Source organism: Ruegeria sp. YTSC004 (assembly GCF_059609805.1).
Map to the genome: position 1 here is coordinate 113051 of NZ_JBXWMJ010000003.1, position 57671 is coordinate 170721.

The 57671-nt window shown below is 53.9% G+C and carries 53 protein-coding genes and 2 tRNA genes (2 of these 55 running past the window's edge); 20 read left to right on the top strand and 35 right to left on the bottom strand.

The genetic code is table 11. The annotated features are described in order from the left end of the window. From AC2FFP_RS07510 to AC2FFP_RS07520, 3 genes are all read left to right on the top strand, one after another. Nucleotides 1-638, top strand: partial view of a phenylacetate--CoA ligase family protein gene (locus AC2FFP_RS07510; protein ID WP_496765892.1) — the 3' portion only. The gene continues 580 nt to the left of window position 1, outside the view; only the last 638 of its 1218 coding nucleotides appear in the window; its start codon lies off the left edge, out of view; its stop codon occupies nt 636-638. Between the two features lie 119 nt (nt 639-757). After that, entirely contained in the window at nt 758-2422 is a 1665-nt protein-coding gene (locus AC2FFP_RS07515) for an ABC transporter permease (protein WP_496765887.1), read from the top strand. A gap of 76 nt (nt 2423-2498) precedes the next feature. After that, nucleotides 2499-2849 carry a DUF2794 domain-containing protein gene (locus tag AC2FFP_RS07520; RefSeq protein ID WP_496765885.1) on the top strand — a complete coding sequence of 117 codons (351 nt, stop codon included), beginning with the start codon at nt 2499-2501 and terminating at the stop codon, nt 2847-2849. On the opposite strand, the gene AC2FFP_RS07525 is transcribed toward AC2FFP_RS07520, so the two are convergent. The 3 genes from AC2FFP_RS07525 to AC2FFP_RS07535 form a co-directional block, all read right to left on the bottom strand. Beyond that, entirely contained in the window at nt 2846-3583 is a 738-nt protein-coding gene (locus tag AC2FFP_RS07525; RefSeq protein ID WP_496842452.1) for a C40 family peptidase, read from the bottom strand. The genes AC2FFP_RS07520 and AC2FFP_RS07525 overlap by 4 nt on opposite strands. Continuing rightward, on the bottom strand, nt 3580-4962 hold the full coding sequence (locus tag AC2FFP_RS07530) for a leucyl aminopeptidase family protein (RefSeq protein ID WP_496765881.1): 1383 nt from the start codon (nt 4960-4962) through the stop codon (nt 3580-3582). The genes AC2FFP_RS07525 and AC2FFP_RS07530 overlap by 4 nt, the downstream gene beginning before the upstream one ends. 63 nt (nt 4963-5025) lie before the next feature. Beyond that, nucleotides 5026-5451: a hypothetical protein gene (locus AC2FFP_RS07535; protein WP_496844869.1), complete on the bottom strand. Its 426-nt coding sequence runs from the start codon at nt 5449-5451 to the stop codon at nt 5026-5028. Between the two features lie 108 nt (nt 5452-5559). Here AC2FFP_RS07535 and AC2FFP_RS07540 point away from each other — a divergent pair, with 108 nt between their 5' ends. After that, nucleotides 5560-6210 carry a carbonic anhydrase gene (locus AC2FFP_RS07540; RefSeq protein ID WP_109313867.1) on the top strand — a complete coding sequence of 217 codons (651 nt, stop codon included), beginning with the start codon at nt 5560-5562 and terminating at the stop codon, nt 6208-6210. A gap of 103 nt (nt 6211-6313) precedes the next feature. After that, nucleotides 6314-6850: an SRPBCC family protein gene (locus tag AC2FFP_RS07545; RefSeq protein WP_496765876.1), complete on the top strand. Its 537-nt coding sequence runs from the start codon at nt 6314-6316 to the stop codon at nt 6848-6850. A 112-nt stretch (nt 6851-6962) separates the two neighbouring features. On the opposite strand, the gene AC2FFP_RS07550 is transcribed toward AC2FFP_RS07545, so the two are convergent. The 5 genes from AC2FFP_RS07550 to AC2FFP_RS07570 all read right to left on the bottom strand — a co-directional run bounded on the left by AC2FFP_RS07550 (nt 6963) and on the right by AC2FFP_RS07570 (nt 11219). Next, nucleotides 6963-7361, bottom strand: coding sequence for a VOC family protein (locus AC2FFP_RS07550; protein ID WP_496844871.1), 399 nt, complete (start codon nt 7359-7361; stop codon nt 6963-6965). Between the two features lie 4 nt (nt 7362-7365). After that, the gene (locus tag AC2FFP_RS07555) at nt 7366-7665 is read right to left on the bottom strand and encodes an ArsR/SmtB family transcription factor (RefSeq protein WP_496765871.1); all 300 of its coding nucleotides are present in this window, start codon (nt 7663-7665) and stop codon (nt 7366-7368) included. Nucleotides 7666-7854: 189 nt separating this feature from the next. Then, entirely contained in the window at nt 7855-8877 is a 1023-nt protein-coding gene (locus AC2FFP_RS07560) for an aspartate-semialdehyde dehydrogenase (protein ID WP_496765869.1), read from the bottom strand. A 111-nt stretch (nt 8878-8988) separates the two neighbouring features. After that, nucleotides 8989-10023 carry a glycosyltransferase family 4 protein gene (locus tag AC2FFP_RS07565; RefSeq protein WP_496765864.1) on the bottom strand — a complete coding sequence of 345 codons (1035 nt, stop codon included), beginning with the start codon at nt 10021-10023 and terminating at the stop codon, nt 8989-8991. A gap of 23 nt (nt 10024-10046) precedes the next feature. Continuing rightward, entirely contained in the window at nt 10047-11219 is a 1173-nt protein-coding gene (locus AC2FFP_RS07570) for an MFS transporter (protein ID WP_496880868.1), read from the bottom strand. Nucleotides 11220-11358: 139 nt separating this feature from the next. Between AC2FFP_RS07570 and AC2FFP_RS07575 the strand changes: the two genes are divergently transcribed. Continuing rightward, entirely contained in the window at nt 11359-12501 is a 1143-nt protein-coding gene (locus AC2FFP_RS07575) for a DUF3095 domain-containing protein (protein ID WP_496765854.1), read from the top strand. Nucleotides 12502-12505: 4 nt separating this feature from the next. On the opposite strand, the gene AC2FFP_RS07580 is transcribed toward AC2FFP_RS07575, so the two are convergent. Together AC2FFP_RS07580 and AC2FFP_RS07585 are read right to left on the bottom strand one after the other, a co-directional pair. Then, the gene (locus AC2FFP_RS07580; RefSeq protein ID WP_496844874.1) at nt 12506-13276 is read right to left on the bottom strand and encodes an HpcH/HpaI aldolase family protein; all 771 of its coding nucleotides are present in this window, start codon (nt 13274-13276) and stop codon (nt 12506-12508) included. A 15-nt stretch (nt 13277-13291) separates the two neighbouring features. After that, on the bottom strand, nt 13292-14704 hold the full coding sequence (locus AC2FFP_RS07585; protein ID WP_496880869.1) for a pyridoxal phosphate-dependent decarboxylase family protein: 1413 nt from the start codon (nt 14702-14704) through the stop codon (nt 13292-13294). Between the two features lie 240 nt (nt 14705-14944). Between AC2FFP_RS07585 and hpaR the strand changes: the two genes are divergently transcribed. Together hpaR and AC2FFP_RS07595 are read left to right on the top strand one after the other, a co-directional pair. After that, nucleotides 14945-15379, top strand: a complete 435-nt coding sequence (gene hpaR / locus AC2FFP_RS07590) for a homoprotocatechuate degradation operon regulator HpaR (protein WP_496765850.1) — start codon at nt 14945-14947, stop codon at nt 15377-15379. A 485-nt stretch (nt 15380-15864) separates the two neighbouring features. Further along, nucleotides 15865-16554, top strand: coding sequence for a fumarylacetoacetate hydrolase family protein (locus AC2FFP_RS07595; protein WP_496880870.1), 690 nt, complete (start codon nt 15865-15867; stop codon nt 16552-16554). A gap of 9 nt (nt 16555-16563) precedes the next feature. Here the strand turns inward: AC2FFP_RS07595 and AC2FFP_RS07600 are convergent, their stop codons facing one another. Continuing rightward, entirely contained in the window at nt 16564-17778 is a 1215-nt protein-coding gene (locus AC2FFP_RS07600) for a winged helix-turn-helix domain-containing protein (RefSeq protein ID WP_496844878.1), read from the bottom strand. Between the two features lie 4 nt (nt 17779-17782). Then, nucleotides 17783-18808 carry a LacI family DNA-binding transcriptional regulator gene (locus tag AC2FFP_RS07605; RefSeq protein WP_496765841.1) on the bottom strand — a complete coding sequence of 342 codons (1026 nt, stop codon included), beginning with the start codon at nt 18806-18808 and terminating at the stop codon, nt 17783-17785. 114 nt (nt 18809-18922) lie between these two features. On the opposite strand from AC2FFP_RS07605, the gene AC2FFP_RS07610 reads away from it, so the two are divergent. From AC2FFP_RS07610 to AC2FFP_RS07620, 3 genes are all read left to right on the top strand, one after another. Continuing rightward, nucleotides 18923-18999: transfer RNA gene (locus tag AC2FFP_RS07610), tRNA-Arg, on the top strand. A 656-nt stretch (nt 19000-19655) separates the two neighbouring features. Continuing rightward, complete coding sequence (locus tag AC2FFP_RS07615) at nt 19656-19943, top strand: HNH endonuclease (RefSeq protein ID WP_496880920.1); 288 nt, start codon at nt 19656-19658, stop codon at nt 19941-19943. A gap of 380 nt (nt 19944-20323) precedes the next feature. Continuing rightward, on the top strand, nt 20324-20551 hold the full coding sequence (locus AC2FFP_RS07620) for a hypothetical protein (RefSeq protein WP_496880871.1): 228 nt from the start codon (nt 20324-20326) through the stop codon (nt 20549-20551). Nucleotides 20552-21217: 666 nt separating this feature from the next. On the opposite strand, the gene AC2FFP_RS07625 is transcribed toward AC2FFP_RS07620, so the two are convergent. From AC2FFP_RS07625 to AC2FFP_RS07645, 5 genes are all read right to left on the bottom strand, one after another. Beyond that, nucleotides 21218-22018 (bottom strand): class I SAM-dependent methyltransferase, encoded by an 801-nt coding sequence (locus AC2FFP_RS07625; RefSeq protein WP_496880872.1) that lies wholly within the window; start codon nt 22016-22018, stop codon nt 21218-21220. A gap of 22 nt (nt 22019-22040) precedes the next feature. Further along, nucleotides 22041-22775 carry a TylF/MycF/NovP-related O-methyltransferase gene (locus tag AC2FFP_RS07630; RefSeq protein ID WP_496765827.1) on the bottom strand — a complete coding sequence of 245 codons (735 nt, stop codon included), beginning with the start codon at nt 22773-22775 and terminating at the stop codon, nt 22041-22043. 84 nt (nt 22776-22859) lie between these two features. Then, nucleotides 22860-23891 (bottom strand): hypothetical protein, encoded by a 1032-nt coding sequence (locus tag AC2FFP_RS07635; RefSeq protein WP_496765826.1) that lies wholly within the window; start codon nt 23889-23891, stop codon nt 22860-22862. After that, nucleotides 23888-26572: an FkbM family methyltransferase gene (locus AC2FFP_RS07640; RefSeq protein WP_496880873.1), complete on the bottom strand. Its 2685-nt coding sequence runs from the start codon at nt 26570-26572 to the stop codon at nt 23888-23890. Before AC2FFP_RS07640 ends, AC2FFP_RS07635 begins: the two co-directional genes overlap by 4 nt. Before the next feature lie 390 nt (nt 26573-26962). Beyond that, complete coding sequence (locus AC2FFP_RS07645) at nt 26963-27415, bottom strand: transposase (protein WP_496844881.1); 453 nt, start codon at nt 27413-27415, stop codon at nt 26963-26965. Between AC2FFP_RS07645 and AC2FFP_RS07650 the strand changes: the two genes are divergently transcribed. Beyond that, nucleotides 27335-27544: an integrase core domain-containing protein gene (locus AC2FFP_RS07650; RefSeq protein ID WP_496765821.1), complete on the top strand. Its 210-nt coding sequence runs from the start codon at nt 27335-27337 to the stop codon at nt 27542-27544. The genes AC2FFP_RS07645 and AC2FFP_RS07650 overlap by 81 nt on opposite strands. A gap of 356 nt (nt 27545-27900) precedes the next feature. On the opposite strand, the gene AC2FFP_RS07655 is transcribed toward AC2FFP_RS07650, so the two are convergent. After that, on the bottom strand, nt 27901-31368 hold the full coding sequence (locus AC2FFP_RS07655; RefSeq protein ID WP_496765814.1) for a glycosyltransferase: 3468 nt from the start codon (nt 31366-31368) through the stop codon (nt 27901-27903). 245 nt (nt 31369-31613) lie between these two features. Beyond that, the gene (locus AC2FFP_RS07660) at nt 31614-33398 is read right to left on the bottom strand and encodes an ABC transporter ATP-binding protein (RefSeq protein WP_496765812.1); all 1785 of its coding nucleotides are present in this window, start codon (nt 33396-33398) and stop codon (nt 31614-31616) included. 585 nt (nt 33399-33983) lie between these two features. Here AC2FFP_RS07660 and AC2FFP_RS07665 point away from each other — a divergent pair. From AC2FFP_RS07665 to glf, 3 genes are read left to right on the top strand one after another with little or no spacing between them, the layout of a single operon-like run. Beyond that, complete coding sequence (locus AC2FFP_RS07665) at nt 33984-34784, top strand: glycosyltransferase family 25 protein (RefSeq protein ID WP_496765810.1); 801 nt, start codon at nt 33984-33986, stop codon at nt 34782-34784. Beyond that, nucleotides 34781-35671 carry a hypothetical protein gene (locus AC2FFP_RS07670; protein WP_496765808.1) on the top strand — a complete coding sequence of 297 codons (891 nt, stop codon included), beginning with the start codon at nt 34781-34783 and terminating at the stop codon, nt 35669-35671. The genes AC2FFP_RS07665 and AC2FFP_RS07670 overlap by 4 nt, the downstream gene beginning before the upstream one ends. A gap of 1 nt (nt 35672) precedes the next feature. After that, entirely contained in the window at nt 35673-36821 is a 1149-nt protein-coding gene (gene glf / locus AC2FFP_RS07675; RefSeq protein ID WP_496765802.1) for a UDP-galactopyranose mutase, read from the top strand. A gap of 136 nt (nt 36822-36957) precedes the next feature. On the opposite strand, the gene rfbA is transcribed toward glf, so the two are convergent. From rfbA to rfbC, 4 genes are read right to left on the bottom strand one after another with little or no spacing between them, the layout of a single operon-like run. After that, nucleotides 36958-37827, bottom strand: a complete 870-nt coding sequence (rfbA, locus tag AC2FFP_RS07680) for a glucose-1-phosphate thymidylyltransferase RfbA (protein WP_496726195.1) — start codon at nt 37825-37827, stop codon at nt 36958-36960. Between the two features lie 11 nt (nt 37828-37838). Beyond that, nucleotides 37839-38711, bottom strand: a complete 873-nt coding sequence (rfbD, locus tag AC2FFP_RS07685) for a dTDP-4-dehydrorhamnose reductase (RefSeq protein ID WP_496765799.1) — start codon at nt 38709-38711, stop codon at nt 37839-37841. Then, nucleotides 38708-39748 (bottom strand): dTDP-glucose 4,6-dehydratase, encoded by a 1041-nt coding sequence (gene rfbB, locus AC2FFP_RS07690; RefSeq protein ID WP_496726193.1) that lies wholly within the window; start codon nt 39746-39748, stop codon nt 38708-38710. The genes rfbD and rfbB overlap by 4 nt, the downstream gene beginning before the upstream one ends. Further along, a complete protein-coding gene (rfbC, locus tag AC2FFP_RS07695; RefSeq protein ID WP_496766096.1) occupies nt 39745-40314 on the bottom strand; it encodes a dTDP-4-dehydrorhamnose 3,5-epimerase in 570 nt (189 codons plus the stop codon). The genes rfbB and rfbC overlap by 4 nt, the downstream gene beginning before the upstream one ends. Before the next feature lie 445 nt (nt 40315-40759). Here rfbC and AC2FFP_RS07700 point away from each other — a divergent pair, with 445 nt between their 5' ends. Together AC2FFP_RS07700 and AC2FFP_RS07705 are read left to right on the top strand one after the other, a co-directional pair. Next, complete coding sequence (locus AC2FFP_RS07700) at nt 40760-42568, top strand: hypothetical protein (RefSeq protein WP_496880874.1); 1809 nt, start codon at nt 40760-40762, stop codon at nt 42566-42568. A gap of 53 nt (nt 42569-42621) precedes the next feature. Further along, complete coding sequence (locus AC2FFP_RS07705) at nt 42622-43365, top strand: hypothetical protein (protein ID WP_496844886.1); 744 nt, start codon at nt 42622-42624, stop codon at nt 43363-43365. Nucleotides 43366-43510: 145 nt separating this feature from the next. Here AC2FFP_RS07705 and AC2FFP_RS07710 read toward each other — a convergent pair whose 3' ends face one another. From AC2FFP_RS07710 to AC2FFP_RS07730, 5 genes are all read right to left on the bottom strand, one after another. Beyond that, nucleotides 43511-45487 (bottom strand): HAD-IA family hydrolase, encoded by a 1977-nt coding sequence (locus AC2FFP_RS07710; RefSeq protein ID WP_496844887.1) that lies wholly within the window; start codon nt 45485-45487, stop codon nt 43511-43513. Nucleotides 45488-45756: 269 nt separating this feature from the next. Beyond that, a complete protein-coding gene (gene arsB, locus AC2FFP_RS07715; protein WP_496765792.1) occupies nt 45757-46806 on the bottom strand; it encodes an ACR3 family arsenite efflux transporter in 1050 nt (349 codons plus the stop codon). Further along, a complete protein-coding gene (gene arsJ, locus AC2FFP_RS07720; RefSeq protein ID WP_496777143.1) occupies nt 46803-48068 on the bottom strand; it encodes an organoarsenical effux MFS transporter ArsJ in 1266 nt (421 codons plus the stop codon). Before arsJ ends, arsB begins: the two co-directional genes overlap by 4 nt. Continuing rightward, nucleotides 48065-49063, bottom strand: a complete 999-nt coding sequence (locus tag AC2FFP_RS07725) for an ArsJ-associated glyceraldehyde-3-phosphate dehydrogenase (RefSeq protein ID WP_496777144.1) — start codon at nt 49061-49063, stop codon at nt 48065-48067. Before AC2FFP_RS07725 ends, arsJ begins: the two co-directional genes overlap by 4 nt. Further along, nucleotides 49060-49893 carry an arsenate reductase/protein-tyrosine-phosphatase family protein gene (locus AC2FFP_RS07730; RefSeq protein WP_496765787.1) on the bottom strand — a complete coding sequence of 278 codons (834 nt, stop codon included), beginning with the start codon at nt 49891-49893 and terminating at the stop codon, nt 49060-49062. The genes AC2FFP_RS07725 and AC2FFP_RS07730 overlap by 4 nt, the downstream gene beginning before the upstream one ends. 223 nt (nt 49894-50116) lie before the next feature. On the opposite strand from AC2FFP_RS07730, the gene AC2FFP_RS07735 reads away from it, so the two are divergent. Then, nucleotides 50117-50192, top strand: a tRNA-Thr gene (locus tag AC2FFP_RS07735). Nucleotides 50193-50551: 359 nt separating this feature from the next. After that, a complete protein-coding gene (gene bfr / locus AC2FFP_RS07740) occupies nt 50552-51037 on the top strand; it encodes a bacterioferritin (protein ID WP_496765786.1) in 486 nt (161 codons plus the stop codon). A gap of 147 nt (nt 51038-51184) precedes the next feature. Here the strand turns inward: bfr and AC2FFP_RS07745 are convergent, their stop codons facing one another. The 7 genes from AC2FFP_RS07745 to AC2FFP_RS07775 form a co-directional block, all read right to left on the bottom strand. Next, nucleotides 51185-51607, bottom strand: a complete 423-nt coding sequence (locus AC2FFP_RS07745) for a hypothetical protein (protein WP_496765785.1) — start codon at nt 51605-51607, stop codon at nt 51185-51187. Nucleotides 51608-51832: 225 nt separating this feature from the next. Then, nucleotides 51833-53761, bottom strand: a complete 1929-nt coding sequence (gene dxs, locus AC2FFP_RS07750; RefSeq protein ID WP_496880875.1) for a 1-deoxy-D-xylulose-5-phosphate synthase — start codon at nt 53759-53761, stop codon at nt 51833-51835. A gap of 14 nt (nt 53762-53775) precedes the next feature. Continuing rightward, nucleotides 53776-54642: a polyprenyl synthetase family protein gene (locus AC2FFP_RS07755; protein WP_496765783.1), complete on the bottom strand. Its 867-nt coding sequence runs from the start codon at nt 54640-54642 to the stop codon at nt 53776-53778. Continuing rightward, nucleotides 54643-54885, bottom strand: a complete 243-nt coding sequence (locus AC2FFP_RS07760; protein WP_058272726.1) for an exodeoxyribonuclease VII small subunit — start codon at nt 54883-54885, stop codon at nt 54643-54645. Further along, nucleotides 54882-55808 carry a histone deacetylase family protein gene (locus tag AC2FFP_RS07765; RefSeq protein WP_496880876.1) on the bottom strand — a complete coding sequence of 309 codons (927 nt, stop codon included), beginning with the start codon at nt 55806-55808 and terminating at the stop codon, nt 54882-54884. The genes AC2FFP_RS07760 and AC2FFP_RS07765 overlap by 4 nt, the downstream gene beginning before the upstream one ends. 64 nt (nt 55809-55872) lie before the next feature. Then, nucleotides 55873-56574, bottom strand: coding sequence for a response regulator (locus tag AC2FFP_RS07770; protein ID WP_496765780.1), 702 nt, complete (start codon nt 56572-56574; stop codon nt 55873-55875). Then, nucleotides 56571-57083: a MarR family winged helix-turn-helix transcriptional regulator gene (locus AC2FFP_RS07775; protein WP_058272723.1), complete on the bottom strand. Its 513-nt coding sequence runs from the start codon at nt 57081-57083 to the stop codon at nt 56571-56573. Before AC2FFP_RS07775 ends, AC2FFP_RS07770 begins: the two co-directional genes overlap by 4 nt. A 158-nt stretch (nt 57084-57241) precedes the next feature. On the opposite strand from AC2FFP_RS07775, the gene AC2FFP_RS07780 reads away from it, so the two are divergent. Beyond that, nucleotides 57242-57671, top strand: partial view of a branched-chain amino acid aminotransferase gene (locus tag AC2FFP_RS07780; protein WP_496765778.1) — the beginning only. It continues 437 nt past the right edge of the window; only the first 430 of its 867 coding nucleotides appear in the window; the start codon lies at nt 57242-57244; its stop codon lies off the right edge, out of view.

Sequence of the window (57671 nt, forward strand, 5' to 3'; positions counted from 1 at the left end):
TGAACTTCTCGAAGGCTGTTGTGGGCGGCGGCGCGCTGTTCCCATCTTTGCGTCAGGATTATGCTGATCGGGGTATTTCCTGCCTGCAATGCTATGCCACGGCCGATCTGGGCAACATCGCCTATGAAAGCGCCGCGATGGAAGGGATGATCATCGACGAACATGTCATCATCGAGGTTGTCACCCCTGGCACCGGAACACCGGTAGAGCCGGGTGAGGTGGGTGAGGTTGTGGTGACCTCTTTGAACCCCGATTACCCGCTGATCCGCTTTGCCACGGGTGATCTGTCCGCGATCATGCCGGGTGTTTCACCCTGTGGGCGGACCAACCTTCGGATCAAGGGTTGGATGGGTCGCGCGGACCAGACCACCAAGATCAAGGGCATGTTTGTGCGTCCTGAACAGGTGGCAGCATTGGTCGATAAGCACGAGGAAATCGTCAAAGCCCGTGTCATCGCTGCCCGACAGGGTGAGATGGACACGATGACCGTTCAGATCGAAAGCGCAGGCGGAGACGACATGGCCTATGCCAAATCCGTGGTCGAGGTGCTGAAACTGAAAGGCGCAATCGAGGTTGTAACCCCCGGATCACTGCCGAAGGACGGGTTGGTGATCGAGGATCAGCGCGTTTACGAATAACCCCGAGCCATGTCTGCGGCAGTATGTGCCGCAGATTTGTTTTTCCTGCACTGGTGTTTCTTAGCATTTTGGTCGATTAAAGGCTGATCAATAGCCAACGCCAGTCACAATCCGGGTCCATGGCCGAAATCGACTATTCAGAACACGGGAAACGCAATCGCGGCGCGCTGGGCACCCGGTTGGTGGCCACTGTGGCTTATATGGTAGCAGCCGCTTGTCTTCTGCCCATGGTTGCGGTTGTTCTGGCGGCAGTGACGGGCGGTACGGATACGGTCTCACATCTGTTTGAGACGGTTTTACCCGGTTATGCGCTAACAACCGTGATCCTTGTCGTTTTGGTGGCTATCGGCACGTTCTCTATCGGGGTCGGCGCGGCGTGGCTGGTCACGATGACGCGCTTCCCTGGGGTGCGCTTTCTGGAAATTGCACTGGTCTTGCCGCTGGCCTTTCCAGCCTATGTTCTGGCTTATGCCTATACTTTCATTCTGGATCATCCTGGTATCGTGCAGACCACGCTGCGCGACGTGACGGGTTGGGGGCCGCGCGACTATTGGTTCCCGGAAATCCGATCGACCGAGGGCGCGGCGGCGATGCTGATCCTTGTGCTCTACCCTTATGTATACCTGCTGGCGCGAGCCGCGTTTTTGCAACAAAGCGCCACCGCTTTTCTGGCCGCCCGTGCGCTGGGCAAAAGCCCGTGGTTGGCATTCTGGCATGTCTCGCTGCCGATGGCTCGTCCAGCCATTGCCGGGGGTGTCCTGCTGGCCATCATGGAAACCATCGCTGATTTCGGCACGGTCGCCTATTTCGGTGTTCAGACCTTTGCCACCGGTATCTACACAAGCTGGTTCTCGATCGGCGACCGAGCGGCTGCGGCGCAGTTGGCTTTGTGCCTGCTGGGTTTTGCGCTGGTCATGGCCGTGGCCGAGCGGACGCAGCGCGGCAAGGCAAAGTACTATCAAGCAGGCAAAAGCCATGCGTCCCTGCCTTCGGCGCAGCTTAAGGGCTGGCAATCCGCAGCAGCCATAACCTTGTGCGCTATTCCAGTGGTACTGGGGTTCTTGCTGCCGGTATTTATCTTGATCCAGATGGGCCTGACCTCGGAACAAAACCTGCTGTCTCGGCGATATATCGGGTTCATTCAAAACTCGCTGACACTTGCAGGAGTGGCCGCCGTGGTTACGGTCTGCGCCGCGATCTGTGTTGGGTTCTTTCAGCGCCTTCGTCCGGGTCGAGGATCATCGACCACAGGCTATCTGGCGCGGTTGGGCTATGCGGTGCCCGGCGGCGTGATCGCTGTTGGCCTGATGGTACCCTTCGCCAGATTCGACAACGCGCTGGATTCGTGGATGCGCCAGACGTTCGACGTCTCGACAGGTCTGCTGGTGACGGGTTCGATCTGGTTGCTGGTGGCAGCTTACATGGTGCGCTTTCTGGCGGCAGCGCTCAGCGCGTATGAGGGTGGGCAGAGCACAGTGCACGCCAATATGGATGCTGCGTCCCGGTCTTTGGGCCAATCGCCGCTGGGCACCTTGCGCCGTGTGCATTTGCCAATCCTGACACCCTCATTGCTGACGGCCTTGTTGATCGTGTTTGTGGACGTGATGAAAGAGCTGCCCGCGACCCTGATCATGCGCCCATTCAACTTTGATACGCTTGCGGTCCAGGCCTATCGTCTGGCCTCGGACGAACGGTTGGAGGGGGCAGCGGTACCCTCGCTTGTGATCCTGGCCGTTGGGCTTTTGCCGGTGATTCTAATCTGTCGACAAGTTGGGCGACGGTAAGGCGAAACGATTCAAAATTACCACACCTGTTGGCACCGGACTTGATTCAAATGCGTTTTCCGGCAAGGCTGAGGGTATGAACATGCAGCCTCCCAGCCGGTTTTCTGCAAACTCGGCCCAGATGCCCGTCGCGTTCGACCGGCGCGAGATGTCACATATCCTGTCCGTCTATGGCAAGATGGTCGCCGCCGGAGAATGGCGCGACTATGGTATTTCCAACCTGCGCGACATGGCGGTTTTTTCCATTTTCAGACGCACGGCAGAGCATCCGATCTACCGGGTTGAAAAACACCCTCGTCTGCGATCCAAACAGGGGATGTATTCAGTGATCGGCATGGACGGGCGGATCCTGAAGCGAGGCCATGACCTGCGCAACGTGCTGCGCGTGTTGGAACGCAAGCTGATCCGGTCTGTCGACCTTGATTAGAGCCTTTTGTGGGAAGTTACTGGCCCGTCGCCCTGCTCCAGAATCCGTGTGATTGCTTGATCCATCGGCTCGAACGTCACATCCATGTGGTAGGCGTTGGCGTGAAGCAGCATGTTCTCACCATAGACCCATGCCACGTGACCTTTCCAGAACAATAGATCCCCGCGCTTTGGTTCAGTTCCGGCAGGCAGCGCCGTACCCAGTTCGCGTTCCTGATCACTGCTATCACCGGGGCAGGGTATGCCGCAGGCCAGTAAACCGGCCTGAACCAACCCAGAACAATCAATACCGAAGCAACTGTTTCCCCCCCAAAGATAGGGCGTGCCCAGAAATAGCTCGGCCACCGCTACGGGGTCGGTCAGGTGCGTTGCTCTGAGTTTGGCGTGAATCGCCGGAATGAACCCCAGTTCAGTTTCCAGAAATCTATTCTGTTCCGACAGCACGCATAATTTGCTGCCAAAACTCAGCGATACGCGGTCCGGGCTTTTCATGTCGGGCCGTTGATAGGCATGTGTCGCGGGCGCGGTGACCCAGTGGGTCTGTTGCGCCTCAGGCCCCAGTTGATCGGACCTGACCCAACCGGGATAGCCATCCTTGACCGAGGTGATCCAGCTCCACCCATCGGTATCGTCAACAACATCTACCGGGTCGCCAAACAACAGCTGCCGATCCCTTGGGCCATTCGGGCTGCGCAACAAATCAACAACCGGCTTTATGACGCGCAGGCGGGTCATAGGTTCAGAATCTCGGGCAGGGCGGTCAGCACGGCACGCGGCCCTTGGCCCAGACCGCCCTTGCTGCGTCCGGGGGCTTTGCTGGGCTGCCAGGAATAGATGTCGAAATGCATATAGCGGCTGTCACCCACAAAGCGGCGCAGGAACAGGGCCGCGGTGATCGAGCCTGCGAACCCACCTAATGGAGCATTGTCCAAATCAGCAATGCCGGGTTCGATCATCGCCTCATAGGGTTCATGGAAAGGCATCCGCCAGACAGGGTCGGCCGATTGCCGACCAGCGTTGGCCAGCGCGTCTGCCGCGCCATCGTCATCGGTGTAAAAGGGCGCCAGATCGGGACCAACCGCCACGCGCGCGGCACCGGTCAACGTCGCCATCGAGATGATCAGGTCAGGTTCACCCTCATCCGCCAGCGCCAATGCGTCGGCCAGAACCAACCGCCCTTCGGCGTCGGTGTTGTTGATCTCCACCGTCAGACCTTTGCGCGAGGTCAGGATATCCCCCGGACGGAAGGCATTCCCTGCGACCGAGTTCTCGACTGCCGGGATCAGCACGCGCAGTTGTACAGGTAGCTTTAGTGCCATGATCATCCGTGCCAGACCCAGCACATTGGCCGCACCGCCCATGTCCTTTTTCATCAGGGACATCGAATTCCCTGGTTTCAGATTCAGTCCGCCAGTGTCAAAGCACACACCTTTGCCGACAAGGGTCAGTTTGGGCCCGGTGTTGCCCCATGTCATCTCGATCAGGCGCGGTGTTTGCGCGGCGGCGCGTCCGACCGTGTGAATCAGTGGGAAATTCTGGTCCAGCAGGGCGTCGCCTTGAATCGTCGAACATGTCGCGCCGAATTCCTGCGTCAAATCCTCGGCCGCGGCCTGCAGCTGATCCGGTCCCATGTCCGAGGCCGGTGTGTTGACCAAATCGCGGGTCAGCGCCTCGGCACTGGCCAGCGCCTCAATCCGCGCGGCATCAACACCTTCCGGTGCGACGAGGCGCGCCTTGGCGGGTGATTGATTGGCGTAACGGTTAAAGGCATATCCTGTGAACAACCAACCAAGGCACTCGTTGCTTATCGCATCAGCGGGCACACCTGATGCGATGTGATAGGTTCCCTTCCGCAAGGCTTCGGCCGCCGCTGCCAACGGGAACCGTTTGCGCGCGCGCTTGCTGCTATTGCCATAACCCGCCAAGGCCATTTGGGGCGCACCATCTGATTGAGGGATCAGCAGAGCCTGTCCCATGGCCCCGGTGAATCCATTGGCCTCGACCCACGATGCGATGTGGCTTGGCTGGTCTTGCAGCCAATTGTCGAGATCGGGTTGCGAAATGACATGCAGCGGAACAGAGGGTTCGGACGGCGAAGCGAAGGACAGGGTCATGTGTATCTCGGCTGGTTCGAATTGCGCCCAGCCTAGCCGCCCACGATCCGTCCGCAAGCCCCGTCAGAGGGAAAGATCCTGCTGATCCCAGATCACGGTCAGTGATTTCTCACCTACGCGGATCAGGCGCGACAGGGTGGCCCCCGTCGCGACCGCATCCCCAACATCCACCGATTGCGCCACATCACCGGCGACTCGGGCCAGCGCCGTCATGCCAATCTGTTCGGCAATGGCCACCAGTGACCGCGCACATTTGCGCAGCCCGGCCCAGTCGCGTTGACGCCAAAACTGCTCGCAGTTTGACAGGCGCACGGCCAATTCCTCTACCGTACGGCACAAAACATCCAATGCGTTCTTGTCGCCCAATTGGTGATACAGCCCGTTCAAGCGGTCCGTATCCAGCCAAACGGTTTCTTTTTGTTCAAGCGTGACTATTTTATCCACCACATCTACCCCAATTTTCTTCGCCCCCACGGCATAGCTGGACATTGACGGTAGAATCCTTTGCAAAACCTTGCGTCGATGCTGGAAAATGGGTCGAATTTTCTGCGAATTCAGGTTACAGCAGCCGGCAGATACAAGAACGGGGACATGAGAATGGACTTAGCCAAACCTCTGCCGACCTACCTGGTCAAGCGGTATCACGGATGGAAAGCCACCACCTATTCAGAAAATCAGGTCTGGTATCGCCGCCTGGCGACCGAGGGACAGCGCCCGCGCGCGATGGTGATTTCATGCTGTGACAGCCGGGTTCACGTAACATCGATCTTCGGCGCTGATCAGGGCGAGTTCTTTATTCACCGCAACATCGCCAACCTTGTGCCGCCTTACGCCCCTGATGGCGATCACCACGGCACCAGTGCGGCAATCGAATACGCGGTTACGGCGCTGAAAGTTGCGCACCTGATCGTTCTGGGCCACTCGCAATGCGGAGGTGTTCAGGGCTGCATCGACATGTGCAAGGGCAAAGCCCCGCAACTGGAAGCAAAAGAAAGCTTCGTTGGCCGCTGGATGGATATCCTGAAACCGAAATATGAATTGGTTGCCGATGTTGAAGACAGCGTCGATCAGGCACGGCAGTTTGAACGGCAGGCAGTCGTGGCATCGCTGGAGAACCTGATGACCTTTCCCTTCGTTTCTTCTGCGGTAGATGACGGCTCGCTGAGCTTGCATGGGCTGTGGACTGACATCGGTGAAGGTGGGTTGCAATGTTATGACCCTGCCGAGAAGAAATTCGTGGTTGTCTAAGCGACCCGACATCTGAAGAATTCGAATGGCGTGGATCAGGTCTCTGATTTCGCGCCATTTTTTGATATGATCGGAACCACACTCTTTCGATCAGGAGCGCGTCATGCGATTCATTAAACGTATTTTCATCACTCTGCTTGTTCTTATTCTGGTTCTGGTTGGTGTGTCTTACCTTTTGCCGGGCAAAGCCGAACTGTCCCGCAGCATCACGATCAACGCACCCGCCAGCGCTATCTTTCCTTACGTGAATTCGATGCAGGAAACTGAAAAATGGTCACCTTGGTTGACGCGCGATCCCGAAACCCAGCTGTCCTACAGCGGCCCCGAGGCGGGCGTTGGCAACACCTTGAATTGGGCATCTGAACACCCGCAGGTTGGTACTGGGTCACAGGAAATCGTCGAAAGCGTTCCGGATCAAACCGTCATAACGGCGCTTGATTTCGGTCCGATGGGGTCCGCATCGGCCTCCTTCGATCTGACGCCCGAGGGTGAACAGACTCAGGTGACTTGGGGGTTCGAATCCGATCTAGGCATGAACCCCATGTCGCGCTGGATGGGCCTGATGATGGATAAGTGGGTCGGCGGAGATTACGAGCGCGGTCTGACAAACCTCAAGGCATTGGTTGAGCAGCAGGGGTGATTGGCAGAAGCTCTCATTTTTGTTCGAGTCGATTCTGCCGGATACTGCGATTTAACCGAACGGCTTTTAGATGCCGTTCGGAAGGAGATCATGGTGACTAATTTGACGTTTACTATTGGGCAGTGTCCATCATCTGGATCAATTGAATGAGGTTCCCACAGGTATCGTCAAAGATCGCCATGCGAACCGGTCCGGCATCCATTGGCTCAACAGTGAACCCTACGCCAAGATCGCCCAGCCTTTTCCTTTCTTCATCCAGGTCTTTCACCTGAAACGAATGTGCAGGGATACCGTCAGAGACAAGTGCTTCTTTATAAGGTTTCACAGCAGGGTGGTCGCTTGGTTCAAGCAACAACTCTTTTCCTTCGGGTTCTTCGCTTGACACCACTGTCAGCCAACGATTTTCACCCAACGGGATATTGTTCTTAACTGTGAAGCCGAGAGTATCAGTATAGAATTTTTCTGCCTTGTCTTGGTCGTCGACAAAAACGTTGGTCACATAGATTTTCATTTTTCTATCCCTTCTGTTTGTATTTCATGAGCCATGATGCCGCGGCGATATGATCTTCGTTGACGATTAGCGAATGGGCTTTCGTCCGCCCCCTCCATGTGGTCTCGATCAAACCAGCCTTCTCCAAAACGGTGAGATGCTGGGAAACCGTCTGGCGGGACAAAGCGATGCCATCCTCTGCAACCGATGCCGCGCATACCTCGAACAATGACTGAGCCGTTTGTTTGCTCAGATGGTCGATGATGCGGCGGCGCGTGCTGTCGGAGAGAGCTTTGAAAATAAGATCGAGGTGATCATCTGTCATCGAAATCAATATGCAGTAAACTTACTGCATATCAAGTTTGATTGCAAAGCGGGCTGAACATTTGGCCAAGAAAACAGCAAAAAGGCTGCAGAAAGCAGGCAAACAATTGTCGCGCTACACCAGACAAAAAAAGCCCCGCCGGGAAAGGCGAGGCTTAAATTCTCTGTTCGCTAAATGCTGAAAAGGAACTTAGCCCTTTTTCAGAACCTCACGGCCCAGCAATTCGGCGATTTGTACTGCGTTCAGGGCTGCACCTTTGCGCAGGTTGTCCGAAACGCACCACAGGTTGATGCCGTTCTCAATGGTCGAGTCCTGACGAATGCGGCTGATGAATGTTGCGAAATCGCCCGCGCATTCGATCGGCGAGACGTAGCCACCGGGTTCGCGCTTGTCGATCACCATGATACCCGGTGCCTCGCGCAGGATGTCGCGTGCTTCGTCTTCGTCCAGAAATTCTTCGAACTCGATGTTCACGGCCTCAGAGTGGCCAACAAAGACCGGAACGCGGACGCAGGTGGCTGTGACCTTGATCGACGGATCGACGATCTTTTTGGTTTCCACAACCATCTTCCACTCTTCCTTGGTCGAGCCGTCTTCCATGAAGACGTCAATCTGGGGAATGACGTTGAAGGCGATCTGCTTCTGGAACTTGTTCGGCGGCACGTCCGTGGTTGGGTTGTAGACCGCTTTGGTCTGATCCCACAGCTCATCCATACCTTCCTTACCGGCGCCAGACACCGACTGATAGGTCGACACGACGACGCGCTTGATGCGCGCGCGGTCATGCAGCGGCTTCAGCGCGACAACCATCTGCGCGGTCGAGCAGTTGGGGTTGGCGATGATGTTCTTGTTTTTGTAGTCGTGGATCGCCTGCGGGTTACATTCCGGTACGATCAGCGGAATGTCCGGGTCATAGCGATACAGCGACGAGTTATCGATCACCACGCAGCCTGCGGCCGCCGCCTTGGGGGCGTAGACCTTGGTCGCTTCGGACCCCACGGCGAACAGCGCCATGTCCCAGCCTGTGAAATCGAACGTGTCCAGATCCTTGGTAGTGAGTGTCGTGTCGCCAAAGCTTACTTCAGTGCCCAGCGAACGACGGCTTGCCAGAACAGCAAGTTCATCGACGGGGAACTGGCGTTCAGCCAGAATGTTCAGCATTTCGCGGCCCACGTTACCCGTGGCGCCGACGACTACGACGCGATAGCCCATTTCATGTCTCCAATGTTAAGGACGCGCGTTCATAGCTGCGTTGCGGCAAAGAAAAAAGAGTTTTCGGGGCATTATTCCCGTAATGACGCCGATTTTACGCAGTCCGGCGCGTCAGGTGTCGCTCAGGAGCCGTTCATAGAGCGCCACGAGCGTCTTTGCCTCACCACTGATGTCGAAATTCTGCTCGACATGGGTGCGGGCTGCGATACCGGAATGGGCAAGGGATTCGCAGTCGGACAACATCTCGGCGGCGGCTTCGGCCAGCGCGGGGATATCACCAGGTTCGACCACTCGGCCCAGCGACGGGTCGGTGACGATCTCGGAGAACGCGCCTACGTCGGTCGCAACAACCGGCACGCCGCAGGCCATTGCTTCCAGCGGCGTCAGGCCGAACCCTTCCCACCGTTGCGGGGCGATGAACAGGTCCAGCACCTGATACCATTCGGCGATCTGATCGACGGTCACCTCGGGCATGAACAGAACGCGGTCGGACAGGCCCGCCTCGGCGACCTTGTCTTTCAGTTCGGTCAGGAAGCTGGTGTGCTTTTCCGTGGCGCGGCCCATGACGATGCCATGGACGTCGTCAAAGCGGCCGCACAGTTCGATCATTGCATCGACAAAGGCATCGGTGCCCTTCTGGTGACGAATGCGGCCGTAGCAGCCCAGCAATAGACCATCTGGCAAACCCAGTCGCGCCCGAACAGCTGCTTTGTCTTCGGGCGGTGTGAAATCCTGCAAGTTGATGCCATGCATGATGACCTGCGCATCTCTCTCCAGATACTCGGCGGTTTTGCGCGAAGTCGCGACGACCGCGTCCATTTTGTCGATCAGCCATTTGGTGTAGCCGCTATGCGCGCGTTGCGAGGCGCTGGTGAACAGCAGCTTCAACCGCAGCCGCAGCACATTGCGCAGGATCAGGCCCAGCAGCATCTCGGTATTGCGGCGCGCGTGCCAGACGCGCAGTGTTTTGCGCGACAAAAAGGGCAGGCGGCCCAGCGGGATATGTGGGATGTCTTCCGGCAAGCCCGGCCCGGTGGCGGCGATGTCGATCCATTGCACCTGCAGCGGCACCAACCGGGCAATCGTCGCGGTCACACCCGAAAGTCTGCGTTTGAGGTTGGGGGCAATGACGCGCGGGTCGGACATGGACACTCCTGGCAGTTCCAGCGTCAGTCGACGCTGTCGCGGCTGAACAGATAGATCACGCAACCGATGGCCAGCGTGACCGCAAAAAAGCCGAATATCGCTGTGTAGGGCGCGGTCGGGCTGATGTCCACCGTGGCAGCGTGGATGCGGCCGGTAACAAATTGCGCCAGTCCTACACCGCCAATGCCAAAGAGGTTCAGCAGGGTCATGCCGCGCCCAACCAGATGCGGTGGCACAAAGGCCCGTCCATGAGCCATGATGACCGGAAAGCTGGCCCCCAGAAACCCGATCGCTGCCATCAAAACAACTGACAGCCAAACCGCGTTGTCCACCCAAAGGCACATCAGAACCACCTCCACTGTGCCCAGCGCGTTGCCGCCAAAGATCACCCACTTTCGCGTGCCTAGCATTCGATCGAGCGGCCCATAAGCAAAGGTACCTGCAATCATCGCCGCCCCCATAATCAGGGTCGCTGTCCCGATCTGGGTGGTGCTAAGGCCGAAGGTATCGCTGAGGTATGGCCCGGCCCAAAGGCCGCGCGTCGCCGCCGACGGGGCATAGGCCACCAGCATCAGCGGCAGGATCGCCCACAGGGCGGGTTCTTTCAGCAGGTCCAGCACCGATCCCCTGTGTTCGGTCTCGACACGTTTGGGATCATGCACGCTGAACCAGATGCCCAACGCGATCGCGGCAGAAAAAACAGCTAGCGTCCCCATCGTGGCGCGCCATCCCATCAGCTCGACCGCCAGCGCAGTAGGGTACGAGGCAACCAGATTGCCGACCGATCCGACGCCCAGCATGACAGCCGCCAAAGTGGCGAAGCGGGCAGGTGGGAATTCGCGGGCGAAGATATAGTAAGATGCCATCAACACCGGTGAGCAGCCGACCCCGATCAACCCCATGGCGATGGCGATGTGAAAAGGGGAGCTGGATAGGGCAAACAATGCCGCTCCGCCGGCACCACCGACCAGCAGCAAGACCGCCGCCGTCAGGCGCGGTCCAACCCGGTCCAGTGCCCAGCCTACGGGCAACTGCATGGCGGCAAAGATCAGAAACCAAAGACCTGACGCAAAGGCCAGATCCTCTGGCGTGGCCCCGATATCGCGCCCCAGATCAACACTGAGAACCGCGAGAAAGGCGCGAAAGAACTGGCTGAGCACATAGCCCAGGCACAACACCACCAGACCTGCCTTCATGAAAACCCTCTCCCCCAAACCGGCGAAGAAATGCTTGGCACGTCACGGTGCCACACACAAGCGCGTGTGCTATACTGATTTTGCCGGACAGTGATCACATTCGGGCTATCCTTATCCTTACCGAATATCCGAGGTGCCAATGAAAGACGCCCAGGCCGCGTTCTATGACAGTCTTCCCCTGTTGCGGGACTTTACCCGTTTGGTGGACCCGGCGCGTTTCTCTGCTGTTCCGGGCGATTGGGCATTGGGCGTGGCAGATATCGTAGATTCCACCGGTGAGATCGCAAAAGGGCGATACAAGACGGTCAACATGGTCGGCGCGGCGGTGATCTCGGCCATGATCAACGCGCTTCACGGCAAGGAGTTCCCTTATGTTTTTGGCGGCGACGGTGCCGGATTCGCCGTGCCCGCAAGTGAGATCGACACCGCCAAAGCGGTATTGGCGGACCTCAGGTGCTGGGCGGAAGAAGAATTCTCGATCTCGCTACGCGCGGCGTTGGTTCCGGTTGCCGAAATTCGTAAGGCAGGAAAGGACCTGCGGGTCGCGCGTTATGCGCCGTCTGATGGGGTGGATTACGCCATGTTTTCGGGTGGCGGGTTGGCCTGGGCCGAAGCGCAGATGAAGGCTGGTACCTTTACGGTGCCGCCTGCCAAACCTGGTGCGCAGCCCGACCTGACCGGATTGTCCTGTCGGTGGTCCAACAGCAAAGCACGCAACGGTCAGATCGTCTCGGTCGTGGTTCAGCCCACAGCAAATGCGACCGAGAGTGACTTTGCGGATTTGGCCCGCTCGGTTCTGTCAGCTTCGGAGGGGTTGGAGCGTTCGGGTCATCCAGTACCAGAAGATGGCCCGCCGATCAGCTGGCCACCTCCGGATGTTGGCCTGGATGCCCGCGTATCACGAGCTGGGAACAATTTGTTGCTGCAGCGGATCAAATTGCTGGGCCAGAACTTTTTGATCGCCCTGTTGTTCACATCGGGCAAACGGTTGGGCAATTTCGAACCCGGCCATTACAAGCGCATGGTCAGCCGCAACGCCGACTACCGTAAATTCGATGATGGGTTGAAAATGACGCTGGATTGTGACGCTGCCACGTTGACGCAAATCCGGATGATGCTTGAACAGGCACGCGGACAGGGCAAGATCCGCTATGGGCTGCATGCGCAAGACGAGGCAATGATGACCTGTATCGTCCCCTCGGCGACGCGCGACGATCATGTTCACTTTGTGGATGGGGCATCGGGTGGTTATGCGCAGGCCGCGGCCACCATGTACGCCTGACGCGCTATTTCGCCTTCCATTTCGCCGCCAACGCCCGGGATGCCTGCGCCAGCAACATCACATCAATGCCGACCGCAAGAAACTGTGCGCCCATTTCATAATAGGCTTGGCTGGCCTCGTCATTGGTGCCCAGAATGCCGGGCGCTTTGCCCGCGGCCCTGATCCTTGTGATGGCATCCGCAATGACAGCGCGCACTTCCGGCGCTGCGCTGTTTCCTTGATATCCCATGTCGGTGGACAGATCCGCTGGGCCGATAAACACCCCGTCGACGCCTTCGACCTTCAAGATATCATCCAGCGCAGCCATTCCGGCGCGGTTTTCCACTTGCACCAAAAGGCAGATTTGGTCGTCCGCAGATTGAATGTACTCGGGGATCGAGCCGTACATAGTCGCCCGGGCCGCACCGGCCCCAACGCCACGCACGCCAGTTGGGGGATAACGGCAGTCCCGAACCAACTGTCGCGCCTGATCGGCGGTTTCAACCATCGGTACCAGAACAGTTTGCGCCCCGGCATCCAGCACCATCTTGATCAAAGCGGTGTCGCCGACGGGAACCCGCACCACCGGGTGCGAGGCGCAGGCCGCCAACGCCATCAGCTGATCACGTATTGATCGGATATCGTTCGGCGCATGTTCACCGTCAATGACCAGCCAGTCAAACCCGGCGGTGCCCATGGTTTCTGCAGTGACGGATTCGGCAAAACTCATCCAGCAGCCGATCTGCAGTTCACCCTGTATTAGAGCCCGTTTGAAGCTGTTTTTTGGGACTGGCATGGCCGGACCTCCTGTTTATGTCAGTGTGCGGGCGATTTCGGTTATGACGTCATAGGCCATTCGAACATCGTCTTCGGTGGTTTCGAACTGACCGGCCTGAAACCGGATCACCAGATCGCCATCCACGCGGGTTTGCGTCAAATAGATGCAGCCGTCGTCATTGATGGCGTTCACCAGGCGCAGGTTCAAATCGTCCAGATCCGCATGACCTTCCGGCGCATAGCGGAACGTCCACAATGACCACATGGGCTGAGTGACGATTTGGAAATCCCCCTCGGCCGCCAGCCGATCATGCAGCGCCACAGACCAGTTCACGTGGTTGCGCAGGCGTTGGCGCAGCCCTTCCAGACCATAAGCCCGGATCACGAACCACAGTTTGAGCGCCCGGAATCGGCGGCCAAGTGGCACAGACCATTCCGAATAGTTGATGATGCCATCCTTGCCGTGGGTCTTGAGGAATTCGGGGCTGATCGCCAGCGTCTGCACCAGATCATCGGGGTCTTTCAGGAAATGCGCACAGCAATCGAACTGCACACCCAGCCATTTATGCGGGTTGAAAACGATGCTGTCGGCCTGATCCACTCCGGGCCAGTAGTGGCGGTATTCCGGGCAGATCATCGCCGATCCGGCCCAGGCCGCATCTACGTGGGAGTAAAGCCCGTATTTCTGGGCAATCTTCAAACATTCATCTACGGGATCCGTAGCCCCCGTTCCTGTACCGCCAACGCAAAGGATGACGCCCGCCGGATGCAAACCAGAGTCTAAATCGGCCTGGATCGCTGCCTCCAGTGCTGCGGGATCCATCCCGCGCCAATCTCCCTTGATCGGAATCCGCACCAGATTGTCTTGCCCGATCCCCGCAACCCAAATGGCACGATCGACTGACGTGTGCACTTCGGCCGAGCAATAGACGCGCAGGGGTTTTTGCCCAAAAAGACCCTGTTGATTTCCCTGCCACTTCAACGCCTTCTCGCGCATCGTTAGTACAGCAGCCAATGTCGCTGACGAGGCGGAGTCTTGAATAACGCCAGCGAATCCCTCGGGCAGGTCCAGCGCGTGGCGCAACCAGTCCATCATCAGTGTTTCCATCTCGGTCGCAGCCGGTGAGGTCTGCCACAACATACATTGCGGTGCGATGGCGCTGGCCAGAAATTCGGCCAGGACCGATGGGGCTGAAGCGTTCGAATTGAAATAGGCAAAGAACCTTGGATGTTGCCAATGAGTGATCCCCGGCATCACGATCTGTTCGAAATCCTGAAACACGTCCTCCAGTGGCTGCGCGTGTTCGGGTGGCCGCGCGGGCAGGGCGTTGAGGATATCCCCCGGCTCAGTCCGGGCGCGGACGGGTTTGTCACCTACAGTCAGGTGGTAATCCTGCGTCCACTCGGCAATTCGTTTGCCCCAATCCGAAAACTCATCCCACTTCATTTTAACCCTCAGATTTCTGCCAACCCCGGGATCGGACCGGGACTTAGTTTCTTTGCGCGTCCAGTGATCGTCATTCTGAAGAAAACGTCAATATTAATTGCTTTGTTTACTAATTTTGAGATGCGCCTAGATGCTGCGCTGTGCCGAAAAAGGTCGAATACTAAACAGTCAAATCTTTGATATCATATATAAAATGCTTGGCCAGTTGCAGTTTGATCCGATTTGGGCAAAAATTCCACTATGACCAGAGACCTGCCTAATACGTCCCGCTCATTGCCGATTGCACTGCTGCGGGCGCGCGAAAGGGTCATGGGGCCCATTCGAAATATGCTGGCTGATGCGGGTGTTACGGAACAGCAATGGCGCGTTCTACGTGTTCTGAAAGAAGAAGGCCCCCAAGAGCCAACGCATATCGCGGATCGATCGTGCCTTTTGCTGCCCAGTCTGACGCGCATTCTGCAAAAACTGGAAGCCAAGGATTTGATCCGGCGCCGGGTCCATCCCGAGGATAAGCGTCGTCAGATCATCGATATCACGGCCAAAGGCCAAAAGATCATCCAGGACAACATGCAGGTGACACTACGCCTGGCTGAAGAGATCAAGACCCAGCTAGGCCCGGATCGGCACGAAGCGCTGCTGGACCTGCTGAACGATCTGCATGATCTGAAGACCTGATCGCACGTCGCGTATGCAAATGCTTTTGTCCCCGCCAGAGAAGTATGGGTATCCTCCGGCGGGGTGGCCAGACTTTGACTGGACTGCGTGTCTGGCCTGTGGCCGGATGGCTTTATCCGGCTCACACCTCAGAGAAACAGCCACCTGAAAATAGGCGGACATCCGGACCCAAAGACCGTGTGGGGGTACAGGTCTTTGGCCATCGCTCTCTGATTCAGTAGCACCCGCCTGCAGGCAAATCGCCTGATCAGCGACGGGTGGATTTCGGTTCTCGCCAGGGAATGAGTGTCTAAACGATGTTGGCGTGATCCATGATACAACCAAAGGTAGCGCGTGCCCAAGGTTTTCCAAGGCGAAACTTTGAATTGTGAACAGCCAGCGACGAGGCCAGTTCGCATGATGGTGATGCCCGTCGTCCTGCATGGCTTGTTCAACGGGCCCTGCCAACTTAGAAACAAGCTGCCAGTTGCAGTTAGGGGGCTTTGATGCCGGACAACCTGTTTTCCTTACCCGACCCGATTTCGATCCCGGTTGAGGGTGAATTGTCGACGTATCCCGTGGGTCGCATATTCTGTGTCGGCCGCAATTATGCGGCCCATGCGGCCGAATTGGGAAATGAGGTCGATCGTGAGGCGCCTTTCTACTTTACAAAATCTGCCCCGAACGCGGTTCTGTCAGGTGCAACCGTGCCTTATCCGCCGGGAACTGAGAATTTTCACCATGAGATGGAGCTGGCGGTTGCGATCGGAAAACCCGTTTTCCGTGCAACGCGTGCCGAGGCGTTGGATGCGGTTTATGGCTACGGTTGTGCGCTGGACATGACGCGCCGTGACCTGCAAATCCGCGAACGGAATAAACAGCGCCCGTGGGATCTGGGCAAGGATCTGGAAAACGGCACCGTGCTGGCCCCGTTGACCCGCGCGGTAGATTGGTCGCCGGACGACAATAAACGCATTTATCTGAACGTGAACGGGGAAACGCGGCAGGACGCGACGCTGGAAGAGCTGATCTGGAAGATAGATGAGGTCATTTGCCATTTGTCCGGATACTACCACCTGCGAGCCGGTGATCTGATCTTGACTGGTACACCGGCTGGGGTTGGCCCGGTGTTGGCGGGCGATGTCCTGGAAGGCGGGATTGACGGATTACAGCCTATCAGCCTGAGTTTGATCTGAAAAAAGACCCTATTTAGGGTCTTTTAACCAATCACGGGCGAATTCTACGTTGTCCAACCCGGTGAATCGTCGGACTCGGTCGAGCTCTGATTGCAACCTTTTGGTTCTGGCATCGGACCAGCGCACGGATCGTTCCGGCCATAAGGCGCTGACTTGTAACACCCCGCGATCCCGGTTGGCTTTCATGTCAATCCGCCCGATCAATCGGTCGCCCTCAAGCAGCGGGAACACATAGTAACCGTAGGTTCGTTTTGCAGCGGGTACAAAAACCTCGATGCGATAGTGAAAGCCGAACAACCGTTCGGCCCGATTGCGGTCGCGCAGCATGGGATCAAATGGGCTAAGGACCCGAATGCGGCCCGAGGGACGGGGTGCAGCCTCTGCATCCTCGGAAATGGTTGGTCGGGCGATCACTTTGCGCAGCTTGCCGTCCACGCAGGTCACCTCGATCTCTTCCAATTTTCGCTGAATTAGACCCTGTTCACACCAGGATTTTGCCTCGCTAGTCGTGACAGTGTCCCAAAACGCAGCCAATTCGCCCGAGGTTGCAAACCCCAACCGGTCAAGCGCCGCGTTGCACAGCCAATCCACTGTCTCCTCGGCGTCACAGGGCATATCGCTTGGGCAAAGATGCGTTTCGATCACCCGTTCAGTCAGATCATAGCGCTTTTGAAATCCTTGCCGCCCTATGACCGTCAGTGCGCCCGAGCGCCAAAGAAACTCCAGCGCCGTTTTTGACGGGTGCCAGTCCCACCATCCGCCGGATCCCTTTTTCTCGTCCTTGCCAACATCGGACGAAGAGACCGGTCCGTGGTCCTGGATATGTTGCAGAACGGTTGCAAATCGCTGCTCGAACCCGTCGCGGCGCCAATTCTTCCATCGGGACTTCAGCAAATCTGCATCGCGTTGAAAACGCAAATGCCAGTGCGGATAAAATTCCATCGGAATGACAGCCGCGTCGTGGGTCCAGTGTTCGAACAGTGCGCGGTCGCGTTCATAAAGGCGTTTGAGATTGCCGGCGCGATAGGATGGACGGCGCGAAAACAGGATCATGTCATGGGCGCGCGCAACCGTGTTGATGCTGTCCAATTGCACAAAGCCAAGACGATGGATCAGGTCCAGCAATTCCGCGCCTTTTGCGCCGCCCGATGGCGGCTCGGCCAATGCATGACGATCCATGAACAGCGCGCGAGCTGTTCGGTTGTCCAGCCGTTGCAGCGCCACGTGTTCAGCGCCGCTTTAGGGTGTCGCCAAAGCTGATCTTGGGGGTCAGGGTCACACGCGTGTCGACCTCGGCATTGGGATCAGCCAATTGCGCCGCGATGATCTCTGCGGCTGTGCGTCCGATCTCCAACCTGCAGGCGTCCATTGTGGCCAGCTTGCGCGGCAGACCTTGCAGAAGCTCGACATTGTTGAACCCGGCGAGGCCGATCTGTCCCGGCACATCAATACCCTGATCCAGCAGATACAGCAGCCCACCTGCACCGATCATGTCATTGGAGTAATAGAGGAAATCCAGATCGGGGGACCGTTCCAGCATGGTCTGGGTCATCTCACGCCCTTTGGCCAGAGCCGATCCACCAGAGTAGAATTCGCGATCCTCGATCTCAACCCCGTGTTTGCCCAGAACTTCGGTGAAGCCTTCGAACCGTTTGCGCGCCCGGTGATCCAGCGGCATTTTCGTTCCCATGAACCCGATATGCTCATAGCCCGCCTTTAGGATCGCCTGCGCCATTTCGCGCCCGGCACGACGATGGGAAATCCCAACCATCGCGTCGACCGGTTTGCCGTCGGTATCCATGATCTCGACCACCGGAATACCAGATGAATCCAACATGGCGCGCGCGGCCTCGGTGTGTTCGAGGCCAGCAATGATTACTCCGGACGGCCGCCACGAGAGCATCTCGTACAGCACTTTTTCTTCTTTTTCCGGCATATAGTCGGTGACGCCCACAACCGGTTGCAGCTCGGTGTCTTCCAGCACCTGGTTAATGCCGGTCAGAACCTCAGGGAAGACCATGTTCGACAGCGAGGGAATGATCACCGCCACCAAATTCACCCGGCTGGAGGCCAATGCGCCCGCAATTTTGTTGGGCACATACCCCAGCTCTTTCGCGGCGGCCAAGACGCGGGTGCGCGTGGCGTCCGAAACATCGCCCCTGTTGCGCAGAACCCGACTGACCGTCATTTCCGACACTCCGGACGCTTCCGAGACATCACGAAGGGTAAGCGGGCGTTTGGTTTCTGTTGTCACTGAGGCACCTGCGATGTTGTTTTGCCTGATGGTAGCGTGAACAGCGCAAGTTTTACAACCGTCGCGCAAAGGTCATGACAAGGTTGAAAAACCGGGCTAAAGAGAGCGTCGCACGGCCCCGTGGCTCAACTGGATAGAGCAGCCCCCTCCTAAGGGGCAGGTTGCAGGTTCGAATCCTGCCGGGGTCGCCAATAAACTCAATGACATAACCTGATACGCACTTTGCTTGTTTTTCGATACGGAACGATATTTGGAACGAAACGTTCCATGATCTCTGTCTTCGATTCCAAGCAAGACAGTCTGGTCTCACGTCCTTCTTCCGAAGCAATGCTCGCAGGCTGAATGGAATCGACTCGATTGTTTTTTGTTGGGATAAAGCGAGCTTTGCAGTTTGTTCCGCAGTGGGGTCGCCCAGATTAAACTGCAATGCTTCCGCTTGACATACTAATCGTCTAAGTTGTGCTCAGCCAATCATTATTTTCTGCTGCCTGTTTGAGCCATTCTTTTCGGAAGTTGTATCAGCATGAAGCCATTACAGCCTGGAGCGTGGCTCCACGATCTTGTCACGATCTACAATGAGCTTGGAGGACAAGCTTCATACGGCGACGTTTACGAACTTGCCGAACGCCGCAGAAAGTCTCGAGGGGCAAGCTGGACGGCTAATGTCGAAGCAACTATTCGCAGGACTGTTGAAGACCATGCCGAAAGCTCTTCAAATTTTAGAGGCGATCCCGTCTTTTAAAGCGTCAGCGGACATGGAAAGGGAGTGTGGGCCTTGCTCCCCGAATACATCACTGCTTCAACGCCGCCCGCCAACTCTCCAGCATACCTCGAAGGCATTGAGGGAGTGGCTCAGGAGCGGCGGTATCCTCTTCGTTTCCGTAACTCAAAATTAGTCGAAGAACGAAAGAAACTCGAAGACTATTCATGCCAAGCCTGCGGTTTTCACTTGGAGATTTCCGCAGGTAAATTCGTTATTGAGGTCCATCACCTCAATCCATTGGGAGAATTGTCTGAAGCGACCCTACCGACGATAAGCGAGTTAGTCTGCTTGTGCCCAACTTGCCACCGAATTGCCCATATGAGAGCCAAAAAGCCCTATACCATTGCAGAAATCCGAGATTTGACAATGTAACATTCCATCCAAGGGACTGTGATTTATCATCTCCAAGGCTACCGCCAAAATCTTTTCCAGAGAAAGTCCACATGAGAACGACTTACGAGCACCGGTTTCCGTCCTGTGAGAAGGCACTTGAGTATATAAAGGCCTCCTATTGGGACTACGTTGGCCGCAGAGGTCTCCTCAGGAAACACGACCGCTACGAGGGTAGTATTTTTTACACAAGAGCGGGGGATTTGACTGGGCGCGAGTATGAAACCCGATATGCCCTCAAGTTGTATCAGGACGGATATGTTTCGCTACAAGCGATAAAAGATACGAGCGGCAATCCGCCTCACGTGAAAACTGCCCTTCCTGATGTTCTTTGGGCATCCGCAGGTGCCAGGAACTTCAGTATGAAGATGGTAGAGAAGGTGAACAATGTGCTGAAAGAGGACGGGTCCGATCTGTGGGTCGCGTTCCGCCATCACCCGTCAATGTTTCCTTTGCACAGAAAGAGTGAGACGAAGCCAATCACCACTCTAAAAAGCTCTCTGGAAGCGATTGACTACGATCCCAAACGGAACGGGCTGAGCACTCGCGCCGGAAAAATCTTGCATCGCGCCCTGAATGGACATTGGTGAGTATTCTCCGAGACACGTTGGGGAATGCAGGGTGCCAAAAAGCTCTGAAGACAATATGGGCCAAGGAAATTGCCTGCTACTCTGCTACCTCACGCGCCTTTCAGGCGCGGGGACATCTACTTGGTGGGCTTCTTCTATCAAATCAATTTCTCCGGTCGCGGCGAGCCGCCTTGGATTTGCAAAACGCGTTCGAAGTGTGTCCCGCAACATTACCAGCTTAAACCAGAGACGATTAGCCAATAAACTGGATTCCCAATGAAAATGATATTCTCCGTGTGGCAAATCCAACAGGCCCATCCGAAATACGCCCATCTATCGCCAGAAGCGAGCCGCTGCGTTTCGCCGCTGGAACGAGTGTGCCATCGAACTAGTCGCTTGAGCCGACGCGAACCGACTACGTCTTAGGAGATTGAAACAACGTGTCAATGCCCTCCTTCGCAATGGCGCACGTTGGCAGTTCAGAAACGAACGACAGAAGTTGGTTGCGTCTGAGCTGTTTGCGAAAAACCACTTCTCCTGTGGAACTGTACCCATGAAGTTGAAAGACATTCTTCGCCAGATCTATGCCGACAAGTTTCAAGTCCGCCAATTTTCTACCCCTGATAGTTTCCATCTCTAAAACCTACCAGATGAGAGATCAGGGGATGTCTATTCCATCAAAGCCCTTCAGCTTGAGGGTTTCTGAAACATTGCAACAATTTGGAATGTCTTCAACGCGTCTCGTTGATATGCTCTTAGCAAATCGCCAGGCGGTTCAATATCTACCTGATCCCGCTGTTCGCGGATCAAACGAAATCCAGCCGCCTCAAATCGGCTCAGCAAATCGTCAGCTGTGATTCTGTTCAAAGTATCAAACATGGCCAACAGCGCTTTTTTGTGGTCATTTTCCAAATTCGAGTTGTTAACGTCGGCGTGTACATCGCTAGTTTGTGCTAATAGATGTTCCCATCTTTCATATCCGATCGCCCAAAGATGACTCCCCTCTGGCGAAAAAAACAAAGGGGAAATCTGAACAAAAAAATAGCCACCAGGTTTTAGAATCTCATATAGATCTTGGAGCACAGAGTGATAGATTCTGTTGTTTACATGCTCGAAGACGGACCAACTGTATATGAGATCAAATGGGCCGCCCTTTGGAACTGCGCCCGGAGCAATCTCCTCGAAGGTTAGCCTGCTAGGGATTTCAATCCCAAAATTCTGCTTCAAAAATGGCACGCAGGCCTCAGCTTCGTTGTTAATGTCAACCCCGTGAACATTTGCATCGAACAACAATGCGACGCCAGCAGCAGACGTTCCGCCGCCGCACCCGAAATCAAGAACTTTCTTTCCTGCGAGCCCTTCTGCATCGGTCATCCATTGTTCAATAATCTGAGGAACATACAAGAATTTGGCACGATCATCATCGGATGGGAGCAATTTCGCAGAATCCAAAATCTGCGTTTTGAGGTCCAAGGTTGAATCTACCAAAAGAATGACCCTCTCTGTTTTCTCATATTTTTATACACAGTCTGACCTGATCGTTTACGCGGTTTAATAGCGGCGCTTGAATTGTTGAAAAATACTCATCAGTGGCCTTGCGGGAACCAGACCAGTGACCATAGTCATCAATTATCAACACACCACCCTTTGACAACCTTGGGTAAAGTACCTCCAACTCAAAACGGGTCGACTCGTACCAGTCGGTGTCGAGCCGCAATACAGAGATTTTCTCTGGAAAATTGTTTTTCAACGTTTCCATGACGTCGCCTTTTACAAAGCGTGAATTTTTTGTTGGTAGGCCGGCTGCTACGAAGTTTCGAGAAACCTGATCGGTAGAGGCATAGCACCAGCCCACTTCATCGCTGAACGTCTCCATCAATAAAGAAGCACTCTCACCATTGACGTCCACATCTGCCTCAGTTGGTGCTGTCATTCCTTCGAATGTATCGTACAGCCAAAGATCACGCGGTGCGCCAAGCGCTTCAAAGGTCAGCCCGGCAAGGATTGCACTTCCACCCATCCACGTGCCGCATTCAACGAAGTCGCCAGAAATGCCCGCGGAGTGTACATATTTACAAGCATTATGAAGCGAATACATCGCATCTTTACCCGTCATTGTGAAGTCACGAGACTTGAGGAACAAATTCGTAAAATGCTCATCTTCGTCGATATCACGGATCGGATAGTCAACTAATTCTGCATCGTGCGATTCGGAATATACAATCTTTCGGGGTGGAAGCGTCATCGGGGTACCATCGCGTTAGTAGGATGCGTTTCGAAATTACTCAGGTGTCGGGTCATTGTTTCATTTAAGAACTCAGCACAACTATCACTTGCACATCAGATCAGTGTTTTCTTGCAGCCAACGAAGATAGCCATCTTTGAATGGATCAGGGTAATTTTGCTGGAGATCTTCTCTGTCCCGATATAGTTCTCGAGCCTTCTTCGGGATTTTTGTGCCATCTTCAAATACACCATAATACCACCACCCTGAAGGTATCGCAGGATCCGTGAAGCGAACAACTTCACGCTCGTACCATGCCCAAAGTTCATAGATTTCTGAATTTCCCTGAGCATACCTCTCAGTCATTGTGTTACCGACAGGTCCAAGCTTTGTAAAATGGTAAAAGCGCAGCGGAACACCGTTGATCAGAAGACCTCCTTCGGAGGAAACTGACATCGTCCTTTTGCTCAGGTTCCAGCTGGCGACATTGTAACCAGGATCCCGCAGTACTTTGACGTTGTCAAAGTAGCAGGGAATCAAATTGCACCATTTCTGATCTACAAAAACCCCGATATCCAGTCGGTCGTAACACCATGTATTAAGGCGTTCAGTCCACCAATTGGCGAAGGCACGCGCTTCGTGGTCGTTACGAACCGCCAGAAACCCAAGGTTATAAGTTCCGTAGTGCAACGACGTGATCTCGTTGTCGCGTACAGCGATTTCCTCAGTTTCGGGGGTGGTTTGGTGCGGAGTAAGGACAATTGACCAATCGTCCAGCAATTCGACGACGGGCTGCATCGTTGAGAAAACGGCAATGTCCGGATCAAAATAGACAATCTTTTCAACTCCAGGTTGATCCATAATGTGCTTGAGAGCCTGTCCTTTTACAGCCGTACACGCCTCTACGATGTCATGTCGAAATAGCCAGGGATCGGTTGTTTCGCCAAATAAACCATCAGCCGTTACCAATCGATCAAAGTCCTCACCTTCCGTAGAATATTCAAATCCCTGAGGAGGATGATCCGTCAAAACCGCCCAAATAACCCAATCGGGATGCTGCCGCCTGAGTGAACTGGCCAAGACCCGCGCACGGTTAAGATAACTGAATGAAAAGCTTGTAAAAGCATGCACTGTCATTTTGCGCTCATGTTTTGAAGGTGAGGTATCGCCATGTCGCTGTATTCGGATGTCAACACTTCGGTGCGACGTCGTTGACGTGCTTGCTGAACAAGTTTTTTGCAAGCATCACTTTTCACCCAATCCGTGAGGTTTTGGCTGCTGTCCAACACAACTCCACGGCCCGTTGATTTGACCAAATGAGAAACGTTGCCAGATTGCCCATGTGTCACAACATAGGCCGAACTTGCCAGCGCCTCAGAAGTCGTCAACGAGAATGTTTCCGGCCATGGAGCAAAATGAACCACAAGATCAATGCCCGCAGCCGACAGAGCTCTTGTCATTGCATCAGGAACCTGGCTGGCTACGGTGTCCACGCGATGCTTGATGACATTCAAGCTCACATCACTCTTACCAAAATAGTGGAATTCTAATTCGGGATTAATAGCCTCGGCCTCAGTCAGTGCAGTGAAATGATCCCATCCTTTGTGGGGTAATGGTGCACCCACGAAGGCAATTTTAATGGTACCCCGAGCCCCATTGCCAACTTCAGGTAAGGGCGCTGGCCGCGGTTCGCTTTTTAGTACGGTATGAGATTGCACGATCAAATCGTGCAACTTATAGCCACAGGCTTTAACCCAAATGTCAGCCGCCACCCGAGATGGCGCCAAAGCGGTGACTTCAACTCGCTCGAAGAAGTCTCGAACACGCCGCATGTGGCGCGTTCTGTCGTCCCCGTAGACGCAAATGTTACAGCCCTGCGAGCCAACATCCGGTGCATTGCAATAGCTTAGGTTGTTTCGCAGTAGTGTGTAGCTTTGGCACGCAGCAAAGAAATCATGTAGCCAAAAGCACGCTCTTCGGTTACAACTCGCTTCAACCAATTGCGCAATCGCTTCCGGCGAGTGTCCTAGTAGATGGTGAATAACGCAATTAAAGATCTGCCCGGCAGCGACCCGGTCGCAAGTTGCGGCAATTAATTCAGCATAGCGCGCGATCCCGATGCATTCGCCATTCAGGATCAGACGAAAAACGGCAGCGTCTGTTTCTGCGTCTGGCAACAATGCGTTGCAAGTCCGGACGGGATGAATGTTTAGGTAGTCAATCTCAGCCTCGTTGGCGCGGGCTGCTTCGATTTGAATGCAAATTTGAGTGCCGCCGGTCACTTCGCGGTAGTTATCGTGGCCTATGCTAAGCACAACCTGATTGCGTCCTTCCGCCAGCCTGTCCGCAATTGCGGGCGCATCAAGCATAGGCTCGGTTATCTCGGGTAAGGGTGCCAGAACCGCATTTGAACTACCTGAAGCTATGGCATTTATAACTTTTGCTCGATATCCCTCGGACGGGATATTGACCTTAGGCGTAGAGGAAGGTGTGCCACTTAGAAAACCTTGCAAACCTTCCAACTTGGCAAGTGCGACCCGCGGCCCTCCGACCGACTTCATCAGCTTTCTGGTAGCGCGACGATGTTTAGTATTCGTCCTAAAATAAAGAGCAAAAGGCAACTTTCGGACACGCTTGGCCAATCTGACAGTGTAGTCGTTTTCTTCCTTCCACTGTTCCAGAAATGGCATCAGTTCCGAAACTTCGGATTGAATCTTGGCTTGCAACTCCGTCAATACCACCGAAACCTCTTTCTTGCTTTTTAATACCTGTTTCTCGAGGTCCCGTTCGAATTTCTGTTTCTCGAGGTCCCGTTCGAATTTCTGTTTCTCGAGGTCCCGTTCTAATCTCTGTTTCTCGAGGTCCCGTTCTAAAATCCTTTGCTCGAAATCCTCTTCTTGGCGAGAGACGTCATAGCGCGCCTTGGGTACCTCTAGGATGGCAGCAGAGCTTTGGCTGGCGAGCGTAGTCCGGCAATACTGAGGCTGTTGCAGTAGCAGCAACCCCAGATCATCCAATGTTTTGATCTCGGGTAGTAGGTGCTTCTCAATAGGCTCTGAAAACTCTCCTAACCTATCTGTTGGCAGAAAAAGTAAACCGCTCTCGGTACCACCACAAAAGATATCTGCGTCCGAATTTTTGAAATTATCAGATCGAAACGCTGGTGTGTTCAGACCGTAGCAAACATACCTTAGCCCTGACATGTATTGGAGTAACTGCGCCCCGCTGGACAGGTCCAATACTTCGCAAAACACAACAGGTCGGTCTTGAGAGAGAATTCTGTTCGCACCTTGCAATGCGTCCAGTTCGGCGCCCTCAAGGTCAAGTTTAATAAGTGAAACTTGTCTCAGAACCTCATCATCGAGGCGCGCTACGGTAAGTGTACCGCCTGTTTCGCAAACCCTTACTCTGGTGCCGCCCGCATTGTCCTCGAAAGTTTCGACAACTTGCCCATTGCCAGGTTGAGCGCCCAAAGCGGTCGCCCTCACATCGATGTTGGACACCGGAGATACGCCTGCATTCAGCTGCAGGAACCGGCGGTTTTCGGCAAAGGGTTCAAAGCTGATGACACGGCCGTTCGAACCAACGCTGTTCGAAAACGCGCGTGCATGTGTGCCATAACATGCCCCACCATCTACAGCTGTATCTCCATCCATCAAAAAGTCACAAAGAATATCCAGCTCAGATTGAGCCCACTCACCGTACTGGCGCAGCGAGTCCGATATAACATCGTCCCTATTTGGGACAAAAAACAGGCCATATCGCGTTTGGACCGACAAGCTCGATTGCTCGGATGCTTCCCGAGTTGGATCTTGCATCGTTTCCTCCTTGGCATCCGCTCAAAAAATTGTTTTCCCTCTATCCCGTTTTATTACCCACTTCAACACAAGTTGATCGGTTGTGCAGCAAACTTTAAGCAAAGGAATTCGGTAATGGGGGGGGGCACAGTCAAGCGCTTTTGAACAGAATAATCGATCCGCCAAGGCGGTTCCGTTGGCTCTTTTCGTGTTCACTCGCTAACAGTCGCGGCCTCGGGTTGAGATCCCTCGGGTACTTGCTTTGGCTGGCTTTGTTGCATTAACTGAATTGTCCGAAGAACTGGAACAATTTTCCCATTTTCAAACGGATTTCGAAAACTGGTTTTCTATGAGCGCGATTTCGTTGCGAACTCCAGTCGGGTTGCTCGGAAAGTGACCTTTCCGGTTGGCTCAGAAAGTTTCGATTCCGCGCAAGGTGTTCTTCGCGGAGTTGCCAGGGCTAGTCATAGCTTCTGGCGGCTGTCTTTCGGATAAGGCTATTTCGATCGGATTGAGGTCCAGGATGTACGGCGGGAGAAACAGGAACCAAGTGCCGATCTCGCGCAGGGCTTGCGCCGCGCCCGGGCGATTATGGCTCGACAGGTTGTCGAAGATCACGGTGCCCCCTTCGCGCAGCGTTGGGACGAGTTGGGTTTCGACATAGAGGTTGAACATCTCGCTGTTCATTGCGCCACCGATCACCCAAGGTGCCTCGAGCCCTTCTTGGCGTAGAGCCCTGGGTGCGCCGTTGCCCGAAAGGCGCTTAGACGCGGCCAGCCCGATATGGTCGTCTCTGACAATGGGACGAAAATGTCCTCTCACGCTGTTCTGTGGTGGCGCCAGGACACTGGCGTGAACCGGCACAACATTGCGCCCGGAAAGCCCATGCAAAATGCCTTTGTCGAGTCATTTTACGGAATGCTGCCGGATGAATGCCTGAATGAGCACATGTTCGGCAGTCTAACTGAAGCAAGAAAAATCATTGAAAACTAGAGGAACAATTGCACACGCAGCGACCACACACTTCTCTTGTCGGGCTGGCCCAAGCCGTTTACGCCAATTTCAACTGTGCCACCCAGCCTGCTTCGCTTTAGCTATGCAAGGGCTCCGCCCAGCAGGCCTTGATCGCAACCTAATCACGAAAAAAAACTGGAACGGATTCTACACACAAACGACCCGGATCAAGAAGCTAGGTCAGAACTCATAAAGGCCAGTTCATGGTCCCGTGCTTTGTTCAAAACCAACTGCTTATTCCTCACAACGGCTGAGCTGAATTTAAAACGCTAATCCTCCCAATATACGAAACAAAACTGCTTGGGATCAATTGCTCTTGTTTTACACGCTAGGGTTCAGGGCATCCGTGATGCGGCGGTCGAGTAATCCACCTTGAATTCTTTGTATAGTTCTGCAAGTTCGGTAGCCTGGTCATCTACGCTGCGGATAGTGTTTCTATTTGGATTGACCCATCCGGACAGCATGGATTTTTGATCCAAAATCTCTTCGATTGCCTCGGCAAGGGAGGCCGCGCCTCCCTCCAAGGGGATTAAGGTACCGTTTTCGCCTGACGTAATGGCTTCGGCCTGTCCGCCAAGATCAGTTGCAATGACCCATTTGTTTCGCACTAAAGCTTCGCGAACAGTTAGGCCGAACGACTCAGGCCACTGCGATGGGAATAGTAAAACATCAACCTTATCAAAGAATGAGTCACGTGATTTAGCGTCGAACGGCGGAGCAATACGTACGTCTCCATTGATGCCGGTGGAGCTTGCGTTCAAACTAAAGTCAGAGATTTTCCTTGTGTGGTCGACCAACGTCAAACTCCAGTCTCTACGAGTTAGACTGTTGAAGGCATCTCTCATAACCGGAAATCCCTTTACGACTTCTGTACCGGCTACGAAGCCAAACCTAACTTTGCTTTTGGCAGAATTCGGGGGGCAGCTGGCTGGAATTTCTATCCCATTTTCACAGTGAATGACTGTTTCTTCTGGTAAACCATTGTCAATATGGAATTTTGCCCAGTATTTGGACGGCGTGAGCAACCTTCGGGCTCTTTGGAGTGTTGGTGTCAACTTCTGGTGGCGCTCTTCAACATCAGTATCTGTTCCAACGCATTTTTGGCAAATTTCACGATTCACCTTCGTTTGCCCGCAGTACTTTCCTTCCTTAGTAACTAGAAATTGACGTGCACAAAGCCACCAAGCATCGTGAAGCGTGATGCAATACGGTATTCCGAATTCGTCACATGCCGCAATAAAGTCATTTCCAAAACCTTGAATCGAGTGAAAGTGCACGACGTCGGGCCGAGTTGCCCGAAGCGCTTTCCTGAAGCACTCCAACGCTTCCTTTGGTGTTTGATCTGCCCACATCGCGTCAGATTGGCAACCAAATCGGAACACTGTATTGCCGTCAGCTTGACGCCTGACAAAAACGCGATCGGCTGCATGCCCCGGCCCCGTCGCAAATACGCTGATGTCAAATTCGTGGTTCTTCGTTAGTGAAGCTACCAGGTTTTCAACGAGTAGAGTTGCTCCTCCGAAAGATTGGGGAGCATAAAACACGTTTGCCATCATGACACGTGTTCTATCAAAGGTCGGGCGGGCAATATATTTTTTGACGATGGGCATCAACTGACGATCACGGATCGCATTAGGGCTGTATTGTGTTTCGACAGCAGCGCGTGCGGTAGCGCCAATACGTTTACGTAGCTCGCTATCTTCGACGAGCAACTTCAATCCCTCGTACCACTCTTGTTTTGTCGCAGCCAAAAAGCCGGTCTGGCCGTGTTCAATTGCAGTTCTGAAAGCTGAAACATCCGAACATACAGAGGGCAATCCAACAGATGCTGCTTCCAAAAACTTGATATTGCTCTTTGCGTGATTGAATTCAATATCCACAAGTGGAGCGATAGAGATGTCATCCTCCGCCAGTAAACTTAGGTATTCGCTATATTCCAGCCGCCCAGTGTACTTAATTCGTGAATCATAGATTTCGAAATCTGGCGGAAGTACCAATTGTCCTACAATATGCAACCGAACGTTATCGTACTCACGCATTATCTTCAGTATTGCGTCGCTTGCCACTTCGAAGTCAGCATTATGCGTGTTGGTACCTGAGCCATATACGATTGTAACACTGTCTGAGTTCTTTTTTTCTAGGATGCTCCTAGTTACACTAAGCGTTTCAGCATCCAGCGCATTTTCAAGTATAAATGAGGGCGCACCATTGGTGGCAGTCATATTTGTACAGAGACCCTCAGTGCTTCCAACGTTGAAATCTGCATGCATCAGCGCCCGCCTGTAAAGCTCGGCACCCGCCATAAGGTTTTCGAGGTCGGTTTCGCCTAGAGCGCCTAAGTTCGGATTCGATCCGTATTTGTCGACGTCAAAAATCAAATCATCGATATCGTAGCCTACTGGAATACCGAGGCGCTTGGCCTCTTTGAATTGTTCGAGCACCTCAGGGATTCCGGGAACTCTATAGAATATTACGAGCGTATGAGTTTGCAGAGCATTCAGTACCTTATCGGAGTCTTGCCAAGGCATTATTGACACGTCGAAGCCCAAGCTTTCCAACGCTTCTGCTTTCTGTGTAACTCGGTATTTCGTACATTGCGGAATTGCGAGTTCAGCCACGATAAGAACACTTGGCAACAACTGATCCAGTTGCGAGCGTGCGGGTAGCTGTCCAAATTTGCTGCTATTCAGCAAGGATGGAAGCGACAGCTTTTTGTAACTGCCATTTGGTGGCGCTTGCAGCCCCAATTCAGCAAGGGTTGCGGGTTTGCGATACTCTTTTTTTCCTCGAAGCTTGCGACCCAAGTCTCTGGGAAGATACTTCATGAGTTTTAAGCTACGTTTCAAAAGCCAACCAGGGCTATTAACTTTCGTCAGAACGTAGTTCAGCTCGAATTCACGTGATTCTCGCTGTTGCTGTAGAGCTTCAAGTTGCAGGCTGGTCTCTTCGAGTCCATTCGACAATGTAGACTTTTTCGTTTCGTGAGATTCTGTACTACCGCCATATTCGGAGACCCGAAGAACTACCGAAGGAACGCGCGTTTCGGTTTCAATTTCTCCGTGTCCATGCGCAAGCAATCGAGACCCGAGCGCACGATTGACTATTTTAGTATTCGCGCGACTGCCTATGGTAGAAAATAGTGTTAATGCTGTTTCAATCCTATCCGGAACAGTCGTCAAATCTAGAAGATCAATGAGGCCGTTGGAAACTTTGTCACCCCAGAATAGCACCCCCAGCCCATTGCCGCCTTTGAAACTGAAGGAGGGGCGCTCATTTTCCAACTCGGCCCAATAACGACAAATACCCAGGCGATCTTCATGAGTACCGGTACAATGAAACAAAACTATCGATGAAGATGAGAGTTTCGGTATCCAGCTCTCAAAGTCCCCTTTAACGTCATCATAATTTCGTCGGCCGCAAATAGACAGGAGATCAACGCTCCCGTCTTCAATATCACTTGTCGCATCAGTAGATGTCTCTTGAAGCAAGCGGCTGAAGTGGGAAAACTCTTTGTTTGTGGCGATAACAGTATCGAAAATGCTGTTTTTTTGATGGTCGGCATACTTACCTTTGCCCCAGGCGCTCACCCCGAAACAATCCGTTTTCAGTCCTCCCTCCAGAACAGCTTCGCACATCGCAAAGTATAAGTAGCCACTGTGACTTCCTAGTTCTACAATTCTCTGGGGCTGCATGGCCTGGACTAACCACATCGCAAATGGGCCGTATTCCAGAGATTCAGTGTCTGGTTGATACTTTGGAACTGAGATTTTGTGGCCTAAAAAAATAAAGTCTGATTTTTTCATTGTGATTGGTTTTTCGTCTGAGGTTTGATCAAATCAAAGAATATGCGATCCTTGAATTCTAACATAGCCACTAATAATGCTTCTTATCACGAAGGGTCATTGAGTGATTTGTAACAGAAGAATTTTTTCGATTGCGACTTCTTTACACGGACTCCGTTTCGCGAGGTTCGTCCCAAATCATGTGAGGATGGTGCCCAGCCCCGGCCACGGAATCCTCGCCCAATAGAAAATTGAATGCTGTGTCGTTATTCTGCTACTTTTGCTCCAACATCACGTTTCTTGAATTGCTGATCAAAAAGGTTCTTGAACTGCCCGTTGAGTTGCATGAGTTCGTCGAGGTTGCCCTGTTCGACGACTGCCCCATCCTGAACGACCAAAATCTTATCAGCTTCAAGGATCGTGGACAGGCGGTGAGCAATCACAATAACGGTCATGCTTTGCGTCAGCGCGTCCAACGCCGCTTTAACAAGAGCCTCGGATTCCGCATCCAATGCGCTGGTAGCTTCATCCAGTAGCAAAATCTCGGCATTGCGCAAGATCGCACGGGCGATGGCGATGCGTTGCTTTTGACCGCCGGACAGGAAGGCTCCGTTTTCACCGACAGGCGTCTCATAGCCGTTGGGCAGCTCGCAAATGAACGCGTGCGCATGCGCAGCCTTCGCAGCTTCGATGACCTCTTCATCCGTCGCATTCGGTGCCGAACAGCGCAGGTTGTCCATCACCGAAGCGGAAAACAGGAAAGTGTCCTGACCCACATAAGAGATCTTTCGTCTCAGCGAGGAATAGCTGGCCTCTTGCAAATTCTGACCATCTATTTCGACACTCCCCCCGTCGGGGTCATAGAACCGCATGATCAGGCCGAATATTGTCGACTTACCGCCGCCGGACTGGCCTACAAGCGCAGTGGTTTTTCCCGCTCCGAAAATCACATTCATGTCTTTGATTACAGGAATTGATCCTTGATACCCGAAGGTGACGTTACGCAGTGCTATTTCACCTGGTCCTTCGAGCAGATCGCGCGCTTCGGGGCTTTCTTGCATGGTGTCTTCTTGATCCAGCAAGCCAAACAACATGCCAACACCGACCATGGCCGCCTCAATCTGAACGCGCATTTTTGATAGACGTTTAGCGGGCTCATAAGCCATCAGCAACGCTGTGATAAAAGACATCAACTGCCCAGCTGTTGGTTGTTCCGTACCTGCAATTCCCAAGGTCGAAACGACCAGAACCCCGGCAACGGCCAGACCGGCCAGAAACTCCATCAGCGGGCTGGCGATCGACTGCAGCCGCGCAATATCGTTCGAGCGTTCTTCGACCTTGAGGATGGCCGTTTCCATACGGCTGATCATCCGATCCTCAAGAGAGAACACCTTGATGATTTTGATGCCAGCCGAGGTTTCCTGCAGTACACGAATAATTTCTGCCAGCGATTTGAACTCTTGCTGCATGATCGAGCGCACGCTTTTCAACAGATAACGCACGCCCAGCAAAGCCACGGGTCCGACAACAAAAAACATGATGGACAGAACGGGCTGCTGGTAAACCATAACGATTACAAGACCCACCAGGGTCAAGGCGTCGCGAACAAAACCGGTAACCACCACATCAATCAAAGTTCGGGCAGCTTGCGCACCGTGTGTCGTACGCATGAGTAGGTCCGAGGATTCATTCTCGGCGAAGAAGGAAATGCCATGCCGCAACAGCTTACGATACACGCGGTCTTGTTGCATCGCAATGATCCGGTTCCCCGCACGCGCCAAGTATATAGACTGGATATAGGAGGCCACCGCTTTGGCCAGAAACAAGAGAACAACGCCTAGAGCGATTGCAAACGCCCACTCACGCATATCGGGGCTGGTCATCGCATCAACGATGTATTCCATCATGAAGGCTGAGCCAGCAGTGGTCGCGGCAACGGCAATCATCGCAACAATAGCGACGGCATAAAGAGGACCTTGGGCAAAAAAACTCTCGCCAATGAGGCGGCCCATATAGCCTGATCGCCATTCGGTCCAGGCACGCTTAATCATTGCATTCTCCAGATCGTGAAATCATGCGCTCGCTCAGTTAACCTATAATCCTTCCCGCCTAAAGGGCAGATCAATTGGCGCGACAGAGTTGCCCAATCAAAAGGTTGCGCAGAAGCTTCGTCAAGTAAGGGTTGGCATTGAGATGTGCAAGGTTTTGATGTTCTCTTTTGACAAGGTGACGCATTGTATCGTGGGCTTCCGAGCCCTGGCCTCTACGTGGCGTTTTTAGGTCAAAACCCGAAGTTGCCCGCACAACTTTATAGCGTCTTGTGTATACCTCTTGTCACGAGAGATCCCCGAATTCTGACGAATAGATTGAGGTGCTGGCAGATTTTTGCGTTACCTCTAGTGATCAGGTCAAACGTTTTTCTTTTTGGTTTCATTGTGATATGCATATGCTTGAAAAATGGAAGCGCTGATATTTTGGGGCTGAGTACTGTAGCGTGAGAGTAACGATTGAAATTCAGCGGTTTTTTGCCGCAGGAAATCCTTGACGCGTCAGGGGAAAAGGATAGATTTTTTGTCCTTGTGCTTGGTATATATGGCCCATAGTAACGCGAAGCACGTATTATTGGTAATGGAACAGTGTCGATTAAAGCTGTCATTCTGAGTTTGCCGAAAGATGTTGAACGGCGACGTTTCTGCGAAAGCGAATTTGCCCGCTTTGGCTTGAATCATGAATTTTGCGACGCCATTGCCGGAGATCAGCTAAACAACTCCGAATTGCATCATCTGTATGACGCAGACATGAACCGGATTAAATTCAAGCGCCCGCTCAGCCGCAACGAGGTCGCCTGCACCCTTGGACATCGTCAGATATGGCAGGATATTGCTGACTCCTCCGACTGCGTCAGCCTTGTTCTGGAAGATGACGCGACGTTCGTGCAAGATCCCAGGCCGTTTTTCAATGAACTGGCTGAATGTGGCGAATGTTTCGAAGACGTCATGATCAAAATCGACGGCGTGTCGGGAAACAACGGACAGGTCATTAAGTCCATTGCAGATCAGGATCTTGTCTTGTCGGACCGTCTGCCACCCAGAACCACAGGCTATATCATCGGCCGACGTGCTGCCGCTCGGCTTTTGGCGATTGAGGCCCCGATTGCGCGTCCCATCGACATCGACCTAAAATTCTATTGGGAACACAATGTGCCCATCCTCACCCTTGCCGAGCAGATGGTCGCAGAGCGCAAAGAGATAGACAGCACGATCGATCACTGCCGCAGTAAAATGAAACCCGGCTCGCCCATGGCCAGGTTCGTTCGAAACTTAATGTACCAGACAAAGTACACGTACGGACGGTTGAGCCACCCGCTGAACCCGGACATGATCGAAGGGCTCGGCCCCCTGATGCAGGCCGGCAATCCGGTTCGGAACCGCGCATGAAGAATAGCCTTGTGGTTGTCCGTGCGGGCAACAAGTCATTGCACCATCGGTGGCAGGAAATTCCCTATGAAGATCGTAACTACGATCTTCTGATCAGCTATTTCTCGGACGAGGCCTTTTCGGCATTCGAACCTGAACCCGGTGTTGAGGCCGTGCTGGTGAAGGGCGGCAAATGGGACGGGTTATTCAAGACCCTCGCAGATCGAGACCTTGATCAGTATGACTATTATTGGCTGCCGGATGACGATCTGGATATCAGCGCCGCAGACGTAAATGCACTGTTCGATGCCATGCAGGTTCACGGCTTGCGCATTGCGCAACCATCATTGACCCCCGAAAGCTATTTCTCGCATTTTGTGTTCAGCCAATGCCCGGGCTTCGTGCTACGCTACACGAACTATATCGAGATCATGGCCCCGTGCCTGCACAAGGATATCCTGAAGAAAGCACTGCCGCTTTTCCAGGGCACCATGAGCGGCTACGGCCTGGACTACATCTGGTGTCGATGGGCCGAGGCTGGCGCGTTTCGAACTGCCATTCTGGACGAGATCGCGATGCACCACACGCGGCCGATCGGAAAGAACCTGAAAGCTGCGATGGCCGAGTCGAACAACCTCAGCTCGGAAGAGGAAGAAGCCGTTCTGAAGCAGATGTTTGATCTGTCGCGGCGCACCGTTCCGGTCGTCTTTGCCGCGATCCTGCAGGGTGGGCAACCCATCTCGGGTCGTCTGCAGCTGGGGTGGCATATGTGCCGGGCATGGATGTCGGTCCTGCCGAAATTCCGCAGTGCCAGCGAGGCGCGGTCGGGTATATTCAAGATTGCCCGCCGTCAGCTGATCAAACCGCTCGACATGACGACGATTTCTATGAAACAGGAAAGCCCCTGATATGCAGTTTTTGATGGTTGGGGCCGGATTGTCTGGGGCTGTGATCGGTCGCCAACTTGCGGAACAAGGGCATGATGTCACCGTGGTCGACAGCCGTGACCATATCGGTGGAAATTGCCACACAGAACGGGATGCCGATACCGACGTCATGGTCCATGTGTACGGGCCACATATCTTCCATACGGATGACGAAGAGGTTTGGCAGTATGTGAACCAATACGCCAACTTCCTGCCCTATAAGAACCGGGTCAAAACCACCTCGCGGGGGCAGGTCTATTCGCTGCCGGTGAACCTGCACACGATCAACCAGTTCTTTGGCAAGACCATGCGCCCGGACGAGGCCCGCGCGTTTATCACCGAAGAACAGGCTGATACATCCATCACCGACCCGCAGAGTTTCGAGGAACAAGCGATGCGGTTCGTCGGTCGTGATCTGTATGAGGCGTTTTTCAAGGGCTACACGATCAAGCAATGGGGCTGCCACCCGTCCGAGCTGCCGGCGTCGATCCTGAAACGCTTGCCGGTGCGGTTCAACTACGACGACAACTACTTTTTCCATAAATTCCAAGGCATGCCCGAGAACGGGTACACCGACATGATTGGTGGCATCCTCGATCACCCGGGGATCACAGTGAAGCTGAACACCATGTTCGATCGCAACATGGCGGATGGCTTCGATCATGTGTTCTACTCAGGCCCGCTGGATGGCTATTTCGACTATGAGCTTGGACGCCTGGGATACCGCACCCTTGATTTCGAACGGTTCACCTATGACGGCGACTATCAGGGTTGCGCCGTGATGAACTATGGCGAGGAAGAGGTGCCCTTTACCCGGATCACCGAGCACAAGCACTTTGCACCGTGGGAGTCGCACGAAGGCTCGGTCTGCTATCGCGAGTTTTCCCGCGCGGCGGGTCCGGATGACATTCCCTATTACCCGATCCGTCAGGTAAAAGAAAAAGCATTGCTGAGTGAGTATGTTGCGCTGGCCGACAAGACAGAGAAGGTAACTTTTGTTGGCCGTTTGGGTACTTACCGTTATCTGGATATGGACGTCACGATCCGCGAAGCCCTCGACACAGCGCGCGTTTTTTTAGCCGCGTTCGAAGCGAAACAAGCCCTGAAACCATTTTATACCGCGCCAGTTTAGGCGCGAGCGCCGGGCCGTTTCGGTCCAGTGCTTACTCGATTCACGTTCTGGCTGATCGGACGGAATGTCTTTGTGACGGCCCTAGCTTGGATGCAATTTATTCCGGATCGTCAGGCGCACTTACTCGGTGCTAGCTTTAATCGCTCAGAAGCGAATGAAGGTAGGCGCCATAAGTCGATTTTGCGAACAGTTTTGCGCGCTTCTCGAGAGCGGCATCATCGATCCATCCATTGCTCCAGGCGATCTCATCAAGGCTACCGGTTTGCATACCCTGACGTTCTGTCAGCGTTCTTACAAAGCTTCCTGCCTCCAGCAGAGTGCCGTGTGTCCCAGTATCCAGCCAAGCGAAGCCCCGACCCATAGTCTGAACATCGAGCAGGTTTTCGTCCAAGTACATTTGCAAAAGCGAAGTAATCTCAAGCTCGCCGCGCTCAGACGGTTGGATTTCTTTAGCCCGCGCCGGCGCGTCACCATCAAGAAAGTAAAGGCCGGTGACTGCGTAGTTTGACGGCGGGTTTTGTGGTTTTTCAACAATCTGACGAACCTTTTGGTCCTCAAAAGCAACAACGCCATACCGCTCTGGGTCGGCGACGCGATATGCAAAAACCGTACCGCCTTGCTTGTTGGCATCTGCCTGGGCCAGCAGACTTGGAAGACCGTGGCCGAAGAAGATATTGTCTCCCAAGATCAATGCCGAAGGAGCGCCGGCGAGGAAATCTTCCGCCAGTGTATAAGCTTGCGCCAACCCGTCAGGAGAGTCTTGCACGATCCACGTCAGTGACAGTCCATATTGACTGCCATCACCAAAGAGGCGAATGAACTGCTCCTGGTCCTGTGGTGTTGTGATGATTGCAACTTCGCGGATCTGCGCCAACATCAATACACTGAGTGGGTAGAAAATCATTGGCTTATCGTAAACTGGTAGCAGCTGTTTGGACACGGCCATCGTAATCGGGTACAGCCGCGTTCCAGAGCCTCCGGCAAGAATAATTCCCTTACGTTGCATGCGTTAACCTTTCAAAATTGGCCTTTTGGGGTCTGACCTAATTGCCTCAGTACCTTGGTTAGCCCGGCTTTCCAGTCAGGGCGAAGAAGCCCATAAGTTTTTTCAAGCCGGGAACAGTCCAGCCGCGAATTTTTTGGGCGGGCAGCAGGCGTCGGGTATGCGCTGGTCGGGATATCTTCAACCGAAATATCTAAGCCTGCCTGTAAAAAAATCTCGCGTGCGAAATCTGCCCAGCTTGCGTCTGGACTTCCTGCATAATGAAACAGGCCACCCTCCACACTGGACCCTGCCTCGGCCATTCTAAGCAATGTAGCTGCGATGTCCGCTGCAGGTGTGGGGCCCCCAACCTGATCGGCAACTATGGTTACGTGGTTTCGTGTTTCCGCCAATCGAAGCATCGACTTGACGAAATTGTTTCCATGCGCCGAGAACACCCAACTTGTACGGAGAATACCATGCCAGCCTCCGGCCGCCGCGACCTTATCTTCGCCTTCCAGTTTAGTACTACCGTATACGCCAAGCGGGCTAGTCGGGTCGTTTGTAGTTCGTGCGAGCGTCCCTGATCCATCAAAGACATAATCCGTCGAGATGTGAATGAACGGAATGCCACGTTCGGCCGCCGCTTGGGCCATAGAACCGGGCGCATCAGCGTTAACGCGCCGAGCGATATCTTTCTCGTCTTCAGCCTTATCGACCGCAGTAAAAGCAGCGGCGTTGATGACCACATCCGCGTTGGTTTTGCTTATGTGGTCTGCGCATGTTTTCGGGTGCGAAAGGTCCGCGTCCTCGCGCCCCAACGCCTCTATTATGATGCCGCGCGCAGGCGCTTGCGCTCGCAACTCTGTGGCGACCTGCCCGCTTCGACCGAAGACAAGTATTTTCATTTGGCAACACCAAGGCGATCGCCAACACCATCCCGCGCTAGAAGTGCATTCAGCCAGGCTTCGTTGTCCAGATACCACTGGACGGTCTGTTCCAATCCTGTCTCAGGGGTATAGTTCGGATGCCAGCCAAGGTCTTCGACAATTCGAGTTGGATCAATCGCATAGCGGCGGTCGTGACCCGGGCGATCAGTTACGAATGTGATCTGTTCTGAGTAAGGTTTCTCTGCCGGACGAAGCCGGTCCAGAATACTGCAGAGCATTTTGACGAGTTCAAGATTTGTCATCTCGTTTTCGCCACCAATGTTGTAGCTTGCACCGACGGCCGCTTTTTCCAGAACAAGCAGCAGCGCCTCTGCATGGTCCTCGACATGCAGCCAGTCGCGGATGTTATCGCCGTTGCCGTAAATCGGTATCGACTGCCCGGACAATGCCTTGAAGACTACGACCGGTATCAGTTTTTCGGGAAACTGATATGGACCATAGTTGTTTGAGCAATTTGTCAGAATGATCGGCAGGCCATAGGTTTCGTGCCACGCGCGTACAAGGTGGTCCGAACTCGCCTTCGATGCTGAATAGGGCGAGTTTGGTTGATAGGGGCTATCTTCGGTAAAAAAACCGGTCTCCCCCAGAGATCCGAAGACCTCATCGGTCGAAATATGGTGAAAACGGAAGTCTGCGGGTTTGCCTGCGTCGGTCCAATAGGCGCGCGCGGCCTCTAGAAGAACGTAAGTGCCCGTGACATTGGTGTCGATAAAGGCAGCTGGACCATCGATTGAGCGGTCTACATGGCTTTCGGCGGCCAGATGCATGATCGCGTCAGGCTTATGTTTCCTGAGCACAGCCTCCATCGCCGAAGCGTCACGAATATCTGCGTGTTCGAAAGCATAGCCTGGCGCATCAGCCGCTACCGCAACATTGTCGAGGCAAGCTGCATACGTCAACGCATCTACGTTGACTACCGAATGACCTTGGGCAACGGCACGACGAACAACGGCAGACCCAATAAAACCGGCGCCTCCAGTGACCAAAAGTTTCATTTGGTGTCCTCAAAAGTAAAGGGGGATTCTTGTTCTGACAGGCGCAGCGCAGCCGCGTCTTTTTCAGATAGCTTTGTTTCGGTTGATGTTAGCGGCCATTCAATGCCGATTTCGGGGTCGCTCCAGTGAACAGCCCCCTCGGTTTCTGGCGCATAAGTGTCTGAACACTTATATACAATTTCGGTGTCCGGCTCCAACGTCATAAACCCATGGGCAAATCCAGCCGGGACAAGTAACATGCGTCCATTTTCAAAACTCAGTTCTTCACCGACCCATCGACCAAACGTCGGAGAACCCTTGCGAATATCTACCGCAACATCGAAGAGTCTTCCACGTCCGCAGCGAACAAGTTTAGCTTGCGCTTTCGGTGGTGCCTGAAAGTGCAGGCCTCGTACCGTTCCGATTTCACTGGACACAGAGTGATTGTCTTGAACAAAAACTGTATCGATCCCGGCGGAAGAGAACTGATCACAGTTGTAGGTCTCTTCGAAAAAGCCTCGGTGATCGCCAAATCGCCTCGGTGTAATCAGCTTCACCTCTGGTATTGAGAGGGTTGTGAATTCCATAATTAACATTACCTGTAGTGCCATTCTGCGGCGCACGCAGAGTAAAGAATGGGCTAACTCAATCGCCATTGCTGGACAATATCCAAATAGGCTTATACTCGAAAATGGAGGCCGGGAAAGTCTCAATGCAGAAAGTTGCATTTTCGAAGGCCTGTTTGCAAATCAGATTACCCACGAGCGACAGTTCACTTGCAGTCAACAAAGCCGTTTACGTTGGCGGATCTCTTCTTGAGGCAATAAGCTGTGTTTTGGGGCATGCCTCAGGTTTGTCAGGGCTTGATGTCAGGTTGTAACACTCGATTGTCGTGCGCTCCTGTTCTATGTTTTGGGGCTCCCGAGGTCATCGGGGAATTAGTTTCAGTGAGTTTGATAGACTACTGGCAGGCGAGTTCGATGCTTGGTATCAACAGCGCTGAATTCTTATTCACCTCGTGTTGGAGTGTCTATGCTGTCGCAGGAACGAAACAAAGCTGAAGTCGTTCGACGGACGGGATGCACATTCTCCACAATTTCGAACCTAATCGAAAACCACGACGTTATCGCCTTCGATGTTTCGAAGACATTGTTGTCGCGCGGCGTGTTAAGTGTGGATGGCGTTTTCCGTTTCATAGAGAAGTCACTCGGTGTCGACGGTTTTTATGGCGCAAGACTAAAAGCGGAGCAGCTTGCTCGGAGGCGTTTTGGGACAACCGAAGCGTCCGAGATTAGTTTACACGAAATTTATAGCCTTCTTGCAGTTCTTCTGCCGGACAACACCGTGACGTCTGACGATGAAAGAGAGTTCGAAGAAAAGTTCCACTTTTTAAATCAAGCCTTTGTTATGATTGCCACAGTTGCTCGGGCTAAAGGGAAGCAATTGGTCGGTATTAATGACACGAGACTGAATAAAGACCAATTATCGAGGCTATTGAAATCACATGGGATTGAACTGGATGCGCTAATTAGCCCTACGGAAGGCCGTCACTTTCTTTTGAAAGTTGCAGCCAATGAGGAGGTCGCACCGAACCGTGTCCTGCATTTTTGCCAGCGCGAATTCGCGAACATGAACGTTGACGTGGACTGCGCTTTGACAGCAATTCATGTAAACCAACACAGCGATTGCCTTAGGCAGGATGATGCTCCATTTGTTGATCAAGACCGCGGAGAATATACGTTCACCTCGGACTTGATTTTCGGCCAGATCGCAGCGCGAATGCCTCATGTCGATCCCGAGGAACCCGATCTTTATAGTTTCGGCTTCAATGTTTGCGGGCCGGTATTGCTGGGGTTCTGTGACTATATTGCGGAACGTTCAATACAAGATGGGTTCGATGAACTGCTTCTTCCGCCTGGCCAGCACCACATTATTGAGCAATCTCTGAGCATTCTGAAACTGCCGTTAACAAGCTACTCGATCAGCGATGTGAAAGAAGCTTTTGACGGTGAATTCTTGGATGCTTCTGCTGTAGAACGCAAACAATTGCAGAAGCGTATCGACGCATGGACGGTTCAAGGTTCAAAAAACATTGCTATCGCGGATATCGATGGCAGTGCACCGGACATTAAATTTCTGTCTTCATTAAGAGTGCATCGGTATTGTATTTGTGGTCAAAGTTCTCCCAGCCGAGAGGCAAGGGCTTCAGCCTACCTTTTTGACGGTTTGAATGCGATGAGCACCGATATGTCCGTAAGGGTAGGCCCAGTTCTGTCAGATTTTTTGTTCGTCAATCCTGATACGTCCTTCCCACATCTGAATTCGGGGAACGACATATCTTTGTCTTTGAGTGCAAAATGTGAAATGAACGCCGATATTGGCCTCCTCGCTTCAATTTGTGTCCAACGAGGGGCTCTCGATTTCCTCCGCATGATCGCGCCAAGAAAAGACGCGTTAGATCGTCGGGAACTAAAAGACTTCAACCTTTTCTGTCTTACGCGACTGATCACAACACCGACCGAAAGGGAATATCGGGCATTCGAGAATGTTCCGTTTCCGCGATGCAAGGGTGAGAGTGAATGGAGAACTGTCGAGTCTTACTGGAAGCCTAAGTCAATCTCGTCAAAGTACCTGGACAATTCTAGTAGGCAAAATCAAGAGCAGCAGTTGCACAACTACGATCTCATGCTGCCAAATTCCATTAAGCAATTATCTACTCGAGACGACATTGGGCAACTAGATTGGCGCCGTATAATGTACCGCCACCCGCTGAAGGTCTCGTACTGGAACTCAGTACGGCGGTATCAGCGTCGAACACAAAGAGAGTTGGGTCAGAAATGACAGTTTCTAACAGCGACCCGTTGAAGATATTCGTTCCGTTTGTGAACGAAAAGATGGCAACTGAACTGTTCTCTCGAAACAAGTTTTTGTTTGAAAGGGATATTCATCTGATTGACAACCGCGGTCGATCAGCAGGCCTGCCGACGCTATACAATGAGGTTATAGAAAAGTACTTGAACGAGGACATGTGGCTTTTTTTCGTACATGAAGACTTCGAAGTTCAGGGAGAGTTGTTTGACACAGAGAACTTGGCACTTGAAGCAATTTACGGAACCTTTGGAGTAAGGCTGGATGGGCATGCACCGGCCGGGTTTGGTCAGCATAAGTGTAGTGAAAAAGACGGCTCTTCGGTGCTACAGGTCGGTCTGCCGGTGACTGCACCAACTTGGGTTGAAACACTGGATTGTGTGGCGATTCTAATTCACACTCGGTTACTTAGGGATCGGCCCGGGTTGCGGTTTGATGAGACCCTAACGTTCGACCTTTACGCCGAAGACCTGTGTATTAACGCGCAGGAGAATTTTGGGATTCCTGTGATAGTTTTACCCGTCGAGTTCCAACACTATTCAAAGGGTTTTGTTACAGAGCGTTATTGGCTTGGAATCAAGCACTTGGGTGAAAAATATCCTAATGTTGGCGTGCCCGGAAGTTGCTCATTCATTGGTGGGAAATCGCAAGAATTGGAGGCCCGCTACACTTATGACATTCCGGCTAACAGAAAAAAGCGGCGCGACAAAGAAGCAAGAAAAGCTCGAAACTCTTCGAGAGCCTGGCGATTGTTCAGAAAACGATCATAGGCGACGAATTTGCCCTGACGGCTTTACACCTCGAAATCTATTCAGGTTACGACATTAAAACGTTCTTCATCGTGACCGGCGAGATTTTCAAGGTGAGCAAAGCCTGCGTTCGCGAACTCTGTCAGACTATCAACACTGCATAGGGCTATAACTTAATTTTTTTTCTTTTTCGCAAAACAAATTTCAGTAAGGCATATGACAAGGGATTGAGTTGCGATCCATAGGCAGCACGCCACCGGCTGCTTTTGGCGTTTTGATAATGTGTGCTGCGTTCACCAATGCGCGTCAAACTCTCACCGGTTGTGTCACCTACGCCATCGAAGATTCTTACATTCTTGAACCTAAGGGCATCTTGGCGATGCGGTTTACTCAGGAAATGACGCATGTCTCGCTCATCCTTCGGGTTGGTGTATTTTGCCAACGTCTCTGTCGACATTGCCCGTAGTACGGACTCGATTGCTTGTAGGGCGGAATCTTGAATTTTCTTGGCGCGCTGGAGGTTGGCTGCCTCCAACTCGCTGAGTTCAGCGGTGACCCAAGAAATATCACCGGATTCACTTTGCTGCAGCCCAAGGACGCTGCCATGATTTGCCGAACAGAGAAACTCCACGATATCCCGAAAATCCGTGAACCATGGCGTTAAATGGGAAGGAAGACCATTTGACGCTGTAAAACTCTCATATTCCAAGCCGTTGCGACGTAGGATTGATGTGGCATGCCGACTTGTGCCGAAGTAAAGGCCCAGGATATCCGCTTCTGCATCAACAATCTCGCAAATTGAGCGCTGTAGACTGCCGCGCCAACCTACGTCAAAGACGGCCGTGCTAGAACCTGCCGGGAAGGCCGAACGATAGTACTTTTTTAGAGCGGCGCGCTCGTGGGCAAACGACTGAAAAAAGGTGTCCGGACTTTCCTTTAGAAGTCTCAAGATTTTTTTTCGCGCTTTTCGCGTTAGTGGGTCCGTTCCACTTAGGCCATGATTGGCAAAAAGATCTGTTAAGATCGGCCCGCCGGAGATTTTGCCCAGAAATTCGTCCAGTGTCTCCGAGCTTTCTAAGGTGGTGTGAAGCATCCCGCCAATAGTGTTCGGCTCCAAAACTGTGAATGGAAGCGTGAGTAATCGCCGGGAGGCAGCTATGTACTGCGTGTCATATTCATTTGGCCACAAAAGTTCGAATGCTGCTTTAGGAAACATGCCATCGCGAGCAAGAAATGCGATGCGTGAGATGCCCCTATCGTCCATTTCCCGCTTCATCCAGATAAGCATTGATGTGATCAATGGTGCGATCAATACGGCCCCAATGGCCTCAAAGTACTGATCCTCAGACAAAGTACGGAAGTCCAGCTTTTCAGAATCGTAGTGATGCGTTTCCAGAAAATTTGCCGAAAAAATCTGAGATATGGGACGCGATCCCGAAAGCATATTGGAATGGTGCTTTGGTTTTGGAGATCTGGCAGGTACGTCCTTGCTAGCCAAGACTACATGGGACTGCATACCTGCGCTGGCAGCCATTTTGCCATCGGCATGTTTGTTATCACCGATATGTAATATTTTTTCGTGTGGAACACCAAAGTACTCAGCCACCTCTTCGAACAAGTTGCCAGTATGTTTGGTCTTTCCTTGCTCGTTCGAAACGAAGACGCGTTCCCATCCGACAATTCCTTTTGCCTCCAGCACTTTCTCAAGAAAGTTTTGGGGAAGGTACATATCCGACGTGATGACAAGTCGTTTCTTTGTGTTTTTTAGCTTGGCCACCAACTTTCTTCCAAAATTGGTGGCGTGAAGCAGGTCCATTTCCGTTTCTAGTTCGAGCTGTTTGATCTGCTCAGTTTGCGTACCGCTACAATTCGTGAGTTGTTGAAAACAAAAATAAATCTCGTCTAACGAAACGTCCTCCAGTCCTTTCTGGTCTGCGTCTTCCCGAGCCAATTGCTCGGCTGCGACCCGATAGTCCTTAAAATACTCGGTCACCTGCCTTGTTTCTATGTGCTCCTCCATGAAACCGAAGGCATCAATGGGAGAGTTGCAATGGCGAAAGAGGAGGGTGTCGAAGATGTCCACAGACAGGAAATCGTAATCACCGATCTTGGAAAGCACTGCGCTACTGGAAGACACATTCATTGTTTTTCTGCGATTGCTTATTAATGCCAAAATAGTCTCACGCTAACTAGGTTTGTCTGAATTGATGCTTGCGTCAGGGCTCGACAAAAGCACTGACTCACTCTTGCGCAGAAATTCGGTTAATGCAGACGACTTATCAAGCTGAAATTGAACTTCGTCCATTTTCGACAGCTGCTGAAGCACGAGTAGTACTTCGAGACAAAGCGTTAGTGAACCCGAGTTTTCGGTTCACTTTACGCTTTTGGGTGATCTCCGCGACTGACCATTTGTCAGTTGGAATTGAGTGTTTTTTTAGAGTATTGCGTTTCGACTGCTGGAAAACGCGCCCGTGTACGGTTTGCGAAGGCAACCAGTGACAGCATAACCGGAACTTCAACCAGAACACCTACGACCGTCGCCAGCGCTGCTCCCGAGTTCAATCCGAACAGGCTGATGGCCACAGCGACGGCCAGCTCAAAGAAGTTTGACGTGCCGATCATGGCGCAGGGTGCGGCGATCCGGTGCGGCACTTTCAAAGCAAAGGCTGTGCCGTAGGCCAGGGCAAAGATACCGTAGCTCTGGATCAGAATTGGCACTGCGATCAAGACAATCACCAGTGGTTTGGCCAGAATGGTCTGCCCCTGCAAGCCGAACAGAATGACGACCGTGGCGATCAGGCCCATGACCGACCACGGCTTGACGCGTGCGGAAAACGCATCGATTGCCTCCTGCGATCCCAGTTTGTGTCGGGTGAAGAGGCCGGCGATCAGCGGCAATACGACATATAGAACAGTTGCCAGAACCAGCGTTTGCCATGGAACCTGGATATCGGTCACGCCCAGCAGAAAGGCCACGATCGGGGCGAATGCCACCACCATGATCAAGTCGTTCACGGAAACCTGCACCAGCGTATAGGTCGCATCGCCCCTGGTCAGCTGAGACCAGACGAACACCATAGCGGTGCAGGGCGCGGCACCCAGCAGGATCAGCCCGGCGGTGTATTGCGCCGCGTCTTCGGGTTTAATCCATGGCGCAAAGACGTGGTCAAAGAACAGAACCGCCAGAAAGGCCATGGTGAACGGCTTAATCAGCCAGTTGACCACCAGCGTCACGATCAACCCGCGTGGTTGCCGGGCAACGCCCGCCACTGCGCCGAAATCCACGCCGACCATCATGGGGTAGACCATCGCCCAGATCAGCAAAGCTACCACAAGATTGACGCTGGCCACTTCGGCCGAGGCGATCAGTTGAACTAGGCCGGGTGCAACCAGTCCGATCAATACGCCGCCAACCATTGCCAGCGCGACCCAGACGGTCAGGTAGCGTTCGAAGATGCTCATGAATATACCTCATTCGTCTGGTCGGTTAGTTTGCCGGATGTCAGGGCGGCCAGCGCGACCATTGCAGCAGCGGTGCCCAGAACCAGTGGAAGCCCGCCAATCTGATAAGTAAGTCCCGACAGAACAGTGCCGACCAGACGGCCCGTCGCGTTGGCCATGTAGTAAAAACCCACATCCATCGTCACACGCTCGGACTTGGTGAAGGCCAGGATGAGGTATGAGTGCAGCGCTGAATTGACGGCGAAGATTGCCCCGAAGGCCAAAAGACCCACGACCAGCGTAATGGTCAGCCATGTCTCAGGGCCGGATGAGAGCAGAACCGCGATGGTCAGGGCAGCAGGCACACAAAACAGCGCCGCGGCCCAATTCTTGGCTGCGTGGATAAGGTCCCCTTCCGGGCGTTCTTTTGCACGCAGGATTTTCGGCGCGCTGGCCTGAACAGCTCCGTAAAGTATGACCCAAACGGCCATGAATGTGCCGATCATAAAAAACGCGGCACGGTTGCCATCCTCGGTTCCGTCCGACAGAACTGCGTAAAAATAGATCGGAATGCCGACCACGAACCACACGTCCCGCGCCCCAAACAAGAAGACACGAGCGGCGGATAGCCAGTTCACATTGGCGGATTTTGAGAAGACCTCGGAGAACTTGGCGCCTTTGCGCCCTTTGGGCAGGCCGGTCGGCATGAACAGGATGACGGCGACGAGGAATGCGGCAAGTATGATCGCCATTGCCAGAACGGCCCACATAAAGCCCACTGTCGCCAACAGTGCCGCCCCAAGCAGAAACCCAAACCCTTTCACAGCGTTCTTGGAGCCAGTCAAAATCGCGACCCAGCGAAACAACCCTCCGCCCTCAGTCGGGGCCAGCAGTTTGACGGCGGATTTTGAGGACATCTTGGCCAGATCCTTTGCAACGCCGCTGGCCCCTTGCACGATCATCACAAAGACTACTTTTACCGGAATCGCCCAATTAGGGTCTAATTGCGTAAGAACCAACAACGCTCCAATCTGCAGTGCCAGCCCCGCATAAAGCGTCGATGTCAGCCCGAACCGCGCCGCGACCCAACCTGCGGCAAGGTTCGTGCCCATGCCGGCGATCTCATACAGAACAAACAGATATGCCAACTGAACCGGCGAGAATCCCATGCTGTGAAAGTGCAGCAGCACCAGCATACGCAGGGCCCCGTCAGTCAGCATGAAGGCCCAATAGGCTGCTGTGACCGCGATATAGGCCGACATACCTTCGGGCCTTTCAGTCACAGCGAGGCACCAACCATCAGGGCAACGTCGACCAGACGATGGGCGTAACCCATTTCATTGTCGTACCAGGCATAGATCTTCACCTGCGTGTCGTTCACTACCATGGTCGAAGGCGCATCTACAATCGAGGACCGTTCGTCGTTGGTGTAGTCGGTGGAAACTAGCGGCCGCGTCTCATAGCCAAGGATATCTTTCAACTCACCTTCGGCCGCGGCCTTGAAAAGCGCGTTGACCTCTTCGGCGGTGGTTTCGCGCTCAACCTCGAAGACGCAATCCGTCAGCGAGGCATTCAGCAATGGAACCCTCACCGCGTGGCCGTTCAGCCGCCCCTTGAGTTCTGGGTAGATCAGCGTGATAGCCGTGGCCGAACCAGTAGTGGTCGGGATCAGAGAGTTCAAAGCAGACCGCGCCCTGCGCAGATCTTTGGCGGGGCGATCCACGATGGTTTGCGTATTGGTCACGTCGTGAATTGTGGTCATTGATCCGTGGCGAATACCAAGGTTTTCGTGGATGACCTTGACCACTGGGGCCAAACAATTGGTCGTGCAGGAGGCCGCTGTCACGATGCTGTGGACATCCGGATCATAAGTGTCCTCATTCACGCCCATAACGATGTTGGCGGTCGGGCCATCCTTGACGGGGGCCGAGACAACAACCTTTTTCACGCCTGCCTCAAAATAGGGGGCCAGCTTGGCTTGGGTCTTGAAGACACCGGTGCAGTCGATCACCACATCGACTCCGTCCAGCGGCAGTTCCGCCAAATCTCTGGTGCCGATAAAGGGCAGACGTGTGCCGTTGATCGTAACGCTGTCGGCATCATGTGCGAACGTGGCATCCCAGCGGCCATGAACCGTGTCAAACTCCAGCAGGTGCGCGTGCATTTCGGGGCCACCGACTGAATCATTAATCCAGGCGATCTTTGCGCCTTTGTCCAGCAGCGGTTTCAAGGCCAGTTTTCCCATCCGGCCCAACCCATTCACAGCATAAGTCGTCATTTCATGTCCTCAGTGGGCGTTCTGCCGATGTCATCAACAGCAGTTTGCAGTGCGATCCGGTCGAGGCTTTCGACCGGCAAAGACGTAAAGGCCTCAATCCGGCGCTTGAGCGCGCCATATGCATGTTGAAATGCAAGGCTTCTTTCGGCATCCGTGCCCTCGGCCCTGACCGGGTCCGGCATGCCCCAATGGCCACTGATTGGCTGGCCTTCCCAAGCGGGGCATTCCTCATTTGCGGCCTGATTGCAGACCGTGAAGACGAAATCCATCTCGGGCGCGCCGGGGGTTGCAAACTCGGACATGTTCTTGGACCGCAGGATGGATGTGTCATGCCCTTTGTCGTCCAGAACTTGCACGGCCATCGGGTTGAGCTCGGATGTGGGCTGCGTACCAGCCGAGTAAACGTTGAACCGGTCACCCCCCAGGGTGCGCAGCAGGGATTCCGCAAAAATCGAGCGGGCAGAATTGCCCACACACAAAAACAAGACGTTGAACTTCCGGTCTGTCGCGGCCTCATTTCCCAGAGAAAATGGCATGCAGATGTCAGGGCGACCGCGACAGCAATCGACGATCAGATAATCAAGCATCTGCTGCACGTTTTTCATTTCAATCGAATAGAGAAGTGATGTCCCGGAACGTTCCTGCTTGACCAGCCCCGAACGCTGAAGCGCGTTCAGATAGTTCGACAAGGTGCTGGCCTTCAGGTCGAGTTCCGCCGCCAGCTCTCCTGCCGGGACGCTGTCAGGAAAACGTCGCATGAGCATGCGAAACACAAGGATACGCTGCGGATGACCCAGGATGGCCAACTGGTCTGTTATCTGTTCTATCATATTTCATGAAATATTAAAATAAGACAACCCAGTCAACCGAAAATACATGGCCATCGAAGGTGAGCGTAAGCGTTGGAACAGGCGTGATATTCTTGCTGGAGCGTGGTGATGGAATGGGCTTCAAGCGATCTGAGCTGCGGGAATCACCATCACACACCGGTAGGCGTCCGAGGATATCGAGACTTGCACGCATCTGCCCGAGGGTTTAAAGGAACCGTCGCTTGCCTCAATAGCTCAGCTGGTAGAGCAGGTCCTTCGTAAGGACAAGGTCGGGGGTTCGAGTCCCTCTTGAGGCACCACGTTCCCCTGTAAAGTTATGCTAAACTAGCGGCCTACCTCGTATCTCACTTTTGGTTCGATCCTGCGGGCTATCATCGGATGCTAGCGCAGCTCAATCTCCGGAGCTGTTTGCCCGCGTAATTTTGATCCGCAAGGGCCATGCTTCCGATCGGTAAGCAGGTATCAGGGAATCGTAAGTGTGGTGGAAAAACGCTTTCAAGTGACGGGTTCTGATTCAAACGAGAATCGTCAGGAAACTTGCAAATACCTGTTTCAAAACAGATATTTGAAGGTTTCGGGTTAAGCCGCTCTGGTGGTAGCATTCAGCTTAAAAAGTTGTTTCCACGCCAGTTCTTAGACACAGCCAAGGAGTTTCATCATGAAAGGTGACAAAAAGGTAATTGAATACCTGAACAAAGCTCTGCGCCACGAACTAACGGCCGTCAGCCAATACTGGTTGCATTATCGCCTGCAAGACGATTGGGGTCTTGGCAGCATGGCCAAGAAAAGCCGTGAAGAATCCATTGAAGAGATGGAACACGCCGACAAACTGATTGAACGTATCATCTTTCTGGAAGGGCATCCCAACCTGCAGAAACTTGATCCCCTGCGGATCGGTGAAAACCCGCGTGAAACGCTGGAATGCGATCTTGCAGCAGAGCAAAGCGCGCGGGCGCTTTACAAGGAAGCGCGGGATGTCTGCAAAGAGGCCGGAGACTATGTCTCAATGGGATTGTTCGAAAGCCTGATGTCGGATGAAGAAGGTCATATCGACTTTCTAGAGACGCAGATCGAACTGTATGATCGCATCGGGCCCGAGCTTTTCGCGCAACTCAATGCAACGAAGATGGAAGACGCCGACTAACCTGTAGTGGTGGTTATCGGGCGAGTTTCAGCGACCGCCGTGAACAGGACATCAGGCTCTGGATAAAACCGAACTCTGTTTTCAGTTCAATGTGTGCCTGCGCGAATGACCTGACGGGAACAGCCGCGGTATTGAGATGCTAGCGTTCTAAGCGCATTCCTGCACGCCGAGGTTTATCAGGTACTCACCCGTCACATAAAAAAGCTCATTGGGCCCGGCGAACCTTGCTTTGGACATGAACCAGTTTCTGATCGGATTTGGGTAGTAGCTAGATAGTGACGCGCTTTTCCTGTCGAACTCATCTGCCGTCATTTTCGTTCGGTTTGGGTGATGGGGGCCGTGAAAGCCAAAGATCGTCTCGGGCGAAACGCAAACATCGTCAGCACCCAGCAGCATGGTGCAACTAGAGTGGCAATAGTCCCCGTTGATCTGGAATTGCGCGTTGGTCCGGTTGGCGATTTCGATCTGGACCATGCGATCCACAATCCGCCCCCCCGGATCATTGCCAACCTGAATCTCTTTTGAACTTGCCGCCACGCTCATCAAAAAAAGCGCGACCAAAACTGCCATGATGTTTCTCATCCGCCCGCCTGCTCAAGGGTGGAGTTTTTGTTTTTCTTACTACTATCAGAAATGCGGGGAAGCGGGAACGCTGCGCCGGGACTCAAGCGGTTCCTGTGTTCTCAAGGACTCACCCAAAAGCGACTGAATTCGGCGGCTGCCCGAAATTTCCGTCAAGAGCGGTGCTTGCAGATTTTCCAACAACGGTGAAATTCAGTTGCCTAGCTTCATGCCTCAGGCGCGTTTTTCGCCGATGGTTGCTACACCCAGAACGGATAGCACTTTGGCCTCGATTTGCTCGGCATTCAGGCCCGCTACTGTATACATATCTGCGGGGTTGGCCTGGTCGATAAAGGTATCAGGCAGAACCATCGAGCGATACTTGAGACCCTGGTCAAAGACGCCTTCATCGGCCAAAAGTTGGGCAACATGGCTGCCAAAGCCGCCGATGGCACCTTCTTCAATGGTGATCAACGCCTCGTGGTTGGCGGCCAGATCCAAAATCAGGTCGTGGTCCAAGGGCTTGGCAAATCGAGCATCAGCGATAGTGGGGGTGATCCCACGCGCAGTCAAAGCTTCGGCCGCTTTCTGCACTTCGGCCAGCCGTGTCCCGAAGGACAACAGTGCGACCCGTGCGCCTTCTTGGATGATCCGGCCTTTGCCGATTTCCAGAACCTCGCCACGTTCCGGCAAGTCGACGCCGACACCTTCGCCGCGAGGATAGCGGAACGCAATCGGGCCTTCATTATGCGCGACAGCGGTGGCCACCATATGCACCAACTCGGCCTCATCCGCTGCGGCCATGACCACGATGCCGGGCAGGTTGGACAAATAGGCGATATCGAACGACCCCGCATGGGTCGCGCCATCTGCGCCCACCAACCCTGCACGGTCGATCGCAAAACGAACCGGCAGGCGCTGAATGGCCACGTCATGCACGACCTGATCGTATCCACGCTGCAAAAATGTGGAATAAATTGCGCAGAAGGGCTTCATCCCCCCCGCAGCCAGAGCGGCGGCGAAGGTCACACCGTGTTGTTCGGCAATCGCCACATCGAAACAGCGCGACGGATAGCGTTCCGCAAACAGGTTCAGCCCGGTTCCGTCGGGCATCGCGGCCGTGACAGCAACGATCTTGTCATCGCATGCGGCCTCTTCCACCAGGGTTTTGCCAAAGACCGACGTGTAAGATGGTGCGTTTGAGGGCGCTTTCTTCTGCTCCCCCGTTACCACGTCGAACTTTGCTGTCGCGTGACCTTTGTCCCTGGCTTGCTCGGCGGGGGCGTACCCCTTGCCCTTCTTTGTCAGCACGTGGATCAGGATCGGGCCAGTGGCGCGGGCCTTGACCGTGCGCAGGACAGGCAACAGCTGATCCATATCGTGCCCGTCGATTGGACCGAGATAAGAAAAGCCCAGCTCCTCAAACAATGTGCCGCCCACGGCCATGCCCTTGAGCATCTCCTTGGCGCGTTTTGCCCCTTCGCGGAAAGGTTCCGGCAACAAAGACACCGCACCTTTGGCGGCGGCTTTCAGGTCGTGAAACGGTTCTTCCGCATAAATGCGTGACAGGTAATTGGACAGCGCGCCAACTGGCGGTGCGATGCTCATTTCATTGTCATTGAGAATGACGATCAGGCGTTTCTTCAGGTGGCCGGCGTTGTTCATCGCCTCAAAGGCCATGCCGGCAGACATCGAGCCGTCACCGATCACGGCGATCGCATCACCCAATCCCTCGGGGGTCACGCCGCCCAGATCGCGAGCGACGGCAAAACCCAACGCAGCGCTGATCGAGGTCGAACTGTGCGCCGCGCCAAACGGGTCATAGGGGCTCTCGCTGCGCTTGGTGAAGCCGCTCAGCCCGTCCTTCATGCGAAGGGTACGGATACGGTCGCGCCGTTCGGTCAGGATTTTGTGCGGATAGCACTGATGACCAACGTCCCAGATGATCTTGTCGCGCGGCGTGTCGAACACGGCGTGCAGGGCGGTCGTCAATTCGACCACGCCCAGACCCGCGCCCAGATGCCCACCGGTGACAGACACGGCCGAGATTGTCTCGGACCGCAACTCCTGCGCCACCTGATGCAATTGCGCGTCCGAAAACTGCTTGAGATCCGCAGGGCGGTTCACAAGGTCCAGCAGGGGCGTGTTCGGGCGGTCAGACATTTGGCGTTCCTGGCTTAGCTGTCCCGGGCAATAACGAAGCGGGCCGCGTCCTTCAAGGTTTCAGCCTTGGCACCGTATCCATCCAACGCCGCGCAGGCCTGATCGACCAGTTCTACAGCGCGGGATTTTGCGGCGTTCAGACCCAAAAGCGAAACAAACGTGGCCTTGCCTGCCTCGGCATCTTTTTGCAATCGTTTGCCGGCCTTCTCGGCATCACCTTCAACATCCAGAATGTCATCAGCGATCTGAAAAGCAAGGCCAAGCGCCTGGGCATATTGGCGCAAGGGTTCGGGATCTGCCTGGGCCAACCGCGCACCGGCGCAGGCGGACCATTCAATCAGCGCCCCGGTCTTACCAGCCTGCAGCGTGGTGATCTGCTCCAATGTCAGGGGCGCGGCCGTTGTTTCAGCCGCCATATCCAGCGCTTGCCCCAGCACCATTCCCTGCGCACCGCTTGCTTTGGCCAGGGTTAGAGCCAATTCAGCACGAACCTCTGCATTTCCGACCTCGGGCCGGGTGCACAGCTCAAAGGCCAATGTCTGCAGGGCATCACCGGCCAGAACGGCGGTGCCTTCGTCCCACTTTAAGTGCACGGTCGGACGTCCACGACGCAGATCGTCATCGTCCATGCAGGGAAGGTCATCATGGACCAGCGAATAGGCGTGCAGCGCTTCGATGCCTGTCGCAGGCCAGATTGCCTGTGTTGAGTCGATGCCATGCATCCGCGCGCTTTCCAGCACGAGAAACCCACGCAATCGCTTGCCGCCCTGCGTGGTGTAGGCCATCGCCCGGGTAACATCCAATTCGTCCAGCGCGCTCAGGACCAGATCGAACTGAGCCTGAATCCGCGAGGCATCCTGCGCCAGAATTTCCTTGAACATTTACTGACCTTCGACAGGCGTCGTCCCGGTTGGCTGCCCATTGGCGTCCAACGTGATTGCCGCAACCTTTTCTTCAGCCCGCTTCAATTCGTCTTCGCAGCGTTTCTTCAACGCGGCACCGCGCTCATACAACGCAATGGACTGATCCAGCGCCACGTCCCCACGCTCCAACTGGCCGACAACGGCCTCAAGCTCTTTCATCGCTTGTTCGAATGTCATCTGATCAACAGGAGTATCGGTCATCGGGCTGCCTTCATCAGTTCTTCCACATGGGCACGAGTGGCCTCGGCCAGGGCGTTCAGATCATACCCGCCCTCCAAAGTCGAGACGATACGACCTTCACACAGCTCATCGGCGATCTTGCACAGCTCGGCTGTAACCCAAGCAAAATCGCCTGTAGACCAGTTCAAGTTGGCCAGCGGATCGTCCTGATGCGCATCAAAACCTGCCGAGATGATGATCAGTTCCGGCTTGAATGCGCGCAACCTCGGGAAGGCTTGCGTCTCGTAAGCTGTCCGCATCTCGGCCCCACCAGTGCCGGGTGCCAGCGGGATGTTCAAAACGGTCTCATAAGCGCCGGTTTCATCCGGGCGCCCCGATCCAGGCCACAGCGGCATTTGCTGGCTGGTGATCACCAGTGCACCTCTTTCATCCCACAGCAGATCCTGCGTGCCGTTTCCGTGGTGAACGTCGAAATCAACAACAGCTACGCGCTTCAATCCATGATGATCCAATGCGTGTTTGGCAGCCAGCGCGGCGTTTCCAAACAGGCAGAACCCCATTGCCGTTTCGGTCTCGGCATGGTGACCGGGCGGGCGGATGGCGCAAAACGCATTCGAGGCTTCGCCGCCCAAAACCATGTCTACTGCGCGCACGACCGCCCCGGCAGCGCGATAGGCTGCATCGACCGACCCCGGCGACATGAAGGTGTCGCCGTCAATCTGTTTGAAGCCATCGGATGGCCTGCTATTTCGAATTTCACGGATATGGCTTTCCGGATGCACGCGCAGCAAGTCGTCATCCGCCGCCAAAGGGGCGGTTACACGTGTCAGTTCCAAGCCTTCTAACGCATGCAGAATATGCTCTAACCGCGCCACCCTCTCGGGGTGACCTTGCGGTGTCACGTGATCAAGGCAATCTGCGTGGGTCAAAAGGGCGGTTGTCATCGGGATCCCATCTTCATCTGGCCAAAAATATCCTCGCCCAAGGCAAGAAAGCGCCGCGGCTGAATCAATCAGGTGCCAGCATATATCCGGCGCCGCGGACGGTCTGCAGGTAACGCGGCTGCTTGGGGTCTTGTTCGATCTTGCGGCGCAGACGGGTGATCTGAACGTCCACCGCGCGTTCCTGCGCCTGACCCTTGTCGCGGCCCAGATCTTCGACCAGTTTGGTTCGGCTGATCGGCTCTCCGGGCTGGGCCGAAAAAATCTTCATCAACTGGCTTTCGGTCGCCGTCAGGCGCACCGGGTCTTCACCCTGCCACATCTCGCCACGCTCGATATCGTACCGGACCGGACCAAGATGCAGTATCTTCGCCGTCGCGTCCTGCGCAGGTGTTTCCGGCATCCGCCGCAGGATCGCATTGATCCGCAACAACAGCTCTTTTGGCTCGAACGGTTTGGCTAAGTAGTCATCCGCACCGGCCTCAAGCCCGGCAATGCGATGTTCGGTTTCGCCGCGCGCGGTCAACAGCAGGATAGGAGTGGTATGGGTTTCGCGCAGCGCCTTGGTCAGGCTGACCCCATCCTCGCCGGGCATCATCACGTCCAGCACGATCATGTCGAAATCCAACCCCGAAAGCACCCGCCGTGCATGTGCTGCATCCCTTGCAGCCGTGACCAGAAATCCGTTCCGCATCAGAAACTTCTTCAACAGATCGCGAATGCGCTCGTCATCGTCGACGATCAGCAGATGGGCATCCATTTCGTTCATGAGGTGGTATCCCGCAGTTTCGTATAGGCATGACGCATATCAGCATCCATCATTGCTTCAAGCACTTTACGAAACCCCGACACAGCCTCGGGTCCCGCCTTTTTGTACGCCGCACGCATTCGAACGCGCTGGGCCTCAGACAGTTTGGCCTCTAGCGCCTTGCCCTGTTCTGTCAGAAATAGGTGTCTTTCGCGTTTGTCCACTGATCCGACCCGGCTTTCGACCAGACCGTCGTCGATCAACGTCCGCAAAACCCTGTTCAGAGACTGTTTTGTTACGCCCAGAATGGCCAGAAGGTTGTTGACAGTCGTACCCGGGGCGCGGTTGATGAAGTGGATTGCCCGGTGGTGCGCCCGTCCATAGGCCATTTCGGTCAGTATGCGATCAGGATCTGCGGTAAAGCCGCGATAGGCGAAAAACATCGCCTCGATCCCCTGCCGCAACTGTTCGTCGGTCAAAAACAAAAGGCTCTCGCCACCAAAGGCTGGGGCGGGGCGGGTATCCGACATAGTATGCCTCATTCGTTACTCGTTCCGAGTTTATGTCAGCGTTATTGACATTCCAAGAGTGGACAGGTATCGAATCGCAGTTTTTGCGTAACTTTATGTCCGAAACGGACTTAATCAGCGCAATAATCGGAAATTTTTCCCAGGTCAGGAGGTTTCGCATGGCGGGGTATGATGATCGTGACGGTGTCATCTGGTTGGATGGCAAACTGGTGCCCTGGCGCGAAGCCAATGTGCACATCCTGACCCATGCGATGCACTATGCGTCTTCGGTGTTCGAAGGTGAACGTGCTTATAACGGCAAGATTTTCAAAAGTCGCGAACATTCTGAGCGTTTGATTGCCTCGGCCGAAGCGCTGGACATGCCTATGCCCTATTCGGTGGATGACATCGAGGCCGCCAAGGAAGAAGCGCTGAAAGCCAGCGGTCTGCAGGACGCCTATGTCCGCGCGCTGGTCTGGCGTGGCTCGGGGGAAGACATGGGTGTGGCATCAGCCAAGAACCCGGTCCGGATGGCCGTCGCCGTGTGGCCTTGGGGTGCCTATTATGGTGACGCCAAGATGCAGGGTGCCAAGCTGGATATCGCGGAAT

Bases quoted from the DNA above. Each gene is read 5' to 3' on its own strand.
- AC2FFP_RS07515 (WP_496765887.1), top strand. From the start codon at position 758: ATGGCCGAAATCGACTATTCAGAACACGGGAAACGCAATCGCGGCGCG.
- AC2FFP_RS07520 (WP_496765885.1), top strand. From the start codon at position 2,499: ATGAACATGCAGCCTCCCAGCCGGTTTTCTGCAAACTCGGCCCAGATG.
- AC2FFP_RS07525 (WP_496842452.1), bottom strand. From the start codon at position 3,583: ATGACCCGCCTGCGCGTCATAAAGCCGGTTGTTGATTTGTTGCGCAGC.
- AC2FFP_RS07530 (WP_496765881.1), bottom strand. From the start codon at position 4,962: ATGACCCTGTCCTTCGCTTCGCCGTCCGAACCCTCTGTTCCGCTGCAT.
- AC2FFP_RS07535 (WP_496844869.1), bottom strand. From the start codon at position 5,451: ATGTCCAGCTATGCCGTGGGGGCGAAGAAAATTGGGGTAGATGTGGTG.
- AC2FFP_RS07540 (WP_109313867.1), top strand. From the start codon at position 5,560: ATGGACTTAGCCAAACCTCTGCCGACCTACCTGGTCAAGCGGTATCAC.
- AC2FFP_RS07545 (WP_496765876.1), top strand. From the start codon at position 6,314: ATGCGATTCATTAAACGTATTTTCATCACTCTGCTTGTTCTTATTCTG.
- AC2FFP_RS07550 (WP_496844871.1), bottom strand. From the start codon at position 7,361: ATGAAAATCTATGTGACCAACGTTTTTGTCGACGACCAAGACAAGGCA.
- AC2FFP_RS07555 (WP_496765871.1), bottom strand. From the start codon at position 7,665: ATGACAGATGATCACCTCGATCTTATTTTCAAAGCTCTCTCCGACAGC.
- AC2FFP_RS07560 (WP_496765869.1), bottom strand. From the start codon at position 8,877: ATGGGCTATCGCGTCGTAGTCGTCGGCGCCACGGGTAACGTGGGCCGC.
- AC2FFP_RS07565 (WP_496765864.1), bottom strand. From the start codon at position 10,023: ATGTCCGACCCGCGCGTCATTGCCCCCAACCTCAAACGCAGACTTTCG.
- AC2FFP_RS07570 (WP_496880868.1), bottom strand. From the start codon at position 11,219: ATGAAGGCAGGTCTGGTGGTGTTGTGCCTGGGCTATGTGCTCAGCCAG.
- AC2FFP_RS07575 (WP_496765854.1), top strand. From the start codon at position 11,359: ATGAAAGACGCCCAGGCCGCGTTCTATGACAGTCTTCCCCTGTTGCGG.
- AC2FFP_RS07580 (WP_496844874.1), bottom strand. From the start codon at position 13,276: ATGCCAGTCCCAAAAAACAGCTTCAAACGGGCTCTAATACAGGGTGAA.
- AC2FFP_RS07585 (WP_496880869.1), bottom strand. From the start codon at position 14,704: ATGAAGTGGGATGAGTTTTCGGATTGGGGCAAACGAATTGCCGAGTGG.
- hpaR (WP_496765850.1), top strand. From the start codon at position 14,945: ATGACCAGAGACCTGCCTAATACGTCCCGCTCATTGCCGATTGCACTG.
- AC2FFP_RS07595 (WP_496880870.1), top strand. From the start codon at position 15,865: ATGCCGGACAACCTGTTTTCCTTACCCGACCCGATTTCGATCCCGGTT.
- AC2FFP_RS07620 (WP_496880871.1), top strand. From the start codon at position 20,324: ATGAAGATGGTAGAGAAGGTGAACAATGTGCTGAAAGAGGACGGGTCC.
- AC2FFP_RS07630 (WP_496765827.1), bottom strand. From the start codon at position 22,775: ATGACGCTTCCACCCCGAAAGATTGTATATTCCGAATCGCACGATGCA.
- AC2FFP_RS07635 (WP_496765826.1), bottom strand. From the start codon at position 23,891: ATGACAGTGCATGCTTTTACAAGCTTTTCATTCAGTTATCTTAACCGT.
- AC2FFP_RS07640 (WP_496880873.1), bottom strand. From the start codon at position 26,572: ATGCAAGATCCAACTCGGGAAGCATCCGAGCAATCGAGCTTGTCGGTC.
- AC2FFP_RS07650 (WP_496765821.1), top strand. From the start codon at position 27,335: ATGGTCGTCTCTGACAATGGGACGAAAATGTCCTCTCACGCTGTTCTG.
- AC2FFP_RS07655 (WP_496765814.1), bottom strand. From the start codon at position 31,368: ATGAAAAAATCAGACTTTATTTTTTTAGGCCACAAAATCTCAGTTCCA.
- AC2FFP_RS07660 (WP_496765812.1), bottom strand. From the start codon at position 33,398: ATGATTAAGCGTGCCTGGACCGAATGGCGATCAGGCTATATGGGCCGC.
- AC2FFP_RS07670 (WP_496765808.1), top strand. From the start codon at position 34,781: ATGAAGAATAGCCTTGTGGTTGTCCGTGCGGGCAACAAGTCATTGCAC.
- glf (WP_496765802.1), top strand. From the start codon at position 35,673: ATGCAGTTTTTGATGGTTGGGGCCGGATTGTCTGGGGCTGTGATCGGT.
- rfbA (WP_496726195.1), bottom strand. From the start codon at position 37,827: ATGCAACGTAAGGGAATTATTCTTGCCGGAGGCTCTGGAACGCGGCTG.
- rfbD (WP_496765799.1), bottom strand. From the start codon at position 38,711: ATGAAAATACTTGTCTTCGGTCGAAGCGGGCAGGTCGCCACAGAGTTG.
- rfbB (WP_496726193.1), bottom strand. From the start codon at position 39,748: ATGAAACTTTTGGTCACTGGAGGCGCCGGTTTTATTGGGTCTGCCGTT.
- rfbC (WP_496766096.1), bottom strand. From the start codon at position 40,314: ATGGAATTCACAACCCTCTCAATACCAGAGGTGAAGCTGATTACACCG.
- AC2FFP_RS07700 (WP_496880874.1), top strand. From the start codon at position 40,760: ATGCTGTCGCAGGAACGAAACAAAGCTGAAGTCGTTCGACGGACGGGA.
- AC2FFP_RS07705 (WP_496844886.1), top strand. From the start codon at position 42,622: ATGGCAACTGAACTGTTCTCTCGAAACAAGTTTTTGTTTGAAAGGGAT.
- AC2FFP_RS07710 (WP_496844887.1), bottom strand. From the start codon at position 45,487: ATGAATGTGTCTTCCAGTAGCGCAGTGCTTTCCAAGATCGGTGATTAC.
- arsB (WP_496765792.1), bottom strand. From the start codon at position 46,806: ATGAGCATCTTCGAACGCTACCTGACCGTCTGGGTCGCGCTGGCAATG.
- AC2FFP_RS07725 (WP_496777144.1), bottom strand. From the start codon at position 49,063: ATGACGACTTATGCTGTGAATGGGTTGGGCCGGATGGGAAAACTGGCC.
- AC2FFP_RS07730 (WP_496765787.1), bottom strand. From the start codon at position 49,893: ATGATAGAACAGATAACAGACCAGTTGGCCATCCTGGGTCATCCGCAG.
- bfr (WP_496765786.1), top strand. From the start codon at position 50,552: ATGAAAGGTGACAAAAAGGTAATTGAATACCTGAACAAAGCTCTGCGC.
- AC2FFP_RS07745 (WP_496765785.1), bottom strand. From the start codon at position 51,607: ATGGCAGTTTTGGTCGCGCTTTTTTTGATGAGCGTGGCGGCAAGTTCA.
- dxs (WP_496880875.1), bottom strand. From the start codon at position 53,761: ATGTCTGACCGCCCGAACACGCCCCTGCTGGACCTTGTGAACCGCCCT.
- AC2FFP_RS07755 (WP_496765783.1), bottom strand. From the start codon at position 54,642: ATGTTCAAGGAAATTCTGGCGCAGGATGCCTCGCGGATTCAGGCTCAG.
- AC2FFP_RS07760 (WP_058272726.1), bottom strand. From the start codon at position 54,885: ATGACCGATACTCCTGTTGATCAGATGACATTCGAACAAGCGATGAAA.
- AC2FFP_RS07765 (WP_496880876.1), bottom strand. From the start codon at position 55,808: ATGACAACCGCCCTTTTGACCCACGCAGATTGCCTTGATCACGTGACA.
- AC2FFP_RS07770 (WP_496765780.1), bottom strand. From the start codon at position 56,574: ATGAACGAAATGGATGCCCATCTGCTGATCGTCGACGATGACGAGCGC.
- AC2FFP_RS07775 (WP_058272723.1), bottom strand. From the start codon at position 57,083: ATGTCGGATACCCGCCCCGCCCCAGCCTTTGGTGGCGAGAGCCTTTTG.